This is a genomic window from Hyphomicrobium sp. DY-1, assembly GCF_047497105.1.
Taxonomy (GTDB): Bacteria; Pseudomonadota; Alphaproteobacteria; order Rhizobiales; family Hyphomicrobiaceae; genus Hyphomicrobium_B.
Genome location: NZ_CP134870.1, coordinates 4,426,918 through 4,484,588, shown reverse-complemented (window position 1 = coordinate 4,484,588; position 57,671 = coordinate 4,426,918). Strand labels below are relative to the sequence as shown.

49 protein-coding genes, 1 tRNA gene, 1 pseudogene and 1 riboswitch (2 of these 52 only partly in view) are annotated in these 57,671 nt (G+C 58.8%); of the genes and pseudogenes, 26 read left to right on the top strand and 25 right to left on the bottom strand.

Annotated features, from left to right (window positions below):
- Nucleotides 1–291 carry the beginning of a putative urea ABC transporter substrate-binding protein gene (locus tag RLW41_RS21830; RefSeq protein WP_409563271.1) on the bottom strand. 720 nt of this gene lie to the left of the window's left edge, so only the first 291 of its 1,011 coding nucleotides appear in the window; it begins with the start codon at nt 289–291; its stop codon lies beyond the left edge, outside the window.
- Between the two features lie 200 nt (nt 292–491).
- A riboswitch (guanidine-I (ykkC/yxkD leader) is annotated at nt 492–599 on the bottom strand.
- Nucleotides 600–733: 134 nt separating this feature from the next.
- Entirely contained in the window at nt 734–1,372 is a 639-nt protein-coding gene (locus tag RLW41_RS21825) for a TetR/AcrR family transcriptional regulator (protein WP_409560080.1), read from the bottom strand.
- A 258-nt stretch (nt 1,373–1,630) separates the two neighbouring features.
- On the opposite strand from RLW41_RS21825, the gene RLW41_RS21820 reads away from it, so the two are divergent.
- From RLW41_RS21820 to RLW41_RS21810, 3 genes are all read left to right on the top strand, one after another.
- Nucleotides 1,631–2,821 (top strand): efflux RND transporter periplasmic adaptor subunit, encoded by a 1,191-nt coding sequence (locus tag RLW41_RS21820; protein WP_414462858.1) that lies wholly within the window; start codon nt 1,631–1,633, stop codon nt 2,819–2,821.
- Nucleotides 2,822–2,836: 15 nt separating this feature from the next.
- On the top strand, nt 2,837–6,007 hold the full coding sequence (locus tag RLW41_RS21815) for an efflux RND transporter permease subunit (protein WP_409560078.1): 3,171 nt from the start codon (nt 2,837–2,839) through the stop codon (nt 6,005–6,007).
- 102 nt (nt 6,008–6,109) lie between these two features.
- Complete coding sequence (locus RLW41_RS21810) at nt 6,110–8,617, top strand: tetratricopeptide repeat protein (protein WP_414462857.1); 2,508 nt, start codon at nt 6,110–6,112, stop codon at nt 8,615–8,617.
- 21 nt (nt 8,618–8,638) lie between these two features.
- On the opposite strand, the gene RLW41_RS21805 is transcribed toward RLW41_RS21810, so the two are convergent.
- The 3 genes from RLW41_RS21805 to RLW41_RS21795 form a co-directional block, all read right to left on the bottom strand.
- Nucleotides 8,639–9,850 carry an extensin family protein gene (locus RLW41_RS21805; RefSeq protein WP_414462856.1) on the bottom strand — a complete coding sequence of 404 codons (1,212 nt, stop codon included), beginning with the start codon at nt 9,848–9,850 and terminating at the stop codon, nt 8,639–8,641.
- A 196-nt stretch (nt 9,851–10,046) separates the two neighbouring features.
- On the bottom strand, nt 10,047–11,057 hold the full coding sequence (locus RLW41_RS21800; RefSeq protein ID WP_409560075.1) for a helix-turn-helix domain-containing protein: 1,011 nt from the start codon (nt 11,055–11,057) through the stop codon (nt 10,047–10,049).
- Between the two features lie 129 nt (nt 11,058–11,186).
- Nucleotides 11,187–11,642, bottom strand: coding sequence for a MarR family winged helix-turn-helix transcriptional regulator (locus RLW41_RS21795; RefSeq protein WP_013947952.1), 456 nt, complete (start codon nt 11,640–11,642; stop codon nt 11,187–11,189).
- A 449-nt stretch (nt 11,643–12,091) separates the two neighbouring features.
- On the opposite strand from RLW41_RS21795, the gene RLW41_RS21790 reads away from it, so the two are divergent.
- A complete protein-coding gene (locus tag RLW41_RS21790) occupies nt 12,092–14,002 on the top strand; it encodes a hypothetical protein (protein ID WP_409560074.1) in 1,911 nt (636 codons plus the stop codon).
- A 19-nt stretch (nt 14,003–14,021) separates the two neighbouring features.
- Here the strand turns inward: RLW41_RS21790 and RLW41_RS21785 are convergent, their stop codons facing one another.
- The gene (locus RLW41_RS21785) at nt 14,022–14,720 is read right to left on the bottom strand and encodes an SDR family NAD(P)-dependent oxidoreductase (protein WP_414462855.1); all 699 of its coding nucleotides are present in this window, start codon (nt 14,718–14,720) and stop codon (nt 14,022–14,024) included.
- A 318-nt stretch (nt 14,721–15,038) separates the two neighbouring features.
- On the opposite strand from RLW41_RS21785, the gene RLW41_RS21780 reads away from it, so the two are divergent.
- Nucleotides 15,039–15,737, top strand: a complete 699-nt coding sequence (locus RLW41_RS21780; RefSeq protein WP_414462854.1) for a hypothetical protein — start codon at nt 15,039–15,041, stop codon at nt 15,735–15,737.
- Nucleotides 15,738–15,816: 79 nt separating this feature from the next.
- Here the strand turns inward: RLW41_RS21780 and RLW41_RS21775 are convergent, their stop codons facing one another.
- A complete protein-coding gene (locus tag RLW41_RS21775) occupies nt 15,817–16,653 on the bottom strand; it encodes an LssY C-terminal domain-containing protein (protein WP_414462853.1) in 837 nt (278 codons plus the stop codon).
- Between the two features lie 450 nt (nt 16,654–17,103).
- On the bottom strand, nt 17,104–17,973 hold the full coding sequence (locus RLW41_RS21770) for a MurR/RpiR family transcriptional regulator (protein ID WP_414462852.1): 870 nt from the start codon (nt 17,971–17,973) through the stop codon (nt 17,104–17,106).
- Nucleotides 17,974–18,273: 300 nt separating this feature from the next.
- Between RLW41_RS21770 and RLW41_RS21765 the strand changes: the two genes are divergently transcribed.
- The 4 genes from RLW41_RS21765 to RLW41_RS21750 all read left to right on the top strand — a co-directional run bounded on the left by RLW41_RS21765 (nt 18,274) and on the right by RLW41_RS21750 (nt 23,112).
- Nucleotides 18,274–19,875: an APC family permease gene (locus tag RLW41_RS21765; RefSeq protein WP_414462851.1), complete on the top strand. Its 1,602-nt coding sequence runs from the start codon at nt 18,274–18,276 to the stop codon at nt 19,873–19,875.
- Nucleotides 19,876–19,952: 77 nt separating this feature from the next.
- The gene (locus RLW41_RS21760; RefSeq protein WP_414462850.1) at nt 19,953–21,407 is read left to right on the top strand and encodes a glutamine synthetase family protein; all 1,455 of its coding nucleotides are present in this window, start codon (nt 19,953–19,955) and stop codon (nt 21,405–21,407) included.
- Between the two features lie 42 nt (nt 21,408–21,449).
- A complete protein-coding gene (locus RLW41_RS21755) occupies nt 21,450–22,388 on the top strand; it encodes a carbon-nitrogen hydrolase family protein (RefSeq protein WP_414462849.1) in 939 nt (312 codons plus the stop codon).
- Nucleotides 22,389–22,431: 43 nt separating this feature from the next.
- The gene (locus RLW41_RS21750) at nt 22,432–23,112 is read left to right on the top strand and encodes a type 1 glutamine amidotransferase (protein ID WP_414462848.1); all 681 of its coding nucleotides are present in this window, start codon (nt 22,432–22,434) and stop codon (nt 23,110–23,112) included.
- 168 nt (nt 23,113–23,280) lie between these two features.
- Here RLW41_RS21750 and RLW41_RS21745 read toward each other — a convergent pair whose 3' ends face one another.
- From RLW41_RS21745 to RLW41_RS21735, 3 genes are all read right to left on the bottom strand, one after another.
- The gene (locus RLW41_RS21745) at nt 23,281–23,823 is read right to left on the bottom strand and encodes an NADAR family protein (RefSeq protein WP_414464630.1); all 543 of its coding nucleotides are present in this window, start codon (nt 23,821–23,823) and stop codon (nt 23,281–23,283) included.
- 64 nt (nt 23,824–23,887) lie between these two features.
- Nucleotides 23,888–24,439, bottom strand: coding sequence for a hypothetical protein (locus RLW41_RS21740; protein WP_414462847.1), 552 nt, complete (start codon nt 24,437–24,439; stop codon nt 23,888–23,890).
- Between the two features lie 54 nt (nt 24,440–24,493).
- Nucleotides 24,494–24,937, bottom strand: coding sequence for a tetratricopeptide repeat protein (locus tag RLW41_RS21735; protein WP_409560063.1), 444 nt, complete (start codon nt 24,935–24,937; stop codon nt 24,494–24,496).
- A gap of 397 nt (nt 24,938–25,334) precedes the next feature.
- Between RLW41_RS21735 and RLW41_RS21730 the strand changes: the two genes are divergently transcribed.
- Entirely contained in the window at nt 25,335–25,568 is a 234-nt protein-coding gene (locus tag RLW41_RS21730) for a hypothetical protein (RefSeq protein WP_414462846.1), read from the top strand.
- A 311-nt stretch (nt 25,569–25,879) separates the two neighbouring features.
- Here the strand turns inward: RLW41_RS21730 and RLW41_RS21725 are convergent, their stop codons facing one another.
- Together RLW41_RS21725 and RLW41_RS21720 are read right to left on the bottom strand one after the other, a co-directional pair.
- On the bottom strand, nt 25,880–27,598 hold the full coding sequence (locus RLW41_RS21725; protein ID WP_414462845.1) for a hypothetical protein: 1,719 nt from the start codon (nt 27,596–27,598) through the stop codon (nt 25,880–25,882).
- A 28-nt stretch (nt 27,599–27,626) separates the two neighbouring features.
- Nucleotides 27,627–28,439 carry a MotA/TolQ/ExbB proton channel family protein gene (locus RLW41_RS21720; protein ID WP_414462844.1) on the bottom strand — a complete coding sequence of 271 codons (813 nt, stop codon included), beginning with the start codon at nt 28,437–28,439 and terminating at the stop codon, nt 27,627–27,629.
- A gap of 669 nt (nt 28,440–29,108) precedes the next feature.
- Between RLW41_RS21720 and dusA the strand changes: the two genes are divergently transcribed.
- Together dusA and RLW41_RS21710 are read left to right on the top strand one after the other, a co-directional pair.
- Entirely contained in the window at nt 29,109–30,113 is a 1,005-nt protein-coding gene (gene dusA / locus RLW41_RS21715) for a tRNA dihydrouridine(20/20a) synthase DusA (protein WP_414462843.1), read from the top strand.
- Between the two features lie 9 nt (nt 30,114–30,122).
- Nucleotides 30,123–30,950 (top strand): sulfite exporter TauE/SafE family protein, encoded by an 828-nt coding sequence (locus RLW41_RS21710; RefSeq protein WP_409560060.1) that lies wholly within the window; start codon nt 30,123–30,125, stop codon nt 30,948–30,950.
- Between the two features lie 86 nt (nt 30,951–31,036).
- On the opposite strand, the gene RLW41_RS21705 is transcribed toward RLW41_RS21710, so the two are convergent.
- The 4 genes from RLW41_RS21705 to RLW41_RS21690 all read right to left on the bottom strand — a co-directional run bounded on the left by RLW41_RS21705 (nt 31,037) and on the right by RLW41_RS21690 (nt 35,645).
- Nucleotides 31,037–32,542, bottom strand: coding sequence for a phosphomannomutase/phosphoglucomutase (locus RLW41_RS21705; RefSeq protein WP_414462842.1), 1,506 nt, complete (start codon nt 32,540–32,542; stop codon nt 31,037–31,039).
- A 108-nt stretch (nt 32,543–32,650) separates the two neighbouring features.
- Nucleotides 32,651–33,220, bottom strand: a complete 570-nt coding sequence (locus RLW41_RS21700) for a TIGR02281 family clan AA aspartic protease (RefSeq protein ID WP_414462841.1) — start codon at nt 33,218–33,220, stop codon at nt 32,651–32,653.
- Between the two features lie 48 nt (nt 33,221–33,268).
- Nucleotides 33,269–33,967, bottom strand: coding sequence for a TIGR02281 family clan AA aspartic protease (locus RLW41_RS21695; protein ID WP_414462840.1), 699 nt, complete (start codon nt 33,965–33,967; stop codon nt 33,269–33,271).
- A 31-nt stretch (nt 33,968–33,998) separates the two neighbouring features.
- Nucleotides 33,999–35,645, bottom strand: coding sequence for a sensor histidine kinase (locus tag RLW41_RS21690; RefSeq protein WP_414462839.1), 1,647 nt, complete (start codon nt 35,643–35,645; stop codon nt 33,999–34,001).
- Between the two features lie 151 nt (nt 35,646–35,796).
- On the opposite strand from RLW41_RS21690, the gene RLW41_RS21685 reads away from it, so the two are divergent.
- The 3 genes from RLW41_RS21685 (at nt 35,797) to RLW41_RS21675 (ending at nt 37,602) form a co-directional block, all read left to right on the top strand.
- Complete coding sequence (locus RLW41_RS21685) at nt 35,797–36,360, top strand: thermonuclease family protein (RefSeq protein WP_414462838.1); 564 nt, start codon at nt 35,797–35,799, stop codon at nt 36,358–36,360.
- 3 nt (nt 36,361–36,363) lie between these two features.
- The gene (locus RLW41_RS21680; RefSeq protein ID WP_414462837.1) at nt 36,364–36,975 is read left to right on the top strand and encodes a glutathione S-transferase; all 612 of its coding nucleotides are present in this window, start codon (nt 36,364–36,366) and stop codon (nt 36,973–36,975) included.
- A 126-nt stretch (nt 36,976–37,101) separates the two neighbouring features.
- Complete coding sequence (locus RLW41_RS21675; RefSeq protein WP_409560053.1) at nt 37,102–37,602, top strand: Lrp/AsnC family transcriptional regulator; 501 nt, start codon at nt 37,102–37,104, stop codon at nt 37,600–37,602.
- 11 nt (nt 37,603–37,613) lie between these two features.
- Here the strand turns inward: RLW41_RS21675 and RLW41_RS21670 are convergent, their stop codons facing one another.
- Together RLW41_RS21670 and RLW41_RS21665 are read right to left on the bottom strand one after the other, a co-directional pair.
- Nucleotides 37,614–38,495 carry an NAD(P)-dependent oxidoreductase gene (locus RLW41_RS21670; protein ID WP_409560052.1) on the bottom strand — a complete coding sequence of 294 codons (882 nt, stop codon included), beginning with the start codon at nt 38,493–38,495 and terminating at the stop codon, nt 37,614–37,616.
- A 124-nt stretch (nt 38,496–38,619) separates the two neighbouring features.
- Complete coding sequence (locus RLW41_RS21665; protein WP_409560051.1) at nt 38,620–39,300, bottom strand: hypothetical protein; 681 nt, start codon at nt 39,298–39,300, stop codon at nt 38,620–38,622.
- Between the two features lie 153 nt (nt 39,301–39,453).
- Between RLW41_RS21665 and RLW41_RS21660 the strand changes: the two genes are divergently transcribed.
- From RLW41_RS21660 to RLW41_RS21645, 4 genes are all read left to right on the top strand, one after another.
- Nucleotides 39,454–40,713 carry a threonine ammonia-lyase gene (locus RLW41_RS21660; protein WP_409560050.1) on the top strand — a complete coding sequence of 420 codons (1,260 nt, stop codon included), beginning with the start codon at nt 39,454–39,456 and terminating at the stop codon, nt 40,711–40,713.
- 578 nt (nt 40,714–41,291) lie between these two features.
- Nucleotides 41,292–43,631, top strand: coding sequence for a DUF4384 domain-containing protein (locus RLW41_RS21655; RefSeq protein ID WP_414462836.1), 2,340 nt, complete (start codon nt 41,292–41,294; stop codon nt 43,629–43,631).
- A gap of 277 nt (nt 43,632–43,908) precedes the next feature.
- Nucleotides 43,909–45,087 (top strand): decarboxylase, encoded by a 1,179-nt coding sequence (locus tag RLW41_RS21650; RefSeq protein WP_013947930.1) that lies wholly within the window; start codon nt 43,909–43,911, stop codon nt 45,085–45,087.
- A gap of 13 nt (nt 45,088–45,100) precedes the next feature.
- Nucleotides 45,101–45,493, top strand: coding sequence for an ester cyclase (locus tag RLW41_RS21645; protein WP_414462835.1), 393 nt, complete (start codon nt 45,101–45,103; stop codon nt 45,491–45,493).
- Between the two features lie 23 nt (nt 45,494–45,516).
- Here the strand turns inward: RLW41_RS21645 and msrA are convergent, their stop codons facing one another.
- From msrA to RLW41_RS21630, 3 genes are all read right to left on the bottom strand, one after another.
- Nucleotides 45,517–46,260 (bottom strand): peptide-methionine (S)-S-oxide reductase MsrA, encoded by a 744-nt coding sequence (gene msrA, locus RLW41_RS21640; protein WP_414462834.1) that lies wholly within the window; start codon nt 46,258–46,260, stop codon nt 45,517–45,519.
- A 175-nt stretch (nt 46,261–46,435) separates the two neighbouring features.
- Entirely contained in the window at nt 46,436–46,984 is a 549-nt protein-coding gene (locus tag RLW41_RS21635) for a YSC84-related protein (protein ID WP_409560046.1), read from the bottom strand.
- Between the two features lie 210 nt (nt 46,985–47,194).
- Nucleotides 47,195–47,677, bottom strand: a complete 483-nt coding sequence (locus RLW41_RS21630; RefSeq protein WP_409560045.1) for a hypothetical protein — start codon at nt 47,675–47,677, stop codon at nt 47,195–47,197.
- A 254-nt stretch (nt 47,678–47,931) separates the two neighbouring features.
- Here RLW41_RS21630 and RLW41_RS21625 point away from each other — a divergent pair, with 254 nt between their 5' ends.
- Complete coding sequence (locus tag RLW41_RS21625; protein WP_414462833.1) at nt 47,932–48,321, top strand: hypothetical protein; 390 nt, start codon at nt 47,932–47,934, stop codon at nt 48,319–48,321.
- A 496-nt stretch (nt 48,322–48,817) separates the two neighbouring features.
- Nucleotides 48,818–49,708, top strand: coding sequence for a hypothetical protein (locus RLW41_RS21620; protein ID WP_414462832.1), 891 nt, complete (start codon nt 48,818–48,820; stop codon nt 49,706–49,708).
- Nucleotides 49,709–49,801: 93 nt separating this feature from the next.
- Here RLW41_RS21620 and RLW41_RS21615 read toward each other — a convergent pair whose 3' ends face one another.
- On the bottom strand, nt 49,802–52,279 hold the full coding sequence (locus tag RLW41_RS21615; protein ID WP_414462831.1) for an arylsulfatase: 2,478 nt from the start codon (nt 52,277–52,279) through the stop codon (nt 49,802–49,804).
- Nucleotides 52,280–52,699: 420 nt separating this feature from the next.
- Here RLW41_RS21615 and RLW41_RS21610 point away from each other — a divergent pair.
- From RLW41_RS21610 to RLW41_RS21595, 4 genes and pseudogenes are all read left to right on the top strand, one after another.
- Nucleotides 52,700–52,996, top strand: a pseudogene (locus RLW41_RS21610) (LysR substrate-binding domain-containing protein); the annotation flags it as partial.
- A gap of 207 nt (nt 52,997–53,203) precedes the next feature.
- Nucleotides 53,204–53,791, top strand: coding sequence for a DUF2585 domain-containing protein (locus tag RLW41_RS21605; RefSeq protein ID WP_414462830.1), 588 nt, complete (start codon nt 53,204–53,206; stop codon nt 53,789–53,791).
- A 148-nt stretch (nt 53,792–53,939) separates the two neighbouring features.
- On the top strand, nt 53,940–54,257 hold the full coding sequence (locus RLW41_RS21600) for a hypothetical protein (RefSeq protein ID WP_414462829.1): 318 nt from the start codon (nt 53,940–53,942) through the stop codon (nt 54,255–54,257).
- 127 nt (nt 54,258–54,384) lie between these two features.
- Nucleotides 54,385–55,503 (top strand): hypothetical protein, encoded by a 1,119-nt coding sequence (locus tag RLW41_RS21595; RefSeq protein WP_414462828.1) that lies wholly within the window; start codon nt 54,385–54,387, stop codon nt 55,501–55,503.
- 132 nt (nt 55,504–55,635) lie between these two features.
- On the opposite strand, the gene RLW41_RS21590 is transcribed toward RLW41_RS21595, so the two are convergent.
- A tRNA-Val gene (locus tag RLW41_RS21590) sits at nt 55,636–55,710 on the bottom strand.
- Nucleotides 55,711–55,801: 91 nt separating this feature from the next.
- Nucleotides 55,802–56,326 (bottom strand): hypothetical protein, encoded by a 525-nt coding sequence (locus RLW41_RS21585; protein WP_414462827.1) that lies wholly within the window; start codon nt 56,324–56,326, stop codon nt 55,802–55,804.
- A gap of 315 nt (nt 56,327–56,641) precedes the next feature.
- Between RLW41_RS21585 and RLW41_RS21580 the strand changes: the two genes are divergently transcribed.
- Nucleotides 56,642–57,671, top strand: the 5' portion of a protein-coding gene (locus tag RLW41_RS21580; protein WP_409560019.1) for an efflux RND transporter permease subunit. 1,286 nt of this gene lie beyond the right edge of the window; the window shows 1,030 of its 2,316 coding nt (coding positions 1–1,030); its start codon is at nt 56,642–56,644; its stop codon lies beyond the right edge, outside the window.

Below are 57,671 nucleotides of genomic sequence, written 5' to 3'. Positions count from 1 at the left end.
GTCACCCACGATCACGGCCGTCGTATCGACGCCGCCTGCTGCCGGAATAGAAAGAGCGTCCATGTTCGTAACGGTCACGGCATCGAAAGAGCCGGCCGTGTATTGGTTGATCGATTCAACGTAGTCGTTGAACTGCTTCACTTCGATGTTGATGCCGTACTTGTCGGCCCACTTCTTCACGATGCCGGAATCGGCCGCGTATCCCCACGGCATCCAGCCGACATAAATCGACCAGGCGACCTTGAAGTCTTTTTTCTCGGCGGCGTTGGCCGGCGATAGGGCAAACCCCATCACGGCCGCGGCGCCAATCACAGCTTTCAGAATTGTCGTGACGGAATAGCGCATTGCTGACCCCTGTCCTTGTGCTGGTCACTCAAATCAGACCGCAAGGGCGCCGGTTCAGGAAGCGGGCGGGGATCCTCGAATACGCGCGGAAAATGCGCACAGAGGGAGGCCTGTCCGTTCGAGAGCCGAAGCAACTCGCGGTGTAGGTCTCCCGGGCTTTTATCCCGCCGTGGCTCCGCCGCGCTGCTCGCGAGGCGGGAGAGCCTCTCTCGGACCTGACACTTGGAAAAGCCGGAACCCTAGAGGCGTTATGCATCGCTGCGCTGCACAAGCTGTGCCAGTTCATATTCGTCGAAAATACGTGATTTTATCGCGGTGTTTGCGCGGAGCTCTGCTAATCACTTGAGCACGGCGCCTAGTGCATGAGCATGCCGTCGGCGTTCGGCGATTATTTTGCAGCATCGCGGGGGCTGGCGGCGAGAAGGCTGCGCAGCATGGCAACGAGACGCGACGCCGGTCCGGCGCCGCCGCACTGCAGGCTGATGCGAGCCCCTTCGAACAGCAGGAAGACTTCGTCTGCGAGCCTTTCCGGCTCCCGATAGCGTGCAGCGCGGAAGACTTCGACGAGCCGGTCATGCTTCCGCCGCTTATAGGCTTCGATCACCCCGCGTGCCGGATGTCCGGGATCGAGCTCCACTGCGGCGTTCGCGAGCGCACACCCACGCTCACTCTTATTGGATAGAACATCTTCGACATGATCGATCCAAGCGGTGAGCTTTTGTTCGGGCGTACCAAGGCCTTCGCCCAGAAGGCGGTCCAGGATTTCGACATTTTCTCCCGCCAGCTGCTCGACGTAAGCGACGATGAGGTCGTCCTTCGAACGAAAGTGCCGGTAAAGCGTCATTTTGTTCGTAAGGGCGGTCTCGGCGATGGCTTCGACGCCGACGATGTGCACGCCGAACCGATAGAAAAGCTCACGTGCCGCAAGCAAAATTCGCTCGCGCGGCGGCTTCCCGGCCAGGATCGCGCTGATTTCAGAGCGCAACTCGCTGAAATTGCGCACGTCCTTGTCCAGGGTGGTTCCCATCGCCCTCTTGACGAAAAAGTTAGCCGTCGTTAGCTGTGTTACCGATCGGTAACTGCGTCGGGGACTCGCTATCATGACTCCCTGGACCTGTCATTCGGTTGTTCAGCGCTTGCGCTCCATAGGGTGGGGTCCGAGTAAATTATATCGGCGAGCCCGCCCGTGTGGGTGACGCCGTAGAATCTGACGTTCAATGCCACGAGTTAACCGAAGCGCTCGGCTGATGCATTGACGCAAAATTTCGTGATGGAGAAAGACAGCGTGTTCCAAAGATCCGCTCCCATCGTCGCGGCTCTGCTCTTTCTTTCCGCAGCCATGTCGGGGTGCAGCGAGGAGAAGTCCGTCGCTCAGACGGCGCCTCCGCCGCCGCCGCAGGTCACCGTCGCCAAGCCGGTCAAAAAGGTCGTGACCGACTATGACGAATACGTCGGCCGCTTCGTCGCGCTCGATTATGTCGAGGTGCGCGCTCGTGTCTCCGGTTATCTCGACAAGATCCATTTCACCGACGGCCAGATGGTCAAAGTCGGCGATCCGCTCTTCACGATTGACCGTCGGCCCTTCCAGGCGGCGCTCGATCAGGCCCAGGCGTCCATCGCGCAAGGAAAAGCCAACTTGGCGTTCGCCGAGGCCGATCTCGAACGCGGCAAAAATCTGCCCGTCGGGACCGTCATCACGCAGCAGACGCTCGATCAGCGGGTGCAGGCCGAACGCGTCGCGCAGGCCAATGTGACGGCGGCGGAAGCCTCGACACGTCAAGCGTCGCTGGATCTTGAGTTCACCGAGCTGACTGCGCCGATCTCCGGCCGCATCGGCGATCGTCGTGTTTCCATCGGCAACCTCGTCACCGGCGGTACGAGCGGCAACACGACCTTGCTCGCGACCATCGTCTCCGTCGATCCGATCCGTTTCGAATTCACGATGGATGAGGCGTCTTACCTCCGCTATCTCGATGCAGCCTCGGTCAAGCGCGCCGACAGCGTCGATCGCGGCTTGAGCCTCGATGCTGACTTGAAGCTGATCAACGACAAGGATTTCGTGCATCACGGCCGCATCGACTTCGTCGACAACGCCATCAACCCGTCGTCCGGCACGATCCGCGGCCGCGCCGTCTTCAAGAATGCCGATGGCCGCCTGACGCCGGGCATGTTCGGTCGCATCCGCATCGCTTCCCATCCGCCCGAAGAGGCGCTCCTCGTTCCCGACGATGCCATCGGCACAGAGCAGGTTCGCAAGTTTGTGTTGGCCGTCGACAAGGACAACGTCGCGAAGCCCAAATACGTGACCCTCGGTCCGGTGATTGACGGCTTGCGTGTCATTACGGCCGGACTGACCGCCGACGACACGATCATCGTCAACGGATTGATGCGCGTGCGGCCCGGTTCGAAGGTGACGCCCCAACAGGCGACGGCAGACGCTTCGAACCCGAAGGACCAAATGGTCCGGACCAACTAGAGAACGGACCGTTCCATGCGTCTTTCGCACTTCTTCATCGATCGGCCTATCTTTGCGGCCGTCGTTTCGATCGTTTTTGTGATCATCGGCGCGGTGTCCGTCAGCCGTTTGCCGATCGCACAGTATCCGGAAATTGCACCTCCCGTCGTCAACGTGACGGGGCAATATCCGGGTGCCAGCGCGAGTATCGTCGCGGCGACGGTCGCAACGCCGCTCGAGCAGCAGATCAACGGTGTCGAGCACATGCTGTACATTTCGTCGAACTCGACGAATGACGGCCGCTTCTCGATTTCGATCACGTTTGATATCGGCACCAACCTCGACATCGCGCAGGTTCAGGTCCAGAACCGCGTGCAGATCGCGCTTCCCCGACTGCCGGCCGACGTGCGAAACATTGGTGTGACGGTCGCGAAAGCGTCGCCCGATCTCATGATGGTCGTGCATTTGTTGTCGCCCGACAACTCCCGCGATACGCTCTTCATCTCGAACTATGCCAACGTCAACGTCATCGACCAGTTGAGCCGTATTCAAGGTGTGGGTTCAGTCACGGTCTTTGGCGGCCGCGATTATTCGATGCGCGTCTGGCTCGATCCCGACAGGCTGCAGTCGCTAAGCTTGACCGCCGACGACGTCGTCACTGCGCTTCGCGGACAGAACGTTCAGGTCGCGGCGGGCGTTCTCAATCAGCCACCTTTGCCAAATCCTGGCGCCTTTCAGATTACGGTGCAGACGTTAGGCCGATTGGTGGATCCGAAAGAGTTCGGAAACATTGTTGTCAAGCAGACATCGAATTCGGTTGTCCGCGTGAAGGATGTCGCGCGGGTCGAGCTTGCGGGTCTCGATTACGGCATCAATTCCTATCTCGATAAGCAGGCCGCGGTCGGTCTTGGCATCTTCCAGCTGCCCGGCTCGAACGCCATCGAGACGGCGAAGAAGATCAAAGACGAGATGGAGGAAATTTCAAAGAATTTCCCGCCGGGCCTCAAGTATACGATCGTCTATAACCCGACCGACTTTATTCAGCAGTCTGTCGATGCGGTCGTTCATACGATCCTCGAAGCCATCGTGCTCGTCGTGATCGTGGTCGTGCTGTTCCTGCAGACGTGGCGCGCGGCGATCATACCGATCGTGGCGATCCCCGTATCCCTTGTCGGCACGTTCTTCCTCATGGCGCTGTTTGGCTTCTCGCTGAACAACCTGTCGCTGTTCGGTCTCGTGCTCGCCATTGGTATCGTCGTCGACGACGCGATCGTCGTCGTCGAGAACGTCGAACGCAACATGTCGAACGGGCTCAGTCCACGCGAAGCCGCATATCGGACGATGGAAGAAGTCGGCACCGCGTTGATCGCCATCGCCCTGGTGCTGAGCGCTGTCTTCGTGCCGTCGGCGTTCATCACAGGCATCTCTGGCCAGTTCTATCGGCAGTTCGCGCTGACGATCGCGGGCGCGACCGTCATCTCGTTGATCGTGTCGTTGACACTGTCGCCCGCGCTTTGCGCTCTCCTGTTGAAGCCCCACGCCGAGCACGAACGCCACAGCATCATCACGTGGCCGATCCGAGCGTTCTTCAATGCGTTCAACTGGAGCTTCGAGAGGCTCTCGCACGGGTACGGCTGGCTCGCTAGCCGCGCCGTTCGCTTCGCAGTGATCATGCTCGTCATCTATGCGGGTCTTATCGCGTTTGGCCTGAACGAGTTCCGCAAGACGCCGGTCGGCTTCATTCCCGATCAGGACGGTGGCTACCTGATTACCGTTGTCCAGCTTCCTCCGGCCGCATCGCTCGAGCGTACCGACGCGGTGAACCGGCGGATCGTCGACATGGCGCTGAAGATTCCCGGCGTCGCCCATTGCGTCAGCCTCGTCGGCTTTTCCGGTGCGACACGCGTCAACGCGTCGAACACCGGTGCCGTCTTCGTGGTGCTGAAAGACTTCGCCGAGCGCGCCAAAGATCCCAAAATGTCGGCGGCGAATATCCGCACCGAACTGCTGAAAAAGTTCTCGGCGATTCAGGAAGGTCTCGTTCTGGTCGTTGCGCCGCCACCTGTTCGCGGTCTCGGCAACGCTGGCGGCTTCCGTATGATGGTCGAAGATCGCAGCGGCGCGGGCTCGCAGGCATTGCAGCAGGCCGTCAATGCGATGATGGCCAAAGCAGCCCAGACGCAAGGCGTCCGGCAGGTCTTCTCGCTGTTTGAGACGGCAACGCCGCAGCTCTTTCTCAACATCGACCGCGTCAAGGCTGAGATGCTCGGCATCAATATTCCGGACGTCTTCTCGGCGTTGCAAACCTATCTGGGATCGCTCTACGTCAACGACTTCAACATCCTGGGACGCACGTTCCGTGTCACTGCGCAGGCTGATGGCGCCTTCCGCCTGACCCCGCAGGATGCGCTAAATATCCGTGTCCGAAACAACAACGGCGATACGGTTCCGCTTGGGTCGTTCGTGACTGTGAGTGACATTTCCGGTCCGTCGCGTGTTCCGCGCTACAACCTCTATCCGGCTGCCGAACTCGATGGTTCGGCGGCGCCCGGCTATTCGCAGGGCCAGGCGATCAGCATCATGGAGAAGATGGCTGATGAAACACTGCCGCCCGGCTTTAGCTACGAATGGACCGATCTCGCCTTCCAGCAGATCCGCGCCGGCAATACGGCGGTGTTCGCTTTCGCGCTCGGCGTCGCGTTCGTGTTCCTTGTGCTGGCCGCGCAGTTTGAAAGCCTGACGCTGCCGCTTGCGGTCATCTTGATCGTGCCGATGAGCTTGATCGCGTCGATCTCCGGCGTCGTCATCCGCGGTATGGACAACAACATCCTCACCCAGGTCGGCTTCATCGTGCTCATAGGTTTGGCGGCAAAGAACGCGATTCTAATCGTGGAGTTTGCTGAGCAACTTGAAGGTCAGGGCCGAAACCGCTTTGAGGCGGCAACGGAAGCTGCACGGCTCCGAATGCGGCCGATCATCATGACGTCGCTCGCCTTCATTCTCGGCGTCGTTCCGCTGGTCTGGGCAGTCGGCGCCGGCGCCGAGCTTCGTCAGGCTCTCGGCACGGCGGTGTTTTCGGGCATGATCGGCGTGACGTTCTTCGGCTTGATCTTCACGCCGGTGTTTTACGTCGTCTGTCGTTGGCTCTCTAGTTTGCGCCGCAGCCGGCCGGAGCAGAGCGAATCGCCCGCGCATCCGGCGGAATAAAAATCTCGGCCGGTTCCTCATCGGTGCAAGCCTCGCACATGACGCCGGAGTCAAACTCGACTCCGGCGTTTTTTATGCGGCTGAGAGGATCGGGCAGCGACGATGAATAGAAGAGAGCGGCGGCGCGCAGAGGCAGTTTCGCGAGCGGCACCGCAGTCCGGTCGAAATGCCGACGTCGCCCGGCATTATCACGACGCAGTGCAATCCTTGAAAGCGGGCCGTCTCGACGAATCGGAGATCGCTCATCGTCGTGTGCTCTCGCTCGTTCCTGAGCATCCGCCGAGCCTCCACCATCTCGGCCTGATCGCCTTCCAGCGCCGCGATCTGGAAGGCGCGGTCGATTTCATTCGCCAAAGCGTCACCGCCAAGCCCGACTATCACGAGGCGTGGCTCAACCTGGCAATCATCCTTGGCGAGCTGAGCCGTTCGAAAGAAGCCATTGAGGCTTGTCGCGAATGTCTGGCTCTGCAGCCGGGGAACGCAAATGGTCACGCTATTCTCGGCAATCTCTTGCGCGTTGCCAACAACGACGCTGAGGCCATGACGGCTTTTCTCAATGCTCTCAACTTAAAACCGAACCAGCCGCTCGTTCTCGCGCGCCTCGGTGAACTTCACTTCAAATCGAACGACATCGAATCCGCGACGGCCTATTGCAATCGAGCGTTGGCGCTGGACCCGGAACTCAATGAGGCGAAAACTCTCGAACTGCGTCTGTCGACGATGCTCGGCTTGACTGGGACACGCATCGCCGAAATCGAGGCCCAATCAGATTCTAACGAGGAGCGCGCCAGGAAGTTCGATCACTTGGCCACGTACCTGCGCGAAAATCGGCGCTTTGAGGAGGCGGCCGATCTCGGCCGTCGTGCAATCGTCGCCAACCCCGGTGTTGCCGATTATCATTTCAATCTGGCGCTGTCGTACGAAGGACTGGGATACCGCCAAGATGCCTTGGCGAGTTATCAAGCGGGTCTCGCGATCGACCCCAATCGGGCAGAGGGGTATGCTTGTGTCGGCATGCTTCTCAGCGGCATGAACATGCACGCTGGCGCCGTTCAGGCACTGGAGCACGCGATAAAACTCAATCCGATGCTCGCGTATGCATACTACAACCTCGCTATCGTCCAGAAGCAGCGCGAAAATTACGACGAGGCGCGCGCAGCCTTCCAGAAATGCCTTGAATGCGCGCCCGACGAGATCGTCAATCGCTTCGAATACATCAATCTGCGGCGATTGATGTGCGATTGGGATGGCGTGGATGAAGAAGAGCGCGTCTGCCTCGAAATCTTCCGGACGAGAAACGTAAGCATTGCGCCATTCCAGCTGATTGCATTGCGCGCAAAGCCGAGCGATCAACTCAAGGCAGCACAGAGCTACACCAGAACATTCGACGTTCCGCCGTCTTCGCGGTTTACCTCTTATCGCAGCCGCCTCGGGGCCGGGGAGCGCATCCGCGTCGGATTTGTCTCCTGCGATTTCTTCGAGCACGCAACCGCGATGCTTTTCGCCGAGGTGCTGGAGCGGATCGATCGCAGCCGCTTCGAGATCTTTGGCTATTGCCACAGTCCCGAAGACAACAGTGCCACACGCCAGCGCTTGTTGCGGTCGTTCGAGCATTTGAAGAAAATCGGGACGATGCGCAATCGTGACGTGGCGCAGTCGATCCATGATGACGCCATCGACATCCTTGTCGATCTCAAAGGATATACGCGAGATGCGCGCAGCGAGATTTTTGCCTATCGCGCGGCTCCGATCCAGGTGAACTATCTGGGCTATCCAGGCACAATGGGCGCCGAGTTCATCGACTACCTCATCGCCGACGCGATGGTCGCGCCGATGGATGCTCAGGAATTCTACACGGAACAGATCGTCCATCTGCCGCACAGTTATCAGCCGAATGATCGACAGCGCCTAATCTCCGACGCGCCGATGTCGCGCGCCGACTTCGGATTGCCGGACGACGCGTTCGTGTTCTGCTCCTTTAACAACAGCTACAAACTCAACGCGACGATGTTCGACGTCTGGATGCCGTTGCTGCAAAAGGTGCCGGGATCGGTGCTATGGCTGCTCGTGCCGAATACGACGTGCGCAGAGAATTTGCGCCGCGAGGCCGAGGCGAGGGGCGTCGATCCAACCCGGCTCGTTTTTGCCAAGCGCATGCCAATCGCCGAGCATCTCGCACGCCATCGCTTTGCCGATCTTTTCCTTGATGCGCTGCCCTGTAACGCCCATACGACGACGACAGACGCACTGTGGGCCGGTTTGCCGGTCCTGACGTGTCTCGGCGACACGTTTGCGGGTCGCGTCGCCGCCAGTCTGCTGTCGGCAATAGAGTTGCCCGAGCTGATTACGACCAATCTCGCCGATTACAGCGACCTGGCGCTGGAATTGGCTCAGAACAAGACGAAGCTTGGCGCGATCCGACAGAAACTCGCGGCGAATAGAGAAAGCACACCGCTTTTCGATCCCGCGCGATACACGCGCAATCTCGAAAGATCGTTCGAGATGATGCTCGACATCAAGCGCGCGGGTGACGCGCCACGTCCTTTCACCGTGATCGAGAACGAGGTGGCGCAGATCGCGCCATCTCCGATCAAGATTCCAGCGGAATAGAGCTAAGCTGAAGCAGCGCGTCTATTCGCACAGTGTCAGATGCCGCTTGCGTTCCTTCATGTCGAGGTGAAGGTGATCGCGGTGAGCTTCGTTCGTCTCAGGCCCGAGCACGGTATCGAAAATATTGCAGGCGCCATCGTGCGCTTGGTGCAGGAAGGCCGACTTGGCCTGCTTTTCCTGCTCCGCCTTTAGCTCTTCCGGAGATTTCGCCTTCGCTTTCGGGTCGGCTTTGGGTTTCTCGTCGCTCTTGTCTTTTTCATCGCTATTCTTGGCGATGTCATGCGCGCCGAGCTTGGATGCGGCAACCTCGAACTTTGCCTTCTCGGCGGGCGCTGCGGCATCGCTTGCCTTTTGCGCCCGTTTTAATTCTTCCTCCGTCGGACCCCAGTCTTTCGAAATGCGGATGACCTTGCCATCCGCTAGAACGAAGGCCGAGACGTCAATGGCATTCATCAGGGCATGCTCACTGATGGGCGCACGCGCAAGCCCGTAGCGGTTGCGGCACGAGTAGGACCCCGCAATGACGCGCACGATCGATGAACCGACGGTTTTTTTCGCGGCGGGCTCGAGCTTGTCGGTGACCCACGAGTTGAGCCCTGCGATCATCTGGCAGTTGAGCGTTGCTGCGGGCTCAATTCTGACCTTGCTCTCGCCGACCGCCTTCAGAAGATACGGAGCCGGCGCGCCGCAAATACCTTCGCGGACCGGCGGCAATTCTTCGCTGACGACGGTTATTTTGCCGAGCAGCCGCGTACAATCCTGCTTCGCCGATGCGATCTCGGCCTCGGTCCATTCGGGCGCGCTCTGTTTGCCTGGCGGGACCGGTTTCGCCGAAGCCTCGCTCTGGGCGGGTAGCGTCGGAACTGTCTGGCCCGCATTCGATGACGCCGGCAAATTCGGTCCGGCCGCATCCGCCGCTTTATCCGTCGGCGCCGCGTCGGCCTTTTTGTCGACAGGTGGGCTGTCGGCTTGAAGCGTTGGCGCCTTCGGTGATGAGGGAATAATCGGCGGAACATCGACTCGCGCATGCAACTCAAGTGCGGGCGGCGAACTCAGCCGTCCGGCGCGAACGATGGAGAAGCTGTTGGGTTCAAAGAAGGGCAGCAGCAGCAGGCCGAAGAAGACGATGCGCGTGAGCAGAACAGATGAGCGAACCGCAAGTTCATCTGCCTTGACGGCAGCCTTGGAACGGAACGCCAAGGCCAGAGCTAACAATTCCTGTTGCCTGCTCAAGACGGATCCTATTCGCTGAAGCTCCCGAGGGGTCCGATGCGCTTTGAATGCTTAAGTTCGATAGCCCCAAAATTTGACGACAGATGGCCTCAGCGGCGCGCAAAGGCAAAATCTCAGCCCCTTTGAACGAGAGGGCCTTTCGAAACGCTAATAAAGGCGTGAAGTTCCGCCGACGCCGATTATGACCGGGATTTCTTCAAATTCGGTCAACGTGGGCGAGCTGACGCTTTTTGAAATCTCGTGGCGTCATTCCAACCAGGGCTTTAAAGAGCCGTCCGAAATGCGAGACGTCGCCGAACCCCCACGAATAGGCGATGTCGCTGATCTGGCGATGCGCTTGCGCCGGGTCAGCAAGCGCAGCCTGGCACTTTTCGATCCTTTTGCTGAATAATAGGCGTTGAAGGGATGTTTGCTCGGCATCAAGCAATTGATTGGCGTAGCGGACCGAAATGCCGGCAGCGTTGGCCAGGTCTTCGCATGTTGCACTGCAATTCGATAGGTTGTCATCGACGACGGATTTGAGCCGAAGGAGGGAGGCGAGACGTGCCGATGAATGAACGAAATCGTCACCTTCGGAATCCTTCAGCGCGAGTGCGACGAGATCAAGCAGCTGCAGCTTGACCTGCGATTGCGAGGACGCGCTCAGATAGGAAAGCTGGTCGGGCAGCAATTGGGCAAACGTCGAAGCCAGTGCGCCGCCGCCGTGCCGTCCATCGACCCGCCGCGCGGTCCATCGCGCCAGCGGACCGAGTCGCACTTCGCAATCGCGACGCGAGACTTCAATCACGAGGCAGTAAGCATCAGCGGATTGAACGAACGTGCCGAGACGCCCAGCATCGACAATGCAGAGATCGCCATTCTTGAGCTCGGCCTCGCGGCCGTCTTGTGTAATTCGGACACTGCCGCCGAGCTGCACTGCAATGTGCACGACATCGGCAAGCTGGGCCGCCTGGCGCTTGGTGCGCCACGCCGTCATTCCATTGCAGCGAAAAATCGAAATTGCCATGCCGGGCAGCCGCAGATGCCGCAGGTCGCCTTCGAAACGTGTTGGATGGTCTGGCCGCGTCTCGAAAGGCCCAAGTACCTTGCGGCTAGTCTCGAACCAGTATTCGAACCGATCGCGCGGATGAACATCTGATGTGGAAATGGACCATTCTGTCAGCTCGTCCCCGGCTGACTGAGTGGAATCCTCAAGAATGCGCAACATTTTTTTATCCCTGCCCGCTCACAGATGATACGGGCCGAGGGAGGAACGTCAAACGCAAAGAGAGAGGAACCGCCGATAATTCTACGGATGGAACTATCGGCGGCGTCGGCGGTTATGATGGGTTATTCTTTATGCAGACGCTGCCGTTTCGTCGTGTGCGGACAGGATCGACTTTAGAGTCGAGACAAATTGGCTCGCCTCTGCAGCAGGGACGCCGGCCAGCAATTTCTTTTCGACGCGCGAGTAGAGGCGGTCAGCGCCCGCAATCGCTTTTGCGCCGCGCTTGGAAAGGCGGACGCAGTAGGCGCGACCGTCGAGCGGCGAGCGTTTGCGCTCAAGTAGGCCCTTGCGGATAAGACGGCTTACGATTCCTGCGACCGTAGAACGGTCGATGCCCGTAATCGTGACAAGATCGGTCTGGCTCAGGTTTTCCTGACGGGAGATCGCCGTAAGGATGGCAAGCTGGCGAAGGGTCAGGTCGTTGTCGGCCGTTTCCGTAGAATAAAGCTGCGTTGCGCACTGATCGACGCGCCGAAGAAGATGAATAACCGAGCGCTGAAGATGGGCTGCAGGCTGCTGGCTCATTGTCGAAGTGTCCCTCCATAAGAAAGCGTGCGATTGATCAGCACGCAAATGCTCAGTGGAGAAAACAGTAGTCGGCCTCGGTTTTCTCTACTCATCAGGGCTTGAAAGTCGGATGTGAGGGAGATTGCGGAAAATTTAGGTGAACGTGAACGTGCACAGATTGTTCTGAGCGAGAGAACAAACCCGCATCTAAAACGCGCGTGCTGGCATGCCACACGTGCCTGACGCACAAGGTTCACATTGCGCGTCGGATTTCGCCGAAGGTCGAATTGTTCGCAGACATCAGCCATTCCATTCGCGTCTGCACGTAAAAAATGACAGGGGATTCGCTGCAACACGGCCTGGACTTCGCGCGCCAAATCGCATCCGTGGAATGATACTTTCTATCGGATGCGCCATCATCCGCCCATAGGCCTGCGCGACACGTGCGGCGACCAGGGGAGGGGGCTTTGGCGACGATCATTGCCGTGCACGGAACGTTTGCGGCGCCGACATCGGCTGATCCGAATGGCGGTCCGATGCCGGAATTGCAGTGGTGGGAAGCGGGTAGCACGTTCGAAAAGGACATGCGCGCCTGCGTCGAGGCGCGGGACGGTGAACTGAATTTCGTTCCATTCTCTTGGGCCGGCGACAACAGCGAAGTCGAACGCCGCGAGGCTGGCGACCGGCTGACGAAAGTCATGCGCGACCTCGAAACCAAGAGTGAGCCCTATTGCATCGTTGGCCATAGCCACGGCGGCTCCATCGTCTCCGACGCATTGCTGAACAACGCCGCCCGCCGCCGTCCGCTCGCCAACCTTAAGCGCTGGATCACTGTCGGCACGCCATTCCTGAAGCTTCGGAAAGAGCTTTGGTTGCTTACCCGTTTGAGCTTGATGCGGAAGGTGATCTTCGTCGCCTCGATGATGCTGCTGATCATGTATCTCGTGTATCTGATCGCAACACAGTTCGACGGCGGACGAACCTTGTTCGGCGGAGTCTTTCCTCGCGTATCAATCTTTACGGGCGTTCTTGCAAGCTTACCGGCCTTGGTCTTCTATGTCGTCCTGCACTGGCTGGACCGCCGCAGTCTGCTCAGCTACCGAAAACGAACGACGAGCCGTGCCCGCATAAATTTCGCCCCGCGATGGTTGCCGCTGTCTCATCCCGATGACGAAGCGATCCAAGGGCTCTCGCTGCTGCCCGACGCCAAACTCGATTTTTTTGATAAATCGTTTGCCGTCTCGTCGATCACGCTCCTGTCCGTCATTGCACTGCCGATCATATATTTTGCCATTCTGCTGTCGCCGGCCAAGATGGTTGGAATCGCGAACTGGATGAAAACCGAGATTTACGACGCCAACGCTTCACCCGAAGCGGAGGCGGCGTTGAAGGATCTTCGCAGCCAGCTGATGGCCGCTTGGCGCGGCGAAGGCGAGGCCGTGAAGACCGAGAGCGGTGCGGCGGTCCCAAAGCCGTCGGATCCGAAGGCTGCGTGGCAGCAATATCGCCAGAAACGCAACGAACTTGAGCAGAAATACCCCAATCTTGACGCTATCGAACGGGGAATGCGCTTCAAGAAACGCTTCTTCGAGAAGAACGGGCAGCCCTGCGAAACGCTCTGCGGAAACGGCGAAGATATCGCGACAAACAGCGGCCTTCTGCTGCACGTCGTCACCGACGAATTATCTTGGGCGCTGGGAACGACAGATCTGCGAGACCCACGGCTGCGCTGGTTTGGTACGATCTTCGTGCCCGCGATTATCGTTCCAGCCATTCTTGGCATTTTGGCTCTCGTTCTTATGGTCGTGATTCAAGGCATCGCGACAGTGGTCAGCGCGGGATTGGCGAAAATCCTGAATGGCATCACGAACTCGGAAGTAAAGCGCGCCGCTTACGGCAACGACACAGACGGCGAGGTTGCTATCGGTGCCCTGGACCGGCCGACGTGGGTCGAAAAATCTCAGCCGCGCCTTCCTGCGGCGGTCGCCGATCTCGTCACCAATTACTCCAATGCCGCCGCAAGTTTGACGATCGCCAAGTTCCGCCACGCGATCGGGCAAATCCGGTTCGCCGTACCGCCGCATACAGCCGATACTGCCATCAGTACGTATTTCACCTGGAAAGAACTGGTGCACGCGTCCTATTTCGACGTGCCCGAATTTCGCAAGCTGATCGCTCAGGCCATCAGCCGTTCGGATGGCTTCGTGGCGAGCGCACGCTTTCGCGCCGATCCGGATTTCGCGCGGACGGCCGAGTGGCTGGATGCCATCGAGAACGCACCCGGCACCACTGAAGAGCCGGCCGATCGCGAGCCGACGCCGGGCGACTCCAAGGCCGTCGCGGCCGTCGTCGGTTCGACTGTGAAAGCCTCGCCCTAGCTGAACGAGGCCTCGCGCGTCACCACCGCACGGCGCGGCCCATATAGTCGAGATATTTCAGGCCCGGCGTTCCCGACTGAGCCGATATCGTGTCGACGACGCGCGGAATGCTTTCCTCGATACCGAGCGTCGCGTGTGGGCCGCCCATGTCGGTGCGGACCCAGCCCGGCGCAATGATAACGAGAGAGCGGCGGCTGCCCCGTTGCCTGGCCGCGTAGCTGCGCATGAATGTATTGAGCGCCGCCTTGCTGCCGCGATACACCTCCCAGCCGCCGTGCTCGTTATCGGCCACGCTGCCGAGGCCCGACGACATGACGCCGATGGTGCCGGACGGCGAGACGAGCCCATCGAGTGCCTCGATCACACGCATCGGGCTGAGGGCGTTGGTGACCATCACGCGAATAAACTCGTCCGTCGAAACATTGCCGATCGTTTCATCCGGATCGTTAGCAACACCCGCGTTGACGAACAGCAGGTCGAACGTTCTCCCCGCCAGCCGATCACGCAACGCCGCAACTTGATCTTGCGCCACGATATCGACCGTTTCGATTTCGAGCGATCCGGCGTGTCTCGCTTGCAGATCGTGAAGCGCTGTTTTCGTCTGGCCGCGCACGGTCGCAACCACGTGCCAGCCGCGTCGCAGATATTCCTCGGCGAGGGCGAGGCCCAGGCCGCGCGACGCGCCGACAATCAACGCTGAAAGTCGTTTGTCGGACATGGATTGTTTCCTTTCGATAATTCCAATTGCTGAGATCGGTCCCACCCGGAAGCAGTCCCACACCGCGAAACATCGTGCATCCAGAGCGCGGTTGCGAGTGCGGTTGTGTCAAGGGTTTGATGACAAGAAAGAACGGCGACGCAGGCAAAGCGCTCAAAAATATCAATGCCAGCTTTATGAATGAAGGCAAAAAAGCCCCTCCGCGTTTCGCCGCGAGCACACTGCTTCCGGAAGCTGCGTGCCATCGGCGCTCAGTTCTTGACGGGCTAGGGCAAGGCTGATTGCTATGCCGCCCGCATAGGCGTTGGAGCGTAGGGAATGACGAAAGAGCAGCATGAAATCGAGGGTGAAGGTTCGCAGCGGGAAAGTGGAAATTCTTCCGGCATCAGCAGCCGGTCATTTTCCGCAGCGATATCGGCGCTGGCACTCGCATTCTCGGGTTACAGCCTTTGGGACAGCTCGCTGAAAGCGCCGGATATCAAGATTTTCGTGCCGCCGGTCATTCAATTCAGCGCGCCGTACAACAACAGCAACTTCGAAGTCATCGAAGTTCCCGTCACGCTCCTGAACGACGGCGGCCGGACCGGAACCGTCATGTCGATGGAGTTGGAAGCAACCAACACCAAAACCAATGAAACCAAGCATTTCTACGCTGCCAATTTTGGCCGCTGGTCCATGGAAAAAGCCCGTTCGCTGGCATTCGATGCGTTCGCGCCCATTCCCTTGCCGGGCAAGGCGAGCAAGACTGAGACCGTCCTTTTCTTCACCGATGGCGCGAAAGAGAAGCCGGACCAGCTCATTCGCGATCTCGGCGTCTACAAATTCCGCTTGGTTCTCGACAAAGCCGAAGTGAACGATTTCGGGCCGCTCGACAAGTTTTTCCATCACGGTCCAGCCGAAGTGACGTTCGCCATGGAATTGCGCGATTACGACGCCAGAGCATTCAACGTCGGCACATTGCCTCTTTATTCGACTACGGGACGCTCAGCGAAAGGCGGGGACGCACCACCACAATAGTCGTCATAATGTTCCCGGCTATCGGTCGGGACGTAAGAAGACTAGCGAAGTTCGTTTGTCGCCCGTTTAAATCGGGTTTTTAGGCAGCCGTTGCTGCAATCGCGATTTCCGCAATGGCAACGTCACCGTCCGTCACATAGTGGTTGACGCGTCCGGTCTTCACCTGATCGCCGGCGCGATAGAGCCTTGCACCCGCGATGGCGCCGCAGCCGGTCAATTCGCTGACGATGAATTCGCGTTCGATGTCGGTATCGGGGTCGGTCGCGTGCGTGATTTGGAAGGTCAGACGCGTAAGGGAAAATCCCGTGTCGCGTGTGCCGGCGCCGATCCAAAGAACGCGCTCCTCTTCGCCGGGACGATCGGTATTGAGCCAGAAGTCGAGCGTATTGGCGTTCGCCTGTGCATAGTCGAGCCCTTGCGCCCAAAAGCGGATGTGATGACGTTTGCGCGGACTGTTATCGATCGCCTTTTGAAAGCCGATATCCTGTCCGCGTCCGAATAGGTACAGCGTGCTGAACGGCGCCGTCGGATAGGGTTCGTTGAGGACGAAGGCCTTCGCCATGCGCCACGAGCTTTCCAGCGTCAGACGATCAGCTTCAACCCAACCGGCGGCGGCGAAGGCATCGCGCAGCTGTTGGAATGTCCCGGCCAGGGCCACATTGATCGGATCACCCGGCAGACCATCGCCCGTGATTGTGAAGCTCGGTACATGTCGCGCCCGTTGGATTTTAAGGCCCATTCTGACCGCATTCGGAAGGATGAGATAGGCGCCAATTGCGTAGGCCACGCTCAGCGCCAGGATCGGTGGCAACCGGTGATCGACGAACTTGAAGACGTCGACGATCAGCCAGATGCTCAAAGCGCCGAGGCCAAGAATGGCCACGCGTTGCAAAAGCCGAATTGCTCGTCTCACCATGCGCTGCTACAGCCCGGTCGATCGCACAAACCCGACGTTATTAAGAGTGTTTGGATTGGCGTTGCAAAGGAAGTTTGCGCGGGTGGTTGATCGCGCTATGCATCGGCGCCAGCGTCGACGGCGACACAAATTCCCCCTCCAATCGGCGCGCAAAGCGGGTACAAGGCCCCCGTGACCATTGTTTTGATGGCGCGCATTCGGCGCTGCCGCGCTGTCAGGTTTCTCCGCAATATCAAGCACATAGATTTCCAATGCAATGAGGTGGCGCCCGTGGGCTATCCCTCGGCAGGTACGCATACGAAAATGTACGCGGTCCTCCAGACTAATCGGTAGGAGAAGCGCGCCGACGGATTGAAAGCGGTACCCGGCCATGTCCGTATCCTTAGCGGACGTCGGCTGGTCGACAGTAGAGAAGGATGCCGAGACGGCATTGATCGATGTACGGCTGCGCTATCCGGCATCGAGTTTTCGGCGGATCGCCTCTAGCTCTTCCATGCGCGCCTTCACCTCGGGCCAACGCAGCGCGCTGAGGCGCGCGATCATCGCCTCGATCAGAACCGAGATCGGAGCAAAAGAATCCCAATTGGAATTGACCGCGATCCGCAACGCGAAGACGTGCTCGGCGACGGCAGATAACGGCGACAACCACTCATCCGTGAACAGGATAATCTTCGCTCCGCGAGCAGCCGCTTCCTTTCCCATGCGCACGACGTCATCCTGGTAGCGACGAATGTCAAACAGCAGGTATGTGTCCGACGATGTCACTCCCAGGAGATGCTCCGCCCAGGTCGCCGTCTGGCTGTCAATGATGGTCACGTTCGAGCGCAATTCGCGCAAGTGAAGATACGCCTGCAGCGCAAGGCTTGATGTGAGACGACCGCCCAGGATCGTCACCGGTCGAGCTTCTTGTGCGAGCAAGGCAATGGCACCGTCAAATTCCGAAGGCCGTATCAGGTGCATCGATGCGGCCATCGCGCTCGATACGGATTCCCAGTACTTGGCAAATGGAGGAACCTCCGCCAAATCTCGCGCGTCGGCCGAGAGGACGTCTTTTGTCAGCGGTGATCGGAGACGCGCTTCCAACTCGTCGCGTAGACGTTGCTGAAAATCCGCGTACGCGCCGAACCCGAGCTTAGCAATCAAGCGCAGAACGGTGGGATTGCTCACATCTGCTTGCTTGGCGAACTGCGCCACCGTCTGCAGCCCGGGAACCGGATAGTTGCCCAACAGAATAAGAGCGGCTTTGCGCTCCGTTGGCGTCAGTTGGTCTAACCGCCGGCGGATCATTTCCGCGACAGTGGTGTGAGGCAGGCCGGTCATTAATAGCGCTCCAGGTCGTCCATTGCCTCTGAGCCAAGCCGGGTTCGTGCCAAATAGTACAGCATTCCCGCTCCAAATCGGTGAAATTTCGTGCACGCGCTGGCTCCTGAGAGAGATTCGCGCGCCCATAACTGATCTTAACGTCGATAACCGATTTGGAAAATTTGGTACATATCTCTGTTATTTATGGAACTAAACAACACACATATTGCATAATCTGTTCTATTTGGTACATAGCTTGCAGTGGCGTTGACGGAAGGGGCTCGACGGGACGCCCCAAGCTGAAGCAGGGGAAAGCGCATGTATCCGTCTGTAGATGGTAGCACGGCCGCCGCGAAAGTTGCCGACCGGTCGACGTTTGACGTCACCAAACAAGAAGACCTTCATCTTTTGAAACCAAAGGCCGTTGGGCTCGTCGGCGTTCTCTTTCTGACGCTGACGGGAGCCGCCCCAATGACGGCCAGCCTTTTGAACATTCCGATTGTCGTCGGTAACGGCAACGGATACGGCGCGCCCGCGGCGTTCCTAGTTGCGACGGCGATCCTTCTGCTGTTTTCCGTCGGCTACGCAGCAATGGCCTCGAAAGTATCGGCAGTCGGCGGATTCTATTCCTTCATCAGTCACGGTCTCGGACGTGAACTCGGCATGGCCTTTGGATTCTGTGCCGTCGCCGCATACGCGATCTTCGAACCCGCGCTTGCTGGCGGCCTCGCGTATTTCCTGAACCTTAAGCTCACTGAGCTCTTCGGTATCAATGTGCCGTGGGCGCCTCTCGCGGTCGGCATGGTGGTTCTGATTTCGGTGCTGACGTATTTCGAGGTTCAATTATCTGCTGCACTCCTCGGCGTTGCGTTAGTCGCAGAAGTTCTCATTCTTCTGTTCTTCGACCTCGGCATCTTTGCGCATGCTGGTCACGGCGCGACGGTATCGTTATCGGCGCTCAATCCCATCGGCGCCTTTCAAGGTTTCGAACCCGACGGCAAACTGCTGGGCGGCGCCGCTGGTATCGGATTGTTCTTCGCTTTCTGGTCCTGGGTCGGCTTCGAAATGGCTCCGAACTATGCCGAAGAGTCGGTCAATCCGAAAAAGATCGTGCCCATTTCGCTTTACGTGTCCGTCATCTGCCTAGGGGTGTTCTACACGATCACCACTTGGGCCGTGGTCTCATCCTATCCCGACTTCCATTCTTTGATCGACGCCGCGCAGAACAACTCTGCGACGTTCTTTTTCGATCCAGCCACGAAGCTACTCGGGCCGTGGGTGACATCAATTATGAGCTATCTCGTTCTGACGAGTTCGTTCGCCTGCGGCATGGCTTTTCATAACACTGCTGCCCGGTATCTCTATGCGTTGGGTCGCGAGGGCGTGTTTCCGAAGGCATTAGCGCGGACCCACGTCGTTCATAAAACGCCGTATGTCGCGTCCGTCGTCCAATCGGTGATTGCGATCCTCGTCATCGCTGCATTCGCCGTCTTCATCGGTTCCGATGACGCGAAGACCGATGCCTACGCCGGGTTGTTCTCCCTCATGGCGCTGATGGGGACGATCCTCGTGCTCGCCGCTCAGGCCATCGTGTCGCTTGCGGTGATTGTCTACTTCAAGAAAAATCACCCGTCTGAGGCAGGCCGTTGGTCGACGTTTATCGCGCCGACGTTGGCGTTTCTCTCGCAAGCGTTTGCGCTCTATCTTTGCGCGACGAACATGGAGTTCCTTGGTGGCGGCTTTGCGTTCGCGGAATGGATCATCCCGCTCGACATTGCGATCTTCGCAGTGGGCCTCGCCGGCGCGTTCTTTATCAAAGCAACCAATCCGACAAAATTCGAAAAAATCGGCAGGCTCATCTATCAGGGCCTGCCCGACGGGATGCTCGCCTCTGCCGAACACGCGGCAAAACAGCGATAAACTTACGCAACTGGTGGTTCCGGCGCGCGGCGCCGGCCACCGCACGCAATAATCTCGAACTCCAAACTAAGGACAGCATGATGTCGGCCAAGCAGCCTCATTTCATCGAAGACCACGGCCTCTGGAGCGAAGAGCAAAAACTCATGGCCGCCGATCTGATCGCCAGGATCGAACGCGAAAACATCAAGTGCATCCGCATCGGCTGGGGTGACCAGCACGGCATCGTGCGCGGCAAGACGGTGACGGCTGCGGAATTTCGCTCAAACCTAAAAAGCGGCAAAGATTTTCAACTTGTCACGGCGATCTTCGATACGACGAACCATCCTATCGTCGCGCCGTTCGGCGATTCCAATAAACTGAACGTTCCCGAGATGATCGGGCTTCCCGACGGTGTGCTTGTGCCTGACCCGTCGACATTTCATGTTCTGCCGTGGGCGCCGGACACCGGCTGGATCCTAAGCGACGCTTATCTTTCGAACGGTACTCCGTGTCCTCTGTCGACGCGCCAAGTTCTGCGCAGCCAGCTTGAGCGTCTCGAGGAAAAAGGCCTTGAGATGGTTGTCGGTCTTGAGTTCGAATTTTACGTTTTCAAGCTCGAAGACCCGAGCCTCCGGCCTGAAGAAAGCGGCTATCCGCCGGAGCCGCCGAAGGTGTCGATGATCTCCCACGGCTACCAGTATCTGACAGAAAATCGCGGAGACGAAATCGACCCGGTTCTTCGTTTGCTGCAGTCCAATCTCGAAGCGCTCGGCCTACCGCTCGCAACCGTCGAAGACGAGTGGGGGCCCGGTCAATGCGAGATAACTTTTAGTCCGATGACTGCCATGAACGCTGCCGACAACGCTCTGCTCTTTCGTTCGGCCGTGAAGCAGATCTGCCGCCGCAACGGCTATCACGCGACGTTCATGGCAAATCCGCAGGTGCCAAATGTTTTTCCCAGCGGTTGGCATATGCATCAGTCCATCCGGCGCATCGCCGACAAAACCAATATGTTCATGGCCGAAGGCACAGAGGGTCCGCTTTCAGCATACGGCATGAATTACGTTGGCGGCTTGCTGCAAAATGCGGCGGCAACCTCTCTCATGACCACGCCGACGATCAACGGCTACAAACGTCAGCGTCCTGATGGTTTCGCGCCGTTCAAGGCAGGCTGGGCACTGGAAAATCGAGGCGCGATGATCCGCGTCATCGGACGGCCAAACGACCCCGCCTCTCGTGTTGAAAACCGCGTCGGCGAGCCGACGGCGAACCCCTACCTCTATATCGCCTCGCAGCTTATCGCCGGACTCGATGGTATCGACACGCAAAAGGATCCAGGCAAACCGGCTGCTGCTGCTTATCTTGCCGACGCGCCGCTTCTACCACGCAGCCTCATGGATGCTGTGGAAGGCTTTCGCAACAGCGCCGTCATTAGGGACGCAGTCGGCGAAAAATTCTGGAACTATATGATCATGCTTAAAGAGTATGAAGTCGCCCGCTTCCTGGCCGCGGTTACAGACTGGGAGCAGAAAGAGTACTTCGAGATGTACTAGAGCGGCTTAATCATTCAACGCTTAGGGTATCAGGAGAATGCTTTGAAGATCGCTGCTGCTCAGATCAGGCCCGTTTGGCTCGACAAACGCGCGACCGTCGCAAAAGTCATCGACACAATAAAGCTCGCCGCTGCCGAACAGATCGATCTGCTGGCCTTCCCTGAAGCGTTCGTCAGCGGATATCCGTTTTGGTTATGTCGGACGGATGCCGCCGCGTTCGGCGACCCGAAGCAGAGCGAAGCGTATGCGCGCTTTCTCGATGCGTCGATGGAAGCCGATTCCGAAGAGGTGAAAGAAATCGTGGAAGCGGCGCGCGACTATCGCGTGTCCGTCTTTCTCGGTTTTAACGAGCGCGGCAATGGTATTGGTCGAGGCACGCTGTACTGTGCGTTGTTGAAGGTCGACTGCAATCAAGGGCTGTTGGGCGTACATCGCAAGCTCATGCCTACTCACGATGAGCGCTTGTGCTGGGGCGCTGGAGACGCCCACGAACTCCGCACGCACCGCATCTCAGGAGTTCAGGTCGGAGGGCTTTGTTGCTGGGAAAACTGGATGCCGATGGCGCGCTTCGCTCTGTACTGCGGCGGCGAGGAGCTGCATATCAGTCTATGGCCCGGCAACGCGGTTGTCGCCGAAGGCATCGTTTCTGCTACAGCGCGCGAAGGCCGCGTCTGGTCGCTGAGCGTCCACGGACTACTCTCCATGAGCGATATTCCCGATGATTTCCCATTCAAATCGCAACTTATCGCGGATGGTCACGACGTGATTTTCAACGGCGGCTCTTCACTTGTGGCACCGGACGGTACGGTTGTCATACCTCCATGTCCTGGCGTCGAAGGATTGATTTCGCACACCATCGACGTGAAAGAAGTCTACGAGAACCGACAGCTTTTCGACGTGACTGGACACTACTACCGCCCCGATATTTTCGATCTCCAGATTCGCACCGATCGGTTCGACGGCGCAAAGTTACGACGTTGATCAATCAGAAATTCTGCATTTTAAATTAGGCTGCCGGTCGAAGATGAGGGTTACCGTCGTTCAGAACAGCGCGTATGGCCGCGCCGGTCTCGTTGAAAAATTCATAGCTTCGAAAGGTTGGACGTGTCGGCGCACGCTGTCGCCCAAAGATATTGTGACGACTGACCTCGCCGATATCGTGGACGATGTCGTCGTCTTTCTCGGATCTCGCCGCGGCGTCTATGAAACCCATATTCAATGGATTGCGCGCGAGCGCGCTTTGATGAAGCGTCTCGTTGACAACGCTATTCCGGTCGTTGGGATCTGCTTTGGCGCGCAACTCCTCGCGACCGCCTTGGGTGGCACGGTCAAACCGATTGGACATAGATACCGTGGCTGGATGGAAAATGCCTTTGCCAGCACGCCGGTGTGGCAGGGGCCCTGGCTTCGTTGGCATGGAGATTTCATTACGTTGCCGGGCGAGATAAAAATTCTAGCGAGAGATAACGAGACCGTGCAAGCGTTCGAATATGGCAATGCCGTGGGCGTCCAATTTCATCCCGAAGTTTCAAACGCGGTTCTCAAAGACTGGGGCGCCTATCGGCGTTCTATGCCCGAAGAGGACCAGATATCTCTCGCGAAGGCGTTGAACTACGCGGACGACCACGCCTACGAAATCGAAAAACGGGCATTCGAGCTATTCGATAATATTTTTGGGAAGATTGTGGGTCGGAGCTTGGCATGAAGCGGCCCATATCGCTGCTGCAGGTCCACCGCCGCCTTGATGTCCGGTTTTCTCCCCAAAAGGTAGACATCGCTTTTTGAAGCGGCCGGCACCGCCACCGATTGATCCGGATGCGGAATGTTATCCGCAGTTTTTGAATCCAATGATTCCCTATTGTGTCCGAACCAGTTATGAAGGTGTCGACGATGGTCCGACGCGCAGGCCGTCGCGCACTTCCATCAGAACGCGCCCGGCCCAGTTGAGACCAGTGCCGTCAGGGCCGATGCCCCAGAACGGCTCGCTTGGGCAGTCTTCAACCAATTCGGCGTTCCCTGTCGCGAGTAATAGGATCCCCAAACCCCCGTTCTGCACAAACTTGGCGTAGTCGGCACGACGCATAATGTCGAGTTTCACCTCGTGCCAGTCGGCGCGGGGTTGCTCGCCGTGCTTGCGGAACCATGAGATCTGCGAAACCCGGCGAGGCGAAGTAGGCGGTGCCGCAAGGCGTTTGGCCAATCCGGGATGAACGGCTGCGCGGATAGCTGCCTTGTATTGCGGATTGGCCGACTTCTGCGCCTGATAATAATGCTCCACCGTGGGCCAGGCTTCGCCGTCAATCACAATGGGGCTTGAATGGAAATGCGAGAGAAAGCGGAACCGCTCACGATCGCGGCCGAAGTAGAGGATGCGATTGTCGAGTGGAACAATGACGCTTGGTCCATCTCCAATCATAGCCACCAGTCATCTCGAAAATTTAAACAGTCATATGGTGGATCCGGCCGACGTCCGCCCCTCGCTATGGCTTCGGCTGCGGGTTGACCTCGGGCTCAGGGTTTAGATATTTGCGGTCGGGTGGCGGTGGCTTGGGAAGGGCTAGGGCATTGTAACCTTGGTTGCCGCACCCCAGGAAGAGGAGCGCGGACAGATCATCGAGCGGGATGTTGAAGGGCCCGGCCTTCCTGCCTTCGGTGAGGTCGAGTTCCAGAACGGCGAACGAGCCCGTGCGCAGACCGGTGTTCAGGTCAGTTCGGTCCACAGTGCAACGCTCGCCGGCGGCGTAGCAGATGAACTTTTTCGTCACTCCGCCCTCAACGGCTAGCGTTCCGCCGACCATATGGCCGCCGCGGGCCATTACCTCGACAACCAGCGGCTCGACCCAGAACGAGTAATATGTCCAGTTGTCGGCATCGACGATATTGCGTGCGACGCTGCATCCGTTCTCTGGCCTGATAGCCCAAGGGCCGTACTTGACGCCGATCTTGCCGTCCGCCGGATAATCTTCTTCTGCCGCGGCCTGTGGTGTGCTGAGGAAGAGGACGCTAGCTATTGCCATAAAGGGAATACGCACGGCTCGACCTTTCAAGTTTTCTAGCATTGCACAGCAAGCGGCGCAGTTTATCCGTCAGCGGCGCACTCCCAATCTGCGTAGATTATCGCGCGCATATGCAAAATTCGGGTCGATGTCCAAGGCTCGGTTTAGATCGGAAATCGCTTGCTTCCTGTTACGGAAATAGGTGAAAAGTACCCCCCGGTTCGCCCAGGTCCAAGCATTCTGCGGATCAACGCGGATTGCTTCGTTATAGTCGGCCATTGCGAGGTCGAGCTGGCGAAGATCGAAATAGATCGTCCCGCGATTGTTATAGGCCGGGCCATAATCGCGGTTCGCACGCAGCGCATAAGTGTAGAAGTCAATAGCTTTGCGCTTATCTCCCGTCTTTTCGGCGATAAACCCGGTCAGAAAGTTCGCATCCGCTTGATCGGGATCAAGCTCCAAGGATTGAGCAAGGTCCTTTGATGCCGGTTCGTACTTTGTCGCGGTGGAGCAAGACGGAGGTCGCGGAAGCATCGCCTTGCACGTGTCTCCTTCCTCGTTTGCGATTTGCACGCTTGTCCTCGCGCGCATGTAATAGGCTAAGGCCTTCGATTTATTGTCGGCGGATTGAGACATTTCGACAAGCTTGTCGAAGACCGGGAGAGCTGCACGATACTCACCCTTGTAGAAAAGGGCCTCGCCCTGATCGTACGTGCTCTGGAGTTCAGAAGAGCTAGGGGACGAATTTGAAGGAGTTGGTTGCGGGCTCGGTGCGGGGGAGGGCGACGGCGCGGCTGGCGCGGGCTCTGGCTCTGGTTTGGCTGACGGCTCCGGAGTAGGCGGCGGTGCCGCCGGAGTTTGAGTTGGAGTTGGAGTTGGATTGGGTGCCGGCTCCGGAGTAGACGTTGGTACTGCAGGGGTCGGCGTCGGAGTGGGCAACGGCTCCGGGGCGGGCTTGGATGGAGGAGGAGACGGCGGTTCAGGCGTTGCCGGCGCCTTCTCGTTCTGGACCGGCTTGATCTGCGGTTCCGGGTCTGGCGCGGGCGGAAAAGGGTCAGGCAAGAGGCCCGCTGCCCAAGCCGACGCTAAGGCGGCAACGATTCCGGTGCTGAAGATCAGTAGGCGCAACTTCCGACCCGCCGGCAGCGAACTCGCCGCCACGTAGGCACCATCGGCAGCTAGCTGTGTGGATGCGGGCGCCGCATCTGCTGTCGACGCGCAGGATGGGCACTGACTGTGGGCATCGGCGTCGTAGATATGGCCTTCGACGCAGCGAACGAGCCGTGTGCTCATTTTTTAATTCCAAAGAAAAACTGGCTACGCCCATCCAATATTGCAGCAGCAAAAACTGCAGCACAGCAGATCTAGCCAGATTTTACAACGTCTTCGAGCGAAGACCCTGGCGACCTAAAGATCCGTATTTTCCTGGCGAATTTGTTGCCCGGCGTGTCAGCTTTTTGACGTAAATTGTTGCCGCTACTGCCGTTTGATCTGCGAAACGAGTGGCAACGACAGATCCGGGGGAACTCGACCACCGGACGGATCAAGCATTTGGAACAGCGGATTGTTTGGGCGGATCGTTTGCAGAAGCTGCTCCTGGACGATTGCGCTAGGGACGGGGTTCGTTTCAAAGAAATCACGCGGGGTGCTGGATTGGTGATCAATCAGAAGTTTGATCAGCGCCTTCGCGGCGTCTACGGGCATGCGTCGTTCGGCAACGAGACGGCTGACCTGAAGCGCCGATGCGGGGTCGCAGCCACCGGCTTTCGCTTCGTCCAGGAGAAGTTGGGCCGCCTTCTCATCTTCTGGCCGGTTAGCGAGTTTAATGCCGGCCTTTTCCAGCGCGCGGCGGGCGGCGGTCGCGTCGAAATGGGCTGAGATCGTCAGAAACTGAGCGAAATCGATCACGCTGTCGGGGGCGGCAGCGGCGCGCAGACTGTCGATATAAGACGCACGCTCATCGGCTGTTGCAGTACGGGTCCCAGGAGAAATGCTTGCAGACAGCAGCCTGATCCATTTCGAGATGTCGGAGAATGATATCTGTTTGTCTGCGTATTTCTGGCCCAAGTCTTTGAGCATCGTATTGCCGGGTGAAGCGAAATCGGTCCCGGATGTCCTTACATCTCTCGCGGCGACGATCGTCGAGGTCACGGCGCCTGAAAACCGATCAACGATCGCTTGCGCGAAAGCATCCTTGGCGCCCGGATCGTCAAGGCCACACGTCATCTTCTGGCAATGGGATGCCGCAATCGTTTTTTGGAAATCCTCAAGCTCGGCAGCGGATACGTCGACAGGTGCGAGCGAACCACGTTCGCCACTCTTAAGGCGGACGAGCAATGCGTAGGGTTCACGGTCTGAAACCTTGCCGCTGACAAAGGTCGAGGGCTTCGTATCGCCGTCGAGACGGGCCGACCAGGAGGCCGTGAGGTCGCAGACCATATCGCCGCCGGGGAGAGGGTTCAGCAACTTCACATACACCGTTAGCAGCTCGTCGACGTTGAGCTCATTGATCATGTAAGTGATGGTCCCGGAGGTTGGTTGTCCTGAGGGGCCAGCGCTGGTCCGGTTTGTTACCTCCGTTTGCACCTTATCGGTCTCGAAGAATGGTTTTTGCGCGGTACGGTCGGGCGGCGGATTCACAGACCCGTTCTTACGTGGCAAGTTGCTAGTAATGTAGAGATTGAGTGAAGGCGACGTGCATCCTCTCCAGTCGAGACGCACGATGTTCCAGTAGACGGCCTCGGGTTTCTGGTTGCGCTTCAGCAGCTCGATCTCGGCGAGCAGCTTGGCGATCTCCACCTTCAAAGCGGTGATCTCTTTTTCCTGAGCAACCAACAGCTCTTCAAGTCGCTTCACCTGCGACGTGAGCTGATCGACCTGGATCTTCAATTGGTGGATGTTGAGCAGAGCCTCTTCGAGCTGCCGCGTCGCCTCATCAAGCTCATCCAGAAGTGCGTCGATCTCCTCATCGGTGAGCCGACCCTTCTTCAGCTTGTCTTGAGCCTCCTGAAGTTTCTGTTTGGCGTGGTCCACCTGCTCCGTGGCTTCGTCTGCCGTGCGCTGGGCCACCGGGTCGCTAGTATAATAGGGCATCAGCACAATCATGAGCACGAGGAACGCGCCCATGGCTTTGGTGATCACCGCCATCATGGCGATCTCGCTGCCACCTGCCGTGTCGCGCCGTATCCGTCTCATCGCGCCTGCCCCGTCCTCCCTCGCCTCATCATGTGCGCGGTACGTAAATACGGTTGATGAGATTCTTCAGACAGTATTGTGCGGCATCGTTCAGCGCGCTTTCTTCCATCTTCTGCACCGCGTGCTGAAAGAACACCAATACCGTGCTGACGAGGAGTGCGACGAGCGTCGTGTAAAACGAGACTGCAAGGCCGCCGGTCACACGGCCGATATCGATCTTTCTCGGGTCGATGAACTCCAGCGCGACCGCGATGCCGACAATCGTGCCGATGAAGCCGATAGTCGGGATCAACCAAGCGATATAGCGGACATTCTGATAGCGCAGGTCGACGCGATGCGTGAGTAAGTCGAGGCTGCTCTGCATGATCGAAACCGCCTGGTCGACCGAGTGGCTGGCCTGCAGTTGCGTTGTCGTGATGTCTATCAGGTAGGGAAGGAAGCCGTTGTCGCCGTCGTAGAGTTTCGACACCTTGCGGCGGATCGGGCCGAGGTCGCTGACCTGCAGCACGGATGAATCGTCTTCGGGCAAGAAACCGCAGCTCAGGAACGCACTCTCGGCGCTGGCCGACCGCCAGCGGATGTAGAGGTCGGCGAGACCGGCGGCGAAGATGAGATACGTCATGTTTTGAATGGTGAAGGGGTAGGGAAAGATGCTGCCCTTGTGATGATCGAGCACCAACGCCGCCGCGACCGAGTTATAAGGCAGCGCAAAGCTCAAAATTCCGATGATCAGCACAGCGATCAGCAGCGCCGCTGCGTAGACCATCGCTGAATTCAAGCGGCCGTTTCTGCCGCGCGCGAAGGTCGAGCTCTTCGAGAGGACCGGCGTCTCTGTTTGCATGCGATCTGGTCTCAGTTGTTGGAGAGACTAAAGAGGCAACGTCATAAAATCCGTTTTCAGAGCGTCTTTTAGTTGAGCTGTGTCGGAAGTCCGTTGTCAACCGGCTCTACCCACGGCGGTTTCAATGGAGCAAGAGTAATCGCTCCGCTGACGTGCATCCGCCGGGCGCATTCTGCTAATAGGTGTGATGATAGATGGGCGAGTTCGGCTGATGCTCGAGTACTATTCCTGAATCGCCCATAATGGCCCTTCGCGTATCAGCTGACGAAACGTCCAAATCTCGTTTAGAGATGTTCAGCCCTCTGCACTATGCGCCAATACCAGGGGCGCCTAGAGGGCTGCGAGCCTCGCGAAGTACACATTCTTTGCGCCGAACGAAGCCGGACCTGATTTTTTCCGACCAGGAAACCTTCGTGCTGTGAAGCTGCTGCTGGGGGCACCAGATCGAACGCTCCGAGCGTTAGCTAAGCATCCAAGTCGATGAGGATATCGAGATCGCCGAAGATCGACATCTGAAGCATGGTCTCAGCAAATCGTGAACACTGCCGCTGGTAGGTCCGAATACGATTTCTGCAACTGCTTCCAGAATATAGATAGCCGACCGCCCTTGTGAATTTCGAGTGTCTCCAATAAAACGTTGGACGGAATTAGACGTAAAAATATAGCAATATGAAGTGCATAAGTCACAGATTCTGCGTGGCCCCCATGATGGATTGGACTGACCGGCATTGCCGCGTCTTCCACCGCCGTCTGACGAAGCGTGCGCTGCTTTACACCGAGATGGTCACCGCTGATGCCGTGATTCACGGCGACCGCGAACGATTGCTCGGATTTTCCGCCGAGGAACACCCGATCGCTCTGCAACTTGGCGGCTCCGACCCGGCGAAGCTTGCGACCGCCGCGCGGATCGGTGCGGAGCTTGGATACGACGAGATCAACCTCAACGTCGGCTGCCCTTCGGATCGCGTTCAGGAAGGTCGCTTCGGTGCGTGCCTGATGGCAGAGCCAGAGCTTGTCGCCGCGTGCGTCTCCGCCATGCGCGAAAGCCAGCCTGTCCCCGTCACCGTCAAGTGCCGCATCGGCATCGACGATCAAGATGCCGAGGCCGATCTGACGCGCTTCATCGACGTTGTCGCTGATACCGGTTGCACCTCGTTTGTTGTCCATGCTCGCAAGGCTTGGTTGAAAGGCCTCTCGCCGAAGGAAAATCGCGAGGTGCCCCCGCTCGATTATCAGCGCGTGTATCGGCTGAAGGTGCGACGGCCTGATCTCACCATTATCATCAACGGCGGCATCGAAACCATCGCCGATGCTGAGACGCATCTCGAACACGTCGATGGCGTCATGCTCGGCCGCGCCGCTTATCAAAACCCGTATATTCTTGCGGATGTCGATCGGGCCATCTTCGCCGACGCATCCGCACCGCCGACGCGAGGCGAGGCATTGACAGATCTGCTTCCCTATGTCGAACGTCACGTCGCCAAGGGCGGCCGGTTATCGAACGTCACGCGTCACATTTTGGGTATCTATCACGGTCAGCCGCGTGGCCGCGCGTTCCGCCGCCTGTTGAGCGAGAGCGCAACCAGCGCTTCCGCCACCGCAGAGGTGCTGAGCGAGGCGATCGCGCTCGCAGAGCACGGCTTCGGACGGCAAGACCGTCCCGATGCAGCCTGAACCGACCGCATGGCATTCTCAACAGTCCCGACACATCATCTGATTGAATTGCTGGCGCTGCTTGCCGGTGCGGGGCTGCTCGCCGGATTTTTGTCGGGCCTTCTCGGCATCGGCGGCGGTGGCGTTCTCGTCCCGGTCCTCTATGAAGTCTTCGGCGCGGCAGGCGTTTCCGAAGACATCCGCATGCACATCACGCTCGGCACGACGCTCGGCGTCATCGCGCCGACCGTATTTCGCTCGTTTGCCGAATATCGGGCCAGAGGTACAGTCGATACCGGCATCGTCAAGCGCATGGGGCCATGGATTTTTTTCGGGGTCAGCGTTGGTATCGTCGTCGCGTACTACGCCAGCAGCGAAGTTTTGCGCTGGATATGGGTGGTTTTCGGCTCAGCGCTGGCCGTCAAAATGTATCTCGGCCGCGACGACTGGAAGATCGCCGACACGCTCCCACGTCGCCCGTGGCTGGAAATCGCTGCCTTCCTGATTGGCTTGGTATCGACGCTGATGGGCATCGGCGGCGCGACGTTCACGGTGCCGCTGTTCACGCTGCATGGCATGCCGTTACTGAGAGCCGTTGGAACCGCAACTGGCATCGGTACTGTGATCGCGGTTCCGGGAATCGCCGGCTACATCATCTCGGGCTGGGGCGAGCAGGGATTGCCACCGCTTTCGCTCGGCTACGTCAGCCTCGGCGCGCTGCTGATCGCGCCGCTCGCAGTCTTTGCCGCGCCCTATGGCGTGAGGCTCGCGCACGGCATCTCGAAGCGCGCATTGGAACTCGCGTTCGCAGTCTTCCTGACGACCGTCGTCTCGCGTTTCCTCTGGACGCTTTTTTAATTGGCGCTGGCGACTCCCTGCGGGAAGCCGGCCGCCAGCGCAAATGTATGGCGAATGCACGCACCGGCGGCCGGGGCGCGCTACGCTTAAACAGCTATCTTCTGATTGTATTCGCCGACTTCGGGAAAGCGAGAAAGCTGCTGGTCGATGTCCTTGAAGATCGCCTTCATGTTAGCTTCCGACGTCGGGCTTTCGACCACAACGACCAACTCCGGCTTATTCGATGATGCGCGGACAAGGCCCCACGTCCCGTCTTCCAGCATCACGCGCACGCCGTTGACGGTGATGAGATCGCGGATCTCCTGGCCTGCAATCGTGCCTCCGCTCTCTTTCTGTTTCGTATAGTGCTCGGTGATCCGATCAACGACGCCGTACTTTTTCTCGTCGTCGCAATGCGGCGACATCGTCGGCGAGCCGTAGGTTTTGGGAAGCGCGTCGCGCAGATCGGCAACCGTTTTTCCAGGACTACGATCGAGCATGTCGCAAACGGCGATCGCTGAAACGAGGCCATCGTCGTAGCCACGGCCAAGCGGCTCATTGAAGAAGAAGTGGCCCGACTTTTCGAACCCGACCAGTGTCTTGTGTTCGAAATTATAGCGCTTGATGTAGCTGTGGCCGGTCTTCCAATAGCTCGTCGTCGCCCCGTTAGCGATCAGCACGGGATCGGTCGTGAACAGGCCCGTCGACTTTACGTCGACAACAAACTTTGCCTTCTTGTGGATCGCCGAAATATCGCGCGCCAGCATCACGCCGACCTTGTCCGCGAAGATTTCATGGCCGTCGTTGGCAACAACACCGCAACGGTCGCCGTCGCCGTCGAAGGCCAAGCCGACATCCGCGCCGGTTTCGAGAACCTTTGCAGAGACCGCATGAAGCATCTTCATGTCTTCGGGGTTCGGATTGTGGTTCGGGAAGGTGTAGTCGAGATCGGTGTTGAGGGGCACGACTTCGCAGCCGATCGCTTCCAGCACTTGCGGTGCAAAGGCGCCCGCAGTGCCGTTGCCGCAAGCCGCGACGACCTTCAAGCGGCGCTTCAGCTTCGGGCGATTGGTCAGCGCCTTGATATAGCGCTCGGCAAGATTGGAAACGAAGATATAGCGCCCGCCGGTCTTGGCTTCGAACTCACCGTTGAGAACGATCGACTTCAATTCGGACATATCGTCGGGTCCGAACGTCAGCGGCCGCGACAATCCCATCTTGATGCCGGTCCAGCCATTATCGTTATGGCTTGCCGTCACCATTGCGACGCCTTCGACGTCGAGTTCGAACTGCGCGAAGTAGGCCATCGGCGACAGCGCGAGGCCGATGTCATGCACCTCGCATCCGCCGGCGAGCAGGCCGGTCATCAGCGCCTGCTTCACCGCGGCGGAGTACGAGCGGTAGTCGTGGCCGACGACGATGCGTTTCGGCACGCCTCGGCGCGCAAACAGCGTCGCCATGCCGAGCCCGACGGCATTGAGGCCCATCAGGTTGATTTCCTGCGGGTAGAGCCAGCGCGCGTCGTATTCGCGGAAGCCGGTCGGCTTGACGAGCGGAAGGCGCTCGAAGTCGGCGGTGTTGGGCTTCAGGTCAGCGCGTGGCTTCGGTAGCATGAGGTTCTCCTCGAACGTGGTTCATTCGGGGACCTTAACGCGCTTTGGCATGCGCGTGGTTCCGACGGCCGCTCTATCAGCAATGTTCTGGGCGGAATAGTGGAATAGTCACTCTTCAAGCTCGAGTTTGTCACCGCGCATCTCGACGCGCGACAGCCGCCCCAAAAACGACATGCCCAGAAGCGTGCGTTCGGAAGCACCTCGTTCCGACACCACGCCTTTGACGTTTCGCACAGTGATATCGCCGATTTCGATGCGTGAAATCGTGACTGGTGCGACTCTAGCAATCCCGTTCGCTGTTTGAGCCGTATGTGTGAAATCCGACGGTTTCACGAAAATTCCGGCTCTTGCGGCATCGTCATAAGTCAATGCAACGAGAGACGCGCCCGTATCCACCATGACGCCGATTTCCCGGCCGTTGATTTCGGCCTCCGTCAGAAAGTGGCCATATTGACCCGCAGGCAGCGTCACCGAGTTGGAAGCATGCGAGGCAACGACGGGCACATCCAAAGCGGGGGAGGGTGCCGTATCGGTCTGATCGGCAACCATAGGTGCCGGATGTAGCCGGTCCATGATACCGGCGACGATGCCAGGATGTGTCAGGGTATAGGCAAGTCCTACCGCACCAATAGCCGCGATGGCGAAGGACGCGAAAAGACTGGCCGTGGCCGACGACATTTCCATTGCCCTTTCAACAGCGCCGCGAACCCTTGACTTCGGGCCCAGCTATTGCCGAAGCGTCGCGAAATTGCCTGCCACTTGATATGACCCGAGACGTCTTAAAAAACTGGAACCGAGAAGGGTTTCGTTAAGAGTTCCGGCCTTCGCCACCAGGCCCTCGACATCATTCATGACGAGCGGCCCGATGCGGACGGATTTGAGACGCACCGGCGCCAGATAGCTCGTGCCGTTGGCGGTCCTGAGCGGGGTATCGTAGGCGAGGGTGCCGATATCGATGCCGGCCTTTTCGGCATCCGATTGCTTGAGGATGACGGTCGCCGCGCCGGTATCGATGCGTGCCGTCAGCGCCGCGCCGTTGATCTCCGAATTGGCCAGAAAGCCGCCGTCGTCTGCGCGACGAAGCAGGACGGACGCCGAAGCATCTCGCGGCGTCGGTACCGCGCTATCGTTCGCGTGTCGCGCAAAGGTCATGACATCGGCAAGCGAGAACTCCACGTCCTTGTTGAAAGCACCCATGACGAGCACCCCACCCGCGATACAAGCCGCCAGCGTCGGCCAGACGGCGAGCCGCCGTTCGCCGCGATGGCTCAGAAGCGTGGCGATGTAGAGCGCCAGCAGAATGCCGATGACGGACGCTGCAACCGGGAGGTTCGGAATCGCATCGAAATTGAACCCGCCAAGCATCGACGCGCCCAGCACTCCGGCGAGCCCGACGACCACGACGAAAAGCAGAAAGATCAGCATGCCCCGGCCTTGTTGAGTGAGAAGATGGTGATTAGCGCGCCTCTCCGGCCACCCGCATCGGTGCATCGGAACCGAACGATGAAGACGATGGGCGCATCCGCGGTTGCCGCGGCTGCCGCGGCGCGCCGGTATCGCGGTGACGTTCCTGTCCCACTGGCTGCAGCGGCGATAGCGGATTGAGAACGCGCTGAGGCGGTATCGTTACGGTCACTTCGGTGCCCTTGCGCAACTCTGACTGCAAGTCGAACGTGCCGCCATGCAGATGGATCAGGTTCTGCACGATGGAAAGCCCGAGGCCGGTGCCGCCTTCGGCGGTTTCGTGCGCAAGCGAGCCCTGGCCGAATGCCTGCAGGACGCGCGGGATCTCGTTCTTCGGAATGCCGGGTCCGGTGTCGGCCACCGTCAGGAACTGGCCCCCATCCTGGGTATTTCCGACGATCAGCGTGATGCGGCCGCCCTTCGGCGTAAACTTCAGCGCGTTCGACAGCAGATTGAGGCAAATCTGGCGCATCGCGCGCGGGTCGGCCCACACCTGCGATACGTCCGGGGTGAAATCTTCGACGATCATCAGCGCTTTTGAATCGGCCTTGATTTTCACCAGTCGCTGACAATCCTCGGCAATATCGGTCAGGCGGATCGGTTCTTCGCTTAGATCGTAGCGCCCGGCCTCGATCCGCGAGAGGTCGAGAATTTCGTTGATGATGCAGAGCAAGTGGTCGCCGCTCTTGTAGATATTGTGAGCGTAATCCCGATAGACGTCGTTGCCGATGGGGCCGAGCAGTTCGCGCTCCATGACTTCCGAAAAGCCCATGATGGCATTCAGCGGCGTGCGAAGCTCGTGGCTCATCGTGGCAAGGAAGCGGGACTTCGCCTTGTTCGCGGCTTCGGCGCGGCGCCGGGCTTCGTCCGAGATGGCGGTGGCTTCTTCGAGTTCCGAGATCAAGCCGTCCTTTTCCGCCCGGTATTCGACCATCGCCAGCGCCGTCGAGTGCAGCCCGCGCGCCAGATAGACGAAAAAGACGTGGATGCCGATCGCCATCGAACCGAGGGCAAAATAGAACGGATCGCCGAGGGAGAAGAGACGCGCCGCAACCGCAACCGTCATCGGCACGGTGCCTGCGAGAAAGAGTTGTGGTAGCGTTGATGCAAACGTCATACGGATCGCCAGCACGACCATCAGCGTCGCGAAAATAAACACATGCGATGAGAACGTCGCGGGCGACATAAGATGGTGCCCGCCGCCGCCATGGATCGACATGCCGATCAGCGCGAACGCCGCGAGCGCAAAGCCGTTGACGAGTTCGATGCGGACGAAATGACGGCGCCACTGTCCGACATTCACCTCGGTGCGCGGAATGGAGAGCAGCCGCCGGCACTGATCGAGCATATAGACGCGCGAGATCGACACGATCGCGATCCAGGTCGTCGCCTCCGTGAAGGACGCCCAGAACATCGACGTGATGTAGAAGATGAAGCACAACGCCGGCATGGCGAAGGGCGCGCTGGTCTCGTTGCGCGCAAACATCGTAAGCAGTTCGTATTCGAATTCCGGCTTATTGACGGTGCCATGCGTGAGCTTTTCCCGGAAAGACCTGAGGTCATTCCGAGATTGGGTCTGCCGCATAGAGGGCGCTGCGTCGACAGCCGTTGCTTCGACACTCTGAACGTTGTCGTCCATCCCGCGAGCCGTTATTCCCATTCCATGAATTTGCGCGTGCTCATGCCGGGCGCAGTTCGTAAATTGGCGGCAATTCGTTAAAGCAAGCCTTAAAGGTCTCCTTCGCCGGTCGAAAAAGGAGGCTACACAACCAGAGCGAAGGAAGCCGCAAATGGGGCGTTGGCGACGCTGGAGACGGCGAAACTGGGCATCCTTTATTAAGCTTGCGCTGGTTTTAACTTTGTTTGCCGCAGTTATCGTTGGTGCGCCCCGGCACTGGAATACGCGGTGGCACCGTGCCGACGCGGCCGATCCCTTTCCGCCAACGGTCACCGGCTATGGAGATCCTATCGACGGCGACAGCCTATGGGTCGGCAAAGAAGAGGTGCGCCTCAAAGGCATAGACGCACCAGAATGGCGGCAAGGCTGCGAGAAAAACGGCACGCGCTGGGATTGCGGGGCGGCGGCGCGGGACGAACTGGTCCGCGCCATTGGCGATGATGACGTCACCTGCGCCATCGAAGAACGCGACGTCTACGGCCGAATGCTGGGTCGCTGCACGGCCGGCGGCCGCGATCTCAATGCACAAATGATCGCCTCCGGCATGGCGGTCGCCTATGGCGCGTACTGGGACGAGCAGGCCGTCGCGCGTGCCGAGCGCAGAGGACTTTGGGTCGGAGCTTTTGAAGAGCCGCGCGATTGGCGTCGCGAGCACGCCTCCGGGGATGACAGGTGAACCATGCACATCATCGAGACACACGCCGCTCCGAGCCCGAGACGCGTAAATATATTCCTCGCCGAGAAGGGCATCGTTGTTCCACGCGAGGAGCGCGATATGATGACCGAAGACCTCAAAAGCGGCGACTTTGCTAAGCTCAATCCCTGGCATCGCGTTCCGGTTCTGGTTTTCGATGACGGGCGGACGATTTCTGAGACCGTCGCAATCTGCCGTTATTTCGAGGAGATAAAGCCTGAGCCGCCGCTGTTCGGCGTGGGTGCCATCGGCAAGGCCGAAGTCGAGATGTGGAACCGGCGCGTCGAGCTAGGTTTGTCGAGCGCTGTGTTCAGCGTTTTTCGCCACCTTCATCCGAAAATGGCCCATCTCGAAGTGCCCCAGGTCGCGGAGTGGGGGGAGGCCAATAAAGAGAAAGTTGCATTCGAACTTGGCCGCCTCGATGCCCGCCTTGCCGACAGCCGCTTTATCGCCGGAGACGATTATACGATCGCCGATATCACGGCGCTCGTCGCCGTCGATTTCATGCGGCCCGCCCGGCTCGGCAGACCAGATGCGTTTGCCAACGTCACGCGTTGGCACGGAGAGGTTTCAGCCCGGCCGAGCGCAAAAGCTTGACGCTCATCGGTCGATATGTGGAAAATATTACCAATCACCACGTTGACACACGGCATATACAGAATAATAATCTCAAAAAGCGACGCGAAAGCGTAAAATGTTGTTCTCCTGGCCAGGGCGGTGCCGATGCTCGACGAAATGGACGTTAAAATCCTGCGCATTCTGCAGCAGGATTGCACGCGCCCCGTTGCTGACATCGGCAAGGAAGTCGGCCTCTCTACGACGCCCTGCTGGCGGCGTGTGCAGAAGCTCGAAGAGTCGGGCGTCATCCAGCGCCGGGTCGCCATTCTCGATGCGCAACAGGTGAACGCCGGCGTCATGGTGTTCGTCTCGATCAAGACAGACAAGCACTCGCTCAACTGGCTGGAAAAATTTCACTCTGCCGTCGCGGAATTTCCCGAGGTCGTCGAGTTCTATCGCATGTCCGGCGAGATCGACTATCTGCTTCGCGTCGCGGTGCCCGACATCGCGGCCTACGATGCCTTCTACAAAAAGCTGATCTCGCGCGTCGATATCGCCAAGGTGTCGTCGGCCTTCGCGATGGAGCAGATCAAATACACGACAGCCCTTCCGCTGCAGTTCGCGATCACCGAGCGTTCGGGAAAGAGTGAGCGCGCCGAAGCGTAAGAGCCTAGCCGTCAGTCCGACGTTTTGGGTTTGAGGCGCGCGATCAGACTCGATGTATCCCAGCGGCTCCCGCCGTGGGCCTGAACGTCCGCATAGAAACCGTCGACGATTTTCGCCACCGCCAGATCGGCGCCGTTCGATTCTGCTTCATCGAAACAGATGGCGAGATCCTTACGCATCCAGTCTACGGCGAAACCGAAGTCGAATTTGCGCTCGTGCATGGTCTTCCAACGGTTGTCCATCTGCCACGATTGCGCCGCGCCCTTAGAGATCGTCTCGATCAGCGCCGTCACATCCAGCCCGGCGCACTCGGCGAAATGGATCGATTCCGCCAGCCCCTGGACGAGTCCTGCGATCGCGATCTGGTTGCACATCTTGGCAAGCTGCCCTGATCCGGAAGGTCCCATGAGCCGGACCGCGCGCGCGAAACAGGTGATCAGCGGCTCAGCCTTCTCGAATGCGGTTTTGTCGCCGCCAGCCATGACGGTCAGCACGCCTTTCTCTGCACCCGCCTGGCCGCCTGAAACCGGACAGTCGAGAAATGCGCAACCGCCGGACGCCGCCGCTGCTGAAAGCTCCCGCGCGACCTTGGCCGACGCCGTCGTGTGATCGACGAAAATCGTGCCCGCGCTCATGGACTGAAAAGCGCCGTCTGGGCCGGTCGTGACGCTGCGCAGGTCGTCGTCATTGCCGACGCACGCAAACACCACCTCGCAGCCACGCGCGGCTTCGGCTGGTGTCGCAGCGACTGTGCCGCCGAACTGCTGCTGCCATTTCTGGGCTTTGGCGGCAGTCCGATTGTAGACGACGACATCATGGCCGCCGCGCGTCTTCAGATGCCCCGCCATGGGATAGCCCATGACGCCGAGACCGAGCCAAGCCACCTTCGCCATATTGTCCGTTCCTGTTCCACGTCGCCGTGCGTCTCACCCGACCACGGCGGCTGATGACAAAAAGCAACGCCGGGATCAACTGCCATTGTCCCGGCGTCTGCGCGACGATATTGCGAAGAGACCGCTAGTAGCGGCGATTCTGAGCGGCCCACGGGTTACTGCGGTCAAATCCGCGCACCGGCTGGGCGCTCGCGATGCAGATGACGCCGTTGCGCCGGTCCTTGTGGCAATCGACGTTCTTTCCCACGGCAGAACGCCACTCGGAGAATTCCGGGCCATAACGGTCGGCAACCTTGCTGCGCCAGCCCTGGATTGCAGCCCGACGGGCGTCATCCTGCCGAACGCTCAAGGGCACACCGTCGTCGGGGGCCGAGGCTTGGACTTCGATCCGCGGCATGGTGCCGACATCTTGAATCGGCGGTCCGCCCACGCCGCGCGGCGGTTGAACTGACGGTGAAGGCGATCCACCACCGTTCTGGGCAGGCGAAAAGACGTCTTGGGAGGGTGAGTAGTGGCCCCGCGGAGACGAATAGGCGTCACCGGTAGGCGCGGGCGCATTGCCGCTGCTCTGATAGGCATCAGATTCGCCAGCTTGGTAGGGAGGCGCCGCCGCACCTCCGACGCCGGGAGGCGAACTCTGATGGTTCGGCGTGTAGCTGTCCGGCGGCGGGTCGGTCGGCTGGCCGCCGGTATTGTTGACACCCCTGTAGGGCGTGTATTCGAACGTCTGCGCACTTGCAGGCAGGGCAAAGCCCACAAGCAGGGCCGCCACCGCGGCAATCGACTTCAGGGGCAGACGGGCCATTTAGGTTCTCCGGACGGCGAATCGGTGGAAGTTATCGCCGGTAGATGCACGGGCCTGAGCAAATGCTGAATGGCAACGGGCCAAAAGCTGGTAGCGCCGCGCTGCCGAGCAATATGCTAAGGAAAGACCTTCCATTAAACCCCCCGGACGATAATGACAAATTTGGCGAAACTTGATTCCCGGCCCCTATCCGTAACCTATGGCGATGTGGTCCGCGCGGCAGAGGCTATCCGCGGGGCCGTCGTTCCGACGCGCTTCGAGCCGAGCCGAACCCTCAGCACCCTTCTCAACGCCGAAATCTGGCTGAAGTTCGAGAACTTGCAGTTCACCGCGTCCTACAAGGAGAGGGGGGCCTTAAACAAGCTCCTGTCGCTGTCGGACGTCGAGCGGCAAAATGGCGTGATCGCCATGTCGGCCGGAAATCACGCCCAGGGTGTGGCCTATCACGCCCACCGTCTCGGCATCCCGGCAACAATCGTGATGCCGGCTTCGACGCCCACCATCAAGGTCGAGAACACCCGCAGCCATGGGGCCGAAGTCATTCTCGAAGGTCAGACGCTGGAAGAATCCTACGCCTTCGCCGTCGCCTATGGGGCCGAACGCGGCATGGCCTTCGTTCATCCGTTCAATGATCCGGCCGTGATTGCGGGGCAGGGAACGGTTGCGGTCGAGATGCTGGCGGTCGCGCCAGACCTCGATGTGCTGATCGTGCCGATCGGCGGCGGCGGATTGATCTCGGGCATGGCTGTCGCCGCGAAGGCGATCAATCCAAAGATCAAGATCATCGGCGTCGAGGCGCAGCTCTACCCCTCAATGCTCAACGCCGTGAAACATGCCTCGTTGCCCGTCGGCGGCGATACCCTCGCGGAAGGCATCGCCGTCAAGACGCCGGGCAGCCTGACGCAAGAGATTGTCGAAGCCCTGGTCGACGACATTCTGCTCGTCTCAGAAGCCGATCTCGAACGCGCCGTGTCACTACTGATCACGATCGAGAAGACGGTCGTCGAGGGCGCAGGCGCCGCCGGGCTCGCCGCGCTGATCGGCGCGAGCAGGCTTTATAAGGGCCGCAAGATCGGGCTGGTTCTCTGCGGCGGCAACATCGACACGCGGCTGCTGGCCAGCGTTCTGACGCGCGAGCTTGCCCGTGACGGCCGCCTGTCACGCCTTGCCATCGACCTTCCCGACCGGCCCGGCCAGCTCGCCAAAGTCGCGGGCGTGATCGGTGGTGTTGGCGCCAACGTCGTCGAGGTTTATCATCAGCGCGTCTTCACTGACGTTCCGGCGAAAGGCACCGAGCTTCACCTTGTCATCGAAACGCGCGATCGCGCCCATCTCGATCTGGTCGTGACGGGCCTCAAAGAGGCGGGCTATTCGGTGATGGTGAAGAGTTCGACCGGCGCCGGAGCGCCCTGACCGTCAGAAAACAACGCGCAAAAAAATGGGCCCTCGGCTTTTGCGGAGGGCCCTAAGTGGATCGTTGGATCGGGGAAGAGTCGGATCGAAATTGACGAGGCATCGAAAATATTGCGGCTACCTCGAAGTGAACTGGACGGGGAGCGGAAATTTCAACTTGGTATCGTCTTGAAGCTTATTGAAAATGAGCGCGCCAATCAGAAGTCCGCAGCTTGCCAGAAAACAAATCGCCATACCGGCACGCGTTAAACGATCGACCGTGGAGTTTTGATCACTGGCTGCCTTGAGATCCATCGCACAAGCCCGCCTTCAATCTATTGAAGTAAGCTTCTTGTAACCGACTTTTACGAGGCGGTCGATTTTGAAGTCTTGCGATGACTAATCACTATACGATCGAATTAAGGAACTGTTTACGCCTGTAAACAAGGCGTAAACCCGCGCTCCGATTTGGCATTCCAATAGATTGGGAGACGGACCGCCGGTCGCCACGTTACAGCCGCGCCTCCGCTTTAGGGATGCGCGAAGATACAGCGGCCAGAGACGGTCTTGGGCCTGGAAGACGAAACACGAGAGACGACGTGCAATTCGAAGACGTGATGTTTTATGCGCGGCTGTTGGCAGGCCTGCTGACTTTCGCCTGTTTCGGCGCGCTCGGTGCCGTTGCGGCGGACCCGCAAGCCGCGTCGGCGCCAGCCTCGTCGTCCGCATCGTCTGCCGTGCCGTCGCGCCCCGAAGAGCCGCTCGCGGCGAAGGCCTATAGCATCCTCGATACCTACTGCGCGCGCTGCCATCAGACGGGCAAGCTTGAACGCCCGCTGGCGTCAGGCGGCCTCGCGAATATTCTCGATATCGACGATCTGGCGCGCGATTCCATTTTGGTGAAGCCAGGTTTCCCCGACGCTTCGCGTCTGTACGACGTTCTGGAAACGCGTCACGCCCCACTCGATGTTTTTATCGGCGCCAACGCGGCGGTGGAACCGCAGCCGGACGACATTCTCGCCCTTCGTCGCTGGGTGAAGGATCTTCCCGATACCGCTCAAACGTGTCCGTCGCGCCGGCCGATCAGCCTTACCGACCTCGACAAGCTGATGCGGGACGCCCAGCGTCTGGAACGCGAGCAAGGCAAGGACGTCCGCTTCATTTCTCTCGCCCACCTCTACAACGCGTGCGCGACACCGGACGAAATGGCGGCATATGCGGCCGCGCTGAACAAACTGATGAACGCGCTCTCCTGGGCGCCCGAACCCATGAAGCTGACGCCGCTCGATGCCGCTGGAACGGTGCTGTCGTTCCGGCTTTCAGATTTCGGCTGGGACGCGGCGCGCTGGGCGATGATCGAAGACGCCTATCCGCCCGCGCTCGTTCACGCCGTCGCGCCGGACATTTTAAAAACTGCGCAGACGAAAGCGGTCATCGTCAACGGCGATTGGCTTGCCGCTGCCGCAGGCGAAACGCCGCTCTATTACGGTCTTCTTGGCATCCCGCAGAAGCTATCCTCTCTTGCCGCCATGAACGGTGCGAAGATCGACGACGATATTCGTGCTGGATCCGTCCGCCGCATTGCCGTTCGCGAGAGCGCAGTGACGCGCGGCAATCGTTTGATCGAACGCCACCCCGGCGATCATGCGGGACTGTGGCTGGTCTACGACTTTGCAACCAGTACCGGCGATCAGAACGTTTTCGATCACCCGTTGGGCCCCAAATCCGCAACCAGCGCCGCGGCGCCCTTCAAGGCGGATGAAGTTCGCGCGCTGTTCGCGCTACCCAACGGCTTTTATGCGTTCGCGCTCTACGATGCGTCGGGCAACCGCATCGATCGGGTACTGCCGGGCATTGAGAAGCCATACGCGGGCGATGAGGCCAACGCCGTTGAGCCGACAACGACGGCCGGCACCGATTGCTTTGCGTGCCATACCGAAGGATTGGTCAAAGCCAAGGATGATTTCAGGCCTGCTGGTCCGGTCGATATCTCATCCGCACCGATGCCAGCCGATCGCCGCACGGCGCTGCCGTTGTTTGGCACGGACAGCGAAAACATGCTCCTGATGCTTGGCGGCACGGATCGCTTCCGCGCCGCCGCCAAATCGGTCGGCGTCGATCTCAACCTTCGAATTCACGGCGAAGAGATGGTTTCGGGTCTTGCTCGCCGCTATCGCGAAGGCGCCGATTTTGAGGTTGCGCTGTCCGAGACGGGCCTCGAGCGCACAGACTTCCTGAAAGAGCTTTCAAACGCCAAAGGCCAAGCCGCGCCGCTCGCCCGCCGCCTTCTGCACGGCGTGCTGTCGCGCGCGCAGCTCGAACGACTGTTTTCGCTGCTCAAAGGCATAGACAAGCCGAAGCAGACGGCATCCGCGGGGTTTCTGCGCGAAGTAAAGACAGACATTGGGCTCAGCATGTGGCTCGATAAGCCACGCCCGGTTCCCGGAGACCTCGTGACGATCAAGGCCGAAGCTGACAACGACTGCTACCTGACAATCATCAGCGTCGATGCCGAGGGCGTTGGGACCGTGCTGTTTCCGAGCGATTTCCAGCACGACAATCTGATCAAGGCCGGAAAGCCAGTGAGCGTCCCGCCGGCCGATGCACCGTTCCAGCTTCGCTATAAAGCAGCGGGCAGCGAGACGATTCTAGGTCGCTGCTCGACCAGCGCTACGCCGCCGGTCGGCATTGAGCACGACTTCGTGCATCAGCGCTTCACGGTACTCGGTAACTGGGAAAACTTCATTCGCGACACGCTCGTCACCGACTGGGAGATGCGCGCCAACCCGGAAAAGGCCGAGCGCGCCCGTATCGCCCGGGCTGGCGCCATCAGCCGCCGCGAAGCTCAGGGCGAGCGCATCGAGCCACCGCGGCCCGACATCGTGACGGATCGGCCACTACGCGACGGTCGCGCAGTCCTCATTCTCGGCCTTCGCTGACGTTTCGAACGCGGCGCCAAATGCCTGAGAACAGGGCGCTTCATAAAATTGTCGCAAACGGTAGGTGCCGAAACGCATCGCTCTGTATGCCAATTGCATCCCGCCACTCGCGTTCGGGAGAGAATCCGACAACCCTAAAAAGCGTTTGGGTTCGGAAAGGCTTTACAGAGGGAGCCGAGGTACCTAAATGCACCCCTTCAACATTGTGTCCAGAGCCGACATCGCTCGGCTGCCGCGCGCGAAACCGGATAGCGCTTCCTCAGGAGGTTCTTTCGCGATGGAGAAGTTTGCCACCGCCCTTGAAATGGTGACCGAGATGAAGCCGGATCTTCCGGTCTTCGCCGCGCGTCCCCACGCTGCGGGACGTGCCGCTCGGTGGTTCATCAACAACTTTCCGGGCGAGGTCGCTTACGCTTACAAGGCGAACAGCTCCGTCTTTCTTCTCGGCGCGCTTTACGGTGCGGGTATCAAGCAGTTCGACGTCGCCTCTGTCGCCGAGCTTGAGGACGCCGCAACGATCCCCGGCGTGCGCCTGCACTTCATGCATCCGGTGAAGTCGCGCTACGCCATTCGCCGCGCCTACTTCGATTACGATATCAAATGCTTCGCGCTCGACACTGAAGACGAGCTGCAGAAGATCATCGAAGAGACGGACGGCGCGAAAGACCTTGAGCTGTTCGTACGCGTCTCGGTTCCGGCCAAGAACAGCCGCGTGCCGCTGGAGCACAAGTTCGGTATCTCCGGCCAGAAGGCGCAGCGCCTGCTCGTCAAGGCGCGCCAGGTCGCCGACGAACTCGGTATCACCTTCCATGTCGGCTCGCAGACGACGACGCCCGACGCCTACGCGATGGCGTTCGAGGAAGTGAAGAAGCACATCGTTAAGGCTGGCGTCGTGGTCGACGCGATCGATATCGGCGGCGGTTTCCCGTCACGCTACACCGATAGCGTGCCCGCACGGCTGTCCGACTTCATCGAAGTCATCAAAGCGTCGATGGCGAAGATGCCCGTGACCGAGGATTGCCGCTTGATCTGCGAGCCCGGGCGCGCGCTTGTCGCCGAAGCCGAAAGCCTGATCGTGAAAGTCGATCTGCGCAAACCGGGCAACCAGCTTTTCATCAACGACGGTTCTTATGGTGCGCTCTTCGACAGCGCGCATCTGGGCTTCGTTTTCCCGGTTCGCCTCATTCGTCCGGGCCTCGATCCGAACGAGCCGCTGGAGCCGTTCGAGTTCTGGGGACCGACGTGCGATTCCATCGATCACATGAAGGGGCCGTTCATGCTGCCTGCTTCGGTGCGCGAAGGTGATTACATCGAGATCGGCAATCTCGGCGCCTATGCCCGCGCGATGGGCACGCGCTTCAATGGATACGGCGAATACATCGACGTCATCCTGCAGGACGAGCCGATGTATTCGATCTACACGGAAGATCTCGAACCGATCGCGCGCAACGCCTGATAGTCGGTTAGGCATGGAAAGCGACAACATCGCGGATATCTACCGCGAGTACATTGCGTGCCTGAATAATCGGGACTGGGACCGGCTAACTGCATTCGTTGCCGACGACGTCACGCGCAACGGCAAGCCGCTGAGACTTTCCGGCTATCGAGAAATGCTGGAGCGCGACGTCTCGGAAATTCCCGACCTCCGATTTCACATTCTGCTGATGGTTTGCGAACCGCCCTTTGTTGCAAGCCGTCTGGGCTTTGATTGCACGCCAAAAGGCAGTTTTCTCGGGCTCACCGTCAATGGCCGGAGGGTGTCGTTCACCGAGAACGTCATCTACGAATTTCAGAACGCGAAGATCCAGCACGTCTGGTCGGTCGTAGATAAAGCTGCGATTGAGGCTCAGATCAAAGTCTGAGCCTCTTACGCAATCGCGTGACCTTAGTTCGACGCCTTCGCGAGCGCGACCAACTTCGGCTCGGCCCGATAGTTCTCCGGGAACAGCCGCTTCAGATTGGCGACCTTCGGCAGGTCGTTGATTACGATGTACGGATAGTTTGGATTCAGCGTCAGAAAATTCTGATGATAGTTCTCGGCCGGAAAGAACGTGCGGCCGGGCTCCACCGTCGTGGCGATTTTGTCTGGGAAGATATGCGCGGCATCGAGCTGTGCGATGTAAGCCTTCGCGACGTTCGCCTGTTCCGCCGTCATCGGAAAAATCGTCGAACGATACTGCGTGCCTGAATCCGGCCCTTGACGGTTGAGTTCGGTCGGATCGTGCGCCACCGAGAAATAGATCTGCAGCAGCTTACCGTAGCTGATCTTCTGCGGATCGAACGTCACTTGCACGGATTCCGCATGACCCGTCGCGCCCGTGCCGACGATCTGATAGTGCGCATCCTGCGCGTCGCCGCCGGTATATCCGGAGACCGCGTTTTTCACGCCGACAACGTGCTGGAACACGCCCTGAACGCCCCAGAAGCAGCCGCCTGCCAGCACAGCCGTTTCAAGATGCGCGCTTTGAGGCGCGGGCTCATCGATGGCGGGCGGCGGCACGCGCGTGCCTTCCTCTGCATCGACGCCTACGCCGCCGACCGTACTCAGAACAAAGACGGCGGCCGCAACGGTGACGATTGAAAAGAAAATGCGGTCGGACCGCAAAAGAGATTTGAACTGGATTGCCATGGACGTCTCCGGGGGGATTGGTCGTGTGCTTCCGCACACTCCAATACCTACGTCTGCCGTGCGCAATCCGTTACGCGAGCGTCCGCGGTAACGTCTTGTTGAACCTTACCGCTTGCACGCGGAATGCGCCTCGGCGGCTTTAGAAAGCGGCCGAGGCGACGCGAGATAAATTGCGTTAGCGCGATATGCGCGAGATCTTCGACCCTTCGAGCGTCAAATTATACATGAGCCCCTTGGGGTCGAGGATGAAGCCGACGACCGGGCTCGTGATCTTGTTGGTGTCGATTGATCCGCCGACGCCGACCGTGATGATTGCCACTGAAGCGTCTGCGCCGACCTTCCATCCCGCGGTTTTGCGAAACTGGCGCAGCGCCTCGGGTGTCATGAACGCGATGATGACCGATCGCGCCTGCACACCGATCTGAAAGCCGAACGAGCCCGAAACGGTATTGTAATAACCGGCGGTGCGGCCGCCGATCAGCAGCGCGCCTTCGCCATATTCCCCGCCGATGCCAAAGCCCGCCTTCACGACGGACGGAAACACCAAAATACCGACAGCCTTGTGCGCCAGCTCGCGCGCGCCGCCGACCTGGCGGAAAAATCGCTGCATGGTCTCATGCACGCCGGCATCGATCTCTGGTCCCGATTCTGCGCGGCTTGCCGGCGACGCTGCGACGAGCGCGAACCACGCGACAAGCGCCACGCTAAGGTGTCTGATGAACATTTTGTGTCTCCCTCGTGCCCCGACCGACGCTTGCCTGCGCTTCATGGCCGAATTTCGCTTGCAGGCCAAAAATTCGGCCCGCGGATTAAGTCGGCGATTAACGGTGTTCGGCAGCAAACACAAATGCCGGATGCTGATTTTCCGGCGAGGCGAGTATTGGGGGAAGGGCGGGCCACCATACGATGAGGTCCGCGTCCTTGGGATGGAAGGCTATCGGATCGTCAGCCAAATCAGCGCCATAGCTGTTGCGCCGACAGCCAGACTGACCGGAAGGAGCGCGATCTGAAGCATGGCCTCGCGTCCGCTCACGAGGCCCGTCGCGATGTCGACTCGGCCGTGGAGAAACTGGCGGAAGCTGCGACGCTGGCCGGCCGCGCGGTCATTCGCGGCGCTGTTGGAATTATAGGCGCCGAGAGTAATACCGCCGAGATACATCGCCGAGATGATCGTCACGATGGCAACAGCCAGACCGGTACGGAGGTCGAACGCGCCAAAACACGTCCAGCTCAAAACCAGGAACCAGGCGCAGGAGGCGAGGCCGATGACGACAGGTGCCGGATGCACGGAGAGGTCATAGCTAGGCACGGCTTCGGCCGTCGGCACATGCGAGGCGGTGACCGGACGGGGCCTTTGAGGGAGCCAAACCTCGGCCTGGCGAGGGAAGCGATCGTTCAATAGGGATGCGAAAGCCATGAGACTATTCCTTCTTTCGTTCGTCTCCCGGAACGGTCACACCCTGCGGCGTCGCTCCGGCCATGAACCAAAGATCGATAGTTCAGACCTATAAATCCAACGCATTGGTCCAATTGAACCAATTTGGAAAAGAGATTGAATTGCTGTTCTCCAGCGCCACCTCATCTCAAGTTTGACTGTTGAAATCCCCGTGTTGTTGTTCCGCTACTTACGCGCGACTGCTGAGGTGTCGGTAGAGTTTCGCGGAGAGGTCGATGCAATCTATCGAAGCCATTTTGGATTTTTTCAGCCGTCTATTTGCAGGCGCAAATTCTCTTTCTTGGCCGCTCGTCGTTTTGCTTTTGCTGCTCTTCTTTAGGCGCGCCGTCTGGGACCTTTCGACCGCGCTCGTGAACGTTAGCCAACGCGTTCGTCGCCTTGGAGACATCGATTTTCAAGAACAGGAACCTGGGCAGGTGGTTGCCGCTCCAGATGTCGCGGAAGCGGCTTTGGCCGACGTCGTCGATAACGACCCTGATCTTCAACCATGGATGGAGAATACGCGCAAATTCTTCAGCAGGCGAATATTCCCGCAAATCAAATCCGTGCGCGCCTCGTCCGAGCATGGGCCTTCGCCAATCGTGCGCGATCTTTCGACGATATAGGCCGAGTTATTTTCAGAACCCAGGTTGCAGCACTGCGCAGAATTGCTCAAAGCGGTGTTGACGGCCGTGGTCTAAGACGTTTTCACCGCGAGCACGTTTGGGATTGCCGATTGCAGTCGATATGTGAGCGCATAGCCCTACCTGCGTGCCCATTAACCGATCCCAATACCGTCCGCACGCGCCCAAATTCGATGAGCGCTGCAGCCGCAGACCAGATCCGCAATGAGTTTCAGTGCATCAGGCCGCCGAGATAGGATGATTGCCGTGAAGAGCTCTGGAACTGCTGTGATCCGGCTCATTTTCGAGACTTTCGTTTGCCTCCCGAAGGTTAGCTCGACCCCAAGGAAGCGCACAATAACTGCATCTTCAGATCATAAATCCGGTTCAAAACAAAATAAGCAGTCGACGGATTTATGTTGTCCCACGGTCACGGCCAACAATGGAAACTGGTGCTAAATTCGAGTCGCGGGACCACGCTCTTCATGAGGGCTTCCAGATGAAACATCGCCTCAAAGCCGCGGTACTAATTATTGCTTCCTGCACTGTCGTTGGATCAGCTGTTTCGGCAGGTAGTGCGGAGCTATCGCATGGATCTTCGCCGACAACTGAGGACGGAAATTGGTCCGTCATCTTCACGACCTACGGCTGGATCCCTTGGCTATCAGGTAATACGGTGATCAAAGGGCGGTCGTTCGACGTCAGTGTCGACCCGAGCGATCTGTTGGGGCATTTGGACTGGTCTACACTACCAGCGTGGATGAGCTATGCCGAAGCTCGCCGCGGCCCGGTCGGACTCTTCAACGATATCGTTTATGCGAGCTTCAGCGGTTCGAAAGGTTTCGCGAAGGACGGGGAGCACGCCACGTTCTCAGGCAATATCTCAGCTGATTACACGCAAGTGACGGTCGAGGCCGGTGGCGCTTATGAGATTTGGCAGGGTCGCAATCCTGTGCTTATGGGAACCTCCGCATTCGACGTGTTGGCCGGCGCTCGCTATTGGCATCAGGACAGCGTGGTTTCCGCCGATTCCGTGACGACCCTGAATGTTGCCGGCCTCGAGTTTGAAAATGGCCGTTGGTTTGCAAAATCAGGTTCGGTCAACTGGGTTGATCCGTTCGTCGGAGCGCGTCTTCGGAACAAGATCGGCCCCGGAGAGGAACTCGACGTTCGTGCGGATTTCGGTGGCTTCGGCGTGGGCAGTGATTTCTCTTGGCAGGTGCTTGCGACTTACAATTGGCAGATGTGCATTCTCGATGGTCATGTGCTTGACGGCTACGTCGGATACAGAGCCCTTTCGGTTGACTACTCGCAGGGTTCTGGGACATCGAGATATGAATACAATGTGCTTCAACAGGGCCCTGTCGTCGGCACAACGCTGCATTTCTAGCGCAAGAACGACTTTTGCGCTCGATCGAGGGGCTTAACGCCCCCCAACTCCTCATACCCGACGCCGACAGCGGCAAAGATCGGGGAGGGACCCCTAATCCTTCGCCTTCGCATTTTGCTCTTCCATCGTCTTGTGGTCCTCTTCGGACAACTGCTCCGGTCCAATTTTGTAGGTCAGCTTGTCAATTCTGCCGGTAAACCGGAAAGGAAGTTTGTAGCTGCTATCAACTGGCGTGCGGGTGTCCATACCGATGTCTAGTGACTCATCGAGCGCCATCAAGAACGGAATTGTGTGTTCGACCTTCTGCTTCGACAGTTCCCTGCTATCGACGGAGAGCACACCTGTTCCACCCTTGCCGAGACCGGGACCGTCGTATTTGAAATCGAACACGATCGTGTGCTTGCCGGGTGCGAGTGGGGATCCCGCTAACCAGTCCTCGGCTCCGATTCCGCCTTCCCAGCGATAGCGCTTCAAGTTGAGCATGTTGTAGACGAAGACCGGCTTGCCATTGAGCAGGTAGAGCCCATAGCCACCAAAGCGACCGCCCATCGTCGCGATCATGCCGTCGGAACCACCTTCGAGAATAGTCACGTCAGCGGTGATCGTATAATCGCGATTCAGAAGGCTCGGCGCATTACCGACCGGGATGCCTACGTTTTCTCCTTCATATGTGAAGATGGATCGGCCAGCGGTCGCACTCGGACGCGGCGTCAGCAGCCGCGGCAACACCGAGTTGTCGAGCGGCAGAACCTGGTATTTCTTCGCTTCGGTGAGAAACAGCGCTTGCAGCTCCTGGAGTTTCTCCGGCTCCTTCGCGGCAAGATCGTTAGCCTGCGAGAAGTCATCAGCAACATTGTACAGTTCCCATTTGTATTGCTCGACCGGTGGCAGTGGTTTCGTCCCAAGGAGCCACGGCGGGGTCGGTGGCGTCGTGCAGGCATACCAGCCGTCGTGATAAATGCCGCGGTTGGCAAACATTTCGAAGTACTGGGTATCCCGCTTCGACTTCGTATTCGCATTCGCCTTATCAAAGGTGTAGGCCACGCTGATACCTTCGATCGGCTTCTGCTTGATGCCGTCGACCAACTCGGGCGGTTGGATTCCGGCTGCGTCAAGGATGGTCGGCACAATATCAATCATATGATGAAACTGCGTGCGGATGCCGCCAACATCTGTGATGTGGCCCGGCCAGGAAATAGCCATTCCCTGGCGCGTGCCTCCGAAATGCGATGCGATTTGCTTGACCCATTTGAATGGCGTATCGAATGCCCACGCCCACGGGACAGCCATATGCGGATACGTTTCGTCCGAGCCCCACGACTCGTAATAGCGGAGGTATTCAAGTTCCGGCAGCTTCAGCACGCCATTAGCCGCGGTCATCCAGTTGGGCGTGCCCATCATAGTGCCCTCGGCGCTCGTGCCGTTATCGCCGTTGATGTAGATGATCAGCGTGTTATCGAGTTTGCCGATATCTTGGACCGCCTGTATCACGCGGCCAATCTCATGGTCGCTATAGGCTGTGTAGGCCGCAAAGACGTCGGCTTCACGGATCACGATCTTCTTCTGGATCTCCGAGAGCGAGTCCCACTTCGGCAACTCGTCCGGCCACGGGGTCAACTGTGTGTTCGCCGGGACTACGCCAAGCCGCTTCTGGTTCGCAAAGATCTGCTCGCGCAAATGTTCCCAACCATTGTCGAAGAGGTGCATGGCGCTGATCTTGTCGATCCACTCCTTAGTCGGCTGATGCGGGTCATGAGTTGCGCCAGGGACGTAATAAACGAAGAACGGCTTTTCCGGAGCAGAGGCATTCAGCTCCTTGATGTGCCGAATGGCATCATCCGCCATGTCGCGGACGAAGTTGTATCCAGGTTTGTCGAGCCATGGATAAACAGGCGTGTGATCGCGGAAGAGGTAAGGAGTCCACTGATCGGACTCGCCCCCCATGAAACCATAGAAATACTGGAAGCCCATGCCGCTCGGCCATTGGTCGAATGGGCCGGCCACGCTGTACTGGAATGAGGGCGTGTTGTGATTTTTACCGAACCACGATGTCGCGTAGCCGTTGTCTGACAATATCCGGCCGATGGTTGCGTTTTCGGGTCCGATGATGGAATCGTAACCTGGATAGCCAGTCGCCATCTCACCAATTTGACCGAACCCGACGGAGTGGTGATTGCGACCGGTAATCAGCGCCGCGCGTGACGGAGAGCAGAGGGCGGTCGAGTGGAATTGTGTGTAGCGCAAACCCGATTTGGCGATGCGATCGAGAGACGGCGTAGGTATCACACCGCCGAATGTGCTCGGAACTCCATACCCCGAGTCATCGGTCATTATCAGAAGCACGTTCGGTGCGCCCTTGGGAGGCACGACTCGCGGCGGCCACCACGGCTTGGAGTCAGGGGCGGTCTCGTTGATGACCCCGCCAAATTTGGGGGGCGCCGGCGGCAGCTGCCTTCCATCTATTGTCGTGGTGGTGTTGGGTGAACCGGGTGTGCCGGTAATCTGCTGTGACGAAGCTGGCGAGATGCCAAAAACAAATGTAAGGCCAACGGTTCCGAGAACAGCTTTCATGGCGTGTCTCCCACCTGGAAAGACGCTTTTTTCAATTTCTTTTCGTCTCGCGAGCATCGAGGAGATTCAACGTCACGATGCGAAGTCGTTCGTATACGTTGTTTTTCAAAGTAGGTTCGTGCGTACTGGGCCTATTTGAATCACGTTCTGACGGTCTGCTTTTTGCCCTTAGCGGAAGAGGCGGATCAGTCTGCTCGTAGGCGATCGGCGGCCAGCGAGTATTCGCATCGAAAATGCTGAAGGAGTTCGAGCGGCGCCAAAGTTTGTGAAGACCGGGGGAGGCTCACTTGGCACCGCTCGGATGCTCGCACGGGGGGAAGCGGAGCATCTTCGCCCGAGCGAGGGATCTCAGGCAAAGGTGATTGTATTTACACTGAGCAGTAATAATTTGATCTAACTCAATCGCCCGCCAGTGTTTGCCAAGTGATGGACGATTTCTTCGCCAAGCACGGGCTATCCGTCAAAAGCGAACAGAAGATCGACAATCTTGGGATGGCGATATCGTTGGTGGCGTCCACGCGGGCGCTAACGCTACTACCAAGATATGCGAAGGACTTCTTGACCTGGTCGTCCGTGACCAGCCGTCCGATCGAAGGCGAAGGCGCAATGATCGATCTCGTGGTCGGCTACAACAAGGCGAACCGCTCGCCGGTTTTGCAGCTCTTTCTTTCGCGGCTCAGCGACATTGTCTCGCGCATCAACGAGAGCCACGTCTAAAGCGATGTCAAATGATCCGGTACCGCTTCGCAACCGCAGACATCGAGTGGCTTCATCACATTAGCAGAAGTCGACTGCAAATTCGTCAGTGATCGCGACGTATAGCGGAGCACGCCCGCTAGTTGACGAAGACCGCTTTCGTCATGCCTGGGCGTAGACGAAGGCCAAGAGGAGCGCTAAGCGCAATTGGGGTGGGGAGGAACGCGGATGGCCTTTGGAAGCTCTACGCGCGTGTCGGCGCCACCGCTATATGTTTTTGCTCTTCTGATTGTCCTTGGCGCAGCGGTCGCTGAATACGCCATGGGCCGTGTGCCGATTTGCACGTGCGGCACGATCAAGCTTTGGCACGGGGCAGTCCAAAGCTCGGAGAATTCGCAACACCTGGCCGATTGGTATACCTTCACGCACATTGTCCACGGCTATCTTTTCTATTTTGTGCTGTGGCTTGTCGTGCCGCGCTGGAGCATACCGCAACGATTCCTTGCGGCAGTTGCTGTTGAATCGCTTTGGGAGGTTTTGGAAAACTCATCCTTCATCATCGATCGCTATCGAACAGCGACATTTTCATTCGATTATTATGGCGACAGCATCGTCAACTCCATGTCCGACATCGCGGCCATGGCCATCGGTTTCGCCATTGCCGCCCGCTTGCCGGTTGCGGTGACCGTCTTGCTGGGCATCGCCAGCGAAGCGCTTATGGCCTACGCCATCAGGGACAATCTGGTTCTTAACATCATCATGCTGATCCACCCGATCGACGCGATCAAAGCGTGGCAGGCAGCAGCGCCTCGATGACGCGCGCAAGCGCGGTCGAGAGATGAACATGTATCCCGCGTGCGGCAGGCCTAGCCTTTACGCTTTTCTAACCCCGTTCCCAAGCTACCTGACGGCTTGGAGTACATTTTAGAAAAACATCCATTACGATTCGCAGCCGCGCCGCCTAATGATCAGCGCACGCATGAATCGCACAAGGATTGTTTTGGTAATGCAAATGCTCGCTCGTTTGTCGGCAATAACCGCCATGGTCGCATTGACGTGCGCGAGCGAGGGAGTGTTATCCACTCCTGCTTCTGCGACCAGCGACTCGCTGCGCAACTCGCTCGCGCAGAAGAATTGTCGTCGGGGCACGTTCAAGGACTATTACCTTCAGGGCAACGGCGGCGATCCTCCGTCGAGCTACAAGGGTCGCGTTTACAAGCTCAGCCAAGATTATCCCTCGGAGCTCGAAGGAAGAATATCCCTGGCTAAAAATTCCGTTTAAAGATGGCGGTCCGGTAGATCCAGAGGCCTATCTGCGCGCTCTCCTGGACTATGGCCTGGAAGGCAACGTCGCGGCCGGCTTCTACGTCGAAGACAATAAAATCCGTAAATGGTACGGCTCGCCGTGGATGGATTGGAACACCGAAGTCGCTTCCGACTGGCCGGGGACCGACGGCCGCGAATTCGTGCACGGATTAACTCATGAATTCGACTCTGCCGGCAACACCTTCGGTGAGCGGCAGCTTGAGTTCGTCGACACGTGGGCTCAGGCTTACGTCAACGATCGATACGCATTCGCATTAGGCCAAGTCTATTGCGATCCTGACGATCCCAAGCCCGGCGCGCTCAATCCTGATCCAACAGGTTTGAACAGCATGCCGGATGGCGCGTTTGTCATCAAACTTCTGTTCTCGACGGTGACCGAGGAAGAATTGCCGACGGTGAAAGGCGCACTGGAGTGGGATGCCGATATCTTCGTCAACAAGAGCCCGCGCTTTCGCAACGAGGGGCCGTTGTCACGGTACGAGCGTCGTATTGGCAAGGTGCGCCTCATTCAGATCGATCTGCAAGTGCGCGACGAGCGCAGTCCTACGGGCTGGTTGCTCGGAACTTATGGCTATGACGGGAACGCCAAAGGCGAAACACCTTGGGCCCGCATGACGCCGCTCGGCCTGCAGTGGGGCAACAATCCTAAGGTCACCTACGCCGAAACGTGCAAAGGGCCGAACGGACCGTGCAATTATGAACCACTCACCGAACAGTGGATCAATCGTCAAGCCGTCAAGGATCTGGCAACTGCGCCGCTGAGCTTCAATCATCTGGGCTTCGGCGGCCGCCTCGCCGGCCCCGTAGATAATCCGAAAAGTTCGTGCATGGGCTGCCATCAGACAGCCGGCTTTCCGATGGTGCCTATCCTCGCGGAATTTGCGCCTAATGGAGCTATCCTCGGGCTCGACGCGGAAAAGCATCCCGAAACGGCGCAGGGCCTTCGCATGATGTACTTCGGCAACGTCCCGGGCGGCGCGGTCTTCAGTGATACTCAGCTCTATTCGAGCGATTATTCCCTGCAGCTTGCAATGGGCTTGCAGAATTTCGTCTCGCTCCGCTGTGCAAAGGACGCCCCGTCTCCGCGCCCCTCGCTTTGCGGACAACTCGCTGACTGGACGCGGCTGCAGCGCAAGGCCATCGACAGTGTGACCGTGTTTGGGACGCCTGGACCGGGCGGCGCACCGATCACTCCGAAGTGACAATAGATAAGCGCTTTCGGTAATTCACGTTCCTTCCACCGAGATACTTTGACCAGGCGGCATTACCTACAACCCTGCGCAAGTCACGGGGCACCGCGCCAAGCAGAAGAAATTCAATGATTTCAGGGGGGATGGTGGGCGGTATAGGGATTGAACCTATGACCCCACGCGTGTGAAGCGTGTGCTCTACCGCTGAGCTAACCGCCCGATTTGGGAACGGCCCTTATGCGAGGCGGCGGATCGCGCTGTCAAGCCGCAAACGGGCCGCGATCTGGGCCGGAAAGCCGCGGACGGCACATCACGGCTTGGCGGCTGGTGCAGGCGTCACCGTGGCGCTGGCGAGGATAGCCTCGATCGTAGCGCGGCTGGCGTGACCATCGGCCAATGCGCTCTTGGGTGCATAGGCAGTCACGATAGCGGCCCGACCTTCGCCGCCGATAACGAGCAGGAACCGTGACTCGGGGCCTTGTGCGCCCTTCGCCTCGGCCGTGACGAACGTATATTCGCCAGTCCGCTTTAGGCCGCCGTCGACGTAGGCCGGATCCGTGAAGCCGAGACTTTTCAGGTAGTCGAGAAACGCCGGTCCTTTGAATTCATGTAGCGCTTCGGGCGGTAATGGCGAAGCTTCGATTGTAATGCCGGAAGCATCCTGGTGGATCGCCGGAGGTTGGCTCGATACATCCTTGAAGTCGTCCGCCACTTCGACCGACACGGGACCGACCGTCGCGGTCTTCGCTACGGCCTCCGACACCATGACCAACGACAATACGAAAGCCGCGAGTAGGGCCGCAACAAGGCGTTGAAACGGAAACGTCTCGGGCATCTAAAACCTCAAGATTGAAGCACTGTTCTTGCTATGTGTCGTTGGCACCGACGCTCTCCCATACACTGCTGCCCCGTTGCAAGAGAAACTCGGCGTACCGCCGTGATTCGCTGCGTGGGCGCGCCGCGCCTCTCTCGTCAAAGTTGCCAAGTATCGCACCGCACCCTTGAAATTCGGGCATTTCCCTTGGGACGTGAGGCCAAGTGGACCTTGCGCCGAACACCGTCATAGTGCCATGTCACCCGGCAAAGACAAACGACGCCGGGGGGCGCTGGTGGCGACTTCTCAAATCGAAGTCGTTGGGGAGGACATTTTTTGCAGTCAGCGGAGCCGGAACGCCCGAACCTGATTTCTTTGGGCCTGAATAAGATTGGCCTATTGGGCATCAGGGCGCCGATCATATCGGCAATCATCGTCCTCATTCTAACGGCTGCTGCGGCGGCCGGCATTTCGCGCCTCAGGGTCGACGACAGCCTGTCGGAGCTGTTCCGCACCAACACCCCCGAATTCAAGATCTACGAAGAGATCGACAAGCGCTTCCCATCGAGCGAATACGACGTTCTGGTCGTCGTCGAAGGCAAGAGGCTGCTGACGAAAGAAGGGCTGACGGCCTTCGGCAATGCCGCCGCCGATCTGCAACTCATTGACGGCGTCAGCGGCATCGTGTCGATGCTGTCCGCGCGCGGCAAACCCGACGCGAGCGGATATCCCCCGCCGATCGTGCCCGACGACCTGCCCGACGATCCGGTCGAGTTCGGTAAGATCGTCGATGCCCTGAAAACCAACGACATCGTCAAAGGCAAGTTTCTGTCGAACGATGGTCAGCTCGCGCTGATGGTGCTGGCGCTCGACCGCAAGGTCGTTGAAGAGAAATCCGCGAAAGTCGTCATCGGCGAGATCGAAAACACGGCGAAGGAAGATCTCAATCCGGTCGGGCTGTCGGTGAAGCTCGCCGGCGCGCCGGTCATGCAGCTTGAGATCCGCAACGCTGTCGAGCGTGATCAGATCGTCTATAACGGCCTCGGCCTTCTCTTCGGCGCAGCGATTGCAGCGATCTTCTTCCGCCGCATATCGCTGATGCTCGTTGCCGCGCTGCCGCCGGTCATTGCTGTGGCCTGGTCGCTGGGTCTGCTCGGCTGGCTCGGGTTCAAGCTCAATCTGTTCCTGAACGTCATGACGCCGCTCATCATGGTGATGGGCTTTGCCGACAGTATGCAGATGGTGTCGGCCTTCCGCATCCGGCTGCGCGAAGGCGACACCAAGCTTCAGGCTGTCCGCTTTGCGATCCTCGTTGTCGGTCCCGCGTGCGTGCTAGCGCACGGCGCGGCGTTGCTGTCGTTCCTGG

Bases quoted from the DNA above. Each gene is read 5' to 3' on its own strand.
- RLW41_RS21825 (WP_409560080.1), bottom strand. From the start codon at position 1,372: ATGGGAACCACCCTGGACAAGGACGTGCGCAATTTCAGCGAGTTGCGC.
- RLW41_RS21815 (WP_409560078.1), top strand. From the start codon at position 2,837: ATGCGTCTTTCGCACTTCTTCATCGATCGGCCTATCTTTGCGGCCGTC.
- RLW41_RS21810 (WP_414462857.1), top strand. From the start codon at position 6,110: ATGAATAGAAGAGAGCGGCGGCGCGCAGAGGCAGTTTCGCGAGCGGCA.
- RLW41_RS21800 (WP_409560075.1), bottom strand. From the start codon at position 11,057: ATGTTGCGCATTCTTGAGGATTCCACTCAGTCAGCCGGGGACGAGCTG.
- RLW41_RS21795 (WP_013947952.1), bottom strand. From the start codon at position 11,642: ATGAGCCAGCAGCCTGCAGCCCATCTTCAGCGCTCGGTTATTCATCTT.
- RLW41_RS21785 (WP_414462855.1), bottom strand. From the start codon at position 14,720: ATGTCCGACAAACGACTTTCAGCGTTGATTGTCGGCGCGTCGCGCGGC.
- RLW41_RS21780 (WP_414462854.1), top strand. From the start codon at position 15,039: ATGACGAAAGAGCAGCATGAAATCGAGGGTGAAGGTTCGCAGCGGGAA.
- RLW41_RS21775 (WP_414462853.1), bottom strand. From the start codon at position 16,653: ATGGTGAGACGAGCAATTCGGCTTTTGCAACGCGTGGCCATTCTTGGC.
- RLW41_RS21770 (WP_414462852.1), bottom strand. From the start codon at position 17,973: ATGACCGGCCTGCCTCACACCACTGTCGCGGAAATGATCCGCCGGCGG.
- RLW41_RS21765 (WP_414462851.1), top strand. From the start codon at position 18,274: ATGTATCCGTCTGTAGATGGTAGCACGGCCGCCGCGAAAGTTGCCGAC.
- RLW41_RS21760 (WP_414462850.1), top strand. From the start codon at position 19,953: ATGATGTCGGCCAAGCAGCCTCATTTCATCGAAGACCACGGCCTCTGG.
- RLW41_RS21750 (WP_414462848.1), top strand. From the start codon at position 22,432: ATGAGGGTTACCGTCGTTCAGAACAGCGCGTATGGCCGCGCCGGTCTC.
- RLW41_RS21745 (WP_414464630.1), bottom strand. From the start codon at position 23,823: ATGATTGGAGATGGACCAAGCGTCATTGTTCCACTCGACAATCGCATC.
- RLW41_RS21735 (WP_409560063.1), bottom strand. From the start codon at position 24,937: ATGCTTCCGCGACCTCCGTCTTGCTCCACCGCGACAAAGTACGAACCG.
- RLW41_RS21725 (WP_414462845.1), bottom strand. From the start codon at position 27,598: ATGAGACGGATACGGCGCGACACGGCAGGTGGCAGCGAGATCGCCATG.
- RLW41_RS21720 (WP_414462844.1), bottom strand. From the start codon at position 28,439: ATGCAAACAGAGACGCCGGTCCTCTCGAAGAGCTCGACCTTCGCGCGC.
- dusA (WP_414462843.1), top strand. From the start codon at position 29,109: ATGAAGTGCATAAGTCACAGATTCTGCGTGGCCCCCATGATGGATTGG.
- RLW41_RS21710 (WP_409560060.1), top strand. From the start codon at position 30,123: ATGGCATTCTCAACAGTCCCGACACATCATCTGATTGAATTGCTGGCG.
- RLW41_RS21705 (WP_414462842.1), bottom strand. From the start codon at position 32,542: ATGCTACCGAAGCCACGCGCTGACCTGAAGCCCAACACCGCCGACTTC.
- RLW41_RS21700 (WP_414462841.1), bottom strand. From the start codon at position 33,220: ATGTCGTCGGCCACGGCCAGTCTTTTCGCGTCCTTCGCCATCGCGGCT.
- RLW41_RS21695 (WP_414462840.1), bottom strand. From the start codon at position 33,967: ATGCTGATCTTTCTGCTTTTCGTCGTGGTCGTCGGGCTCGCCGGAGTG.
- RLW41_RS21690 (WP_414462839.1), bottom strand. From the start codon at position 35,645: ATGGACGACAACGTTCAGAGTGTCGAAGCAACGGCTGTCGACGCAGCG.
- RLW41_RS21685 (WP_414462838.1), top strand. From the start codon at position 35,797: ATGGGGCGTTGGCGACGCTGGAGACGGCGAAACTGGGCATCCTTTATT.
- RLW41_RS21680 (WP_414462837.1), top strand. From the start codon at position 36,364: ATGCACATCATCGAGACACACGCCGCTCCGAGCCCGAGACGCGTAAAT.
- RLW41_RS21675 (WP_409560053.1), top strand. From the start codon at position 37,102: ATGCTCGACGAAATGGACGTTAAAATCCTGCGCATTCTGCAGCAGGAT.
- RLW41_RS21670 (WP_409560052.1), bottom strand. From the start codon at position 38,495: ATGGCGAAGGTGGCTTGGCTCGGTCTCGGCGTCATGGGCTATCCCATG.
- RLW41_RS21665 (WP_409560051.1), bottom strand. From the start codon at position 39,300: ATGGCCCGTCTGCCCCTGAAGTCGATTGCCGCGGTGGCGGCCCTGCTT.
- RLW41_RS21660 (WP_409560050.1), top strand. From the start codon at position 39,454: ATGACAAATTTGGCGAAACTTGATTCCCGGCCCCTATCCGTAACCTAT.
- RLW41_RS21650 (WP_013947930.1), top strand. From the start codon at position 43,909: ATGGAGAAGTTTGCCACCGCCCTTGAAATGGTGACCGAGATGAAGCCG.
- RLW41_RS21645 (WP_414462835.1), top strand. From the start codon at position 45,101: ATGGAAAGCGACAACATCGCGGATATCTACCGCGAGTACATTGCGTGC.
- msrA (WP_414462834.1), bottom strand. From the start codon at position 46,260: ATGGCAATCCAGTTCAAATCTCTTTTGCGGTCCGACCGCATTTTCTTT.
- RLW41_RS21635 (WP_409560046.1), bottom strand. From the start codon at position 46,984: ATGTTCATCAGACACCTTAGCGTGGCGCTTGTCGCGTGGTTCGCGCTC.
- RLW41_RS21630 (WP_409560045.1), bottom strand. From the start codon at position 47,677: ATGGCTTTCGCATCCCTATTGAACGATCGCTTCCCTCGCCAGGCCGAG.
- RLW41_RS21625 (WP_414462833.1), top strand. From the start codon at position 47,932: ATGCAATCTATCGAAGCCATTTTGGATTTTTTCAGCCGTCTATTTGCA.
- RLW41_RS21620 (WP_414462832.1), top strand. From the start codon at position 48,818: ATGAAACATCGCCTCAAAGCCGCGGTACTAATTATTGCTTCCTGCACT.
- RLW41_RS21615 (WP_414462831.1), bottom strand. From the start codon at position 52,279: ATGAAAGCTGTTCTCGGAACCGTTGGCCTTACATTTGTTTTTGGCATC.
- RLW41_RS21605 (WP_414462830.1), top strand. From the start codon at position 53,204: ATGGCCTTTGGAAGCTCTACGCGCGTGTCGGCGCCACCGCTATATGTT.
- RLW41_RS21600 (WP_414462829.1), top strand. From the start codon at position 53,940: ATGATCAGCGCACGCATGAATCGCACAAGGATTGTTTTGGTAATGCAA.
- RLW41_RS21595 (WP_414462828.1), top strand. From the start codon at position 54,385: ATGGATTGGAACACCGAAGTCGCTTCCGACTGGCCGGGGACCGACGGC.
- RLW41_RS21585 (WP_414462827.1), bottom strand. From the start codon at position 56,326: ATGCCCGAGACGTTTCCGTTTCAACGCCTTGTTGCGGCCCTACTCGCG.